Raw genomic sequence first — 56416 nt, 5'->3', positions numbered from 1 at the left:
ATCGTCGAGGCGGTAGGAGAGCGTGATCAGTTCCTCGCGCACCGCCGCCGGATCGAGATCCGAGATCCGCTCTTCAAAACCGTCCCAACGGTTTTCGAGCCTGCGCATGCTTTCCTCGCGCGCGAGTTCGTTTACGAGGGAGCGCAGCTCATCGAGTTCGCGGTGCAGTTCGCCGCCCTGATGGCCTGCGCGCGCGGCTTCCAATGCTTCAAGCTGACCGGCCAGATGCGCAAGGTCGTTGCGGATTTCGCCCGGCATGGCCGCCGATCCGGTCATGGTTTTGATTTCGTCGACATCGCGCCGCATATCGTCGCGCATCGCGGCAAGCGCTTCGGCAATATCGCGCATGGCGTTGCTGGTTTCGGGCGAGGCCGCCTTGGCTGCCCTGCGCGCGCGGCTGGTGCTGCCGGCCGGAACCGCCTGCTGCGGGACCGCTTCATGGTATGCCGGCTCCCGCTGGGTGAGTTCCCGCTGAGGAAGGGTGTTTTGCGGAGGCCGGCGCAGTTGCTCGGCCATTTGCTGGTGGATTTCCGCCTCCGGCGCGCGTTGCTGGCCCTGCGGCCGCGCCGGCTGCTGCCGGTTCCGATTGTTGAGCGCATCGATACGCGCTTCCAGATCGGCAATCGACTGGTTCAGGACGTCAACGGAAGAGTTTTGCCGGGAGTTCTGCCAGTTTCTCGGAGGTCTTGAGCTGTTCATCATTTTATCCGTGTCGAATTAAGAACGGTAAGTTCCAACCTCTGGCCGCATGCGGCTTCTCTACCGGGCAATCAGACAGAAAAGCCGATGCGATTGGTAATCCGTCTGTGACGAGGAACTGGTGAATCGGGATTTACCGCCGCTATGCGAACATTCACGAAACGTGGTAAACAACCCGTTAACCTAGGTTACTTTTTGGCAAATTTCTTAACCGGCCGGCAATCGACCGGTTTTCGTCAGTAGCGGCGTCACCGCAGCCAAAACCACTTGCGAAATGCGAAAACATGCCACCAAAGCGCTCAATTTCGCGTGAATCGTAAGGGAAACCGATTGTAAAATTTTGACGTTTACGCAAACGTCAATTAATTGTATAGGACGTCAACCAACCTCCCGACACCTCGGACCAAATAAGAGAGCCCCAATGCCAAGCTATCAGGCCCCGGTCAAAGACACGCTGTTCATCCTCAACGACGTGCTCGGTTACGAGCGATACAACAACCTTCCAGGCTTTTCCGACGCGACGCCCGATGTCGTCGAAGCCATCTTGCAGGAAGGCTCGAAGTTCGCGGAAGAGGTCCTTCTGCCGCTCAACCAGGTCGGCGACCAGGAAGGTTGCGTGCGCCATGACGACGGCACGGTGACGACCCCCAAGGGCTTCAAGGAGGCGTTCGACATCTACCGCGAGGGCGGCTGGATGGGCCTATCAGCCGACCCGGAATATGGCGGCCAGGGACTTCCGCTGGTGCTGCATACCGCCATCGGCGAATATCTTTCGGCGGCCAATATGGCGCTGATGATGTATCCGGGCCTCACCCAGGGAGCGATTGCCGCGATCTCCGAACATGGCAGCGACGAGCAGAAAGCCAAATGGCTGCCGAAGATGATCGAGGGTTCGTGGACCGGCACCATGAACCTGACCGAGCCGCATTGCGGCACCGATCTCGGCCTGCTGCGCACCAAGGCGGTGCCGCAGGGCGACGGCAGCTACAAGATTTCCGGGCAGAAGATCTTCATCTCCGCCGGCGATCACGACATGTCGGACAACATCATTCATCTGGTGCTTGCACGCATCGAGGGCGCGCCCGAAGGCGTCAAGGGCATTTCCCTGTTCATCGTTCCCAAGCTGAGGGTCGATGAGGCCGGCAATGTCACCGACCCGAACGGCGTGTCCTGCGGATCCATCGAGGAAAAGATGGGCATCCACGGCAATGCCACCTGTGTCATGAACTATGACGATGCGACCGGTTACCTCATCGGCGAGGAGAACCGCGGCCTCAACGCGATGTTCGTGATGATGAACGAAGCGCGCCTCGGCGTCGGCCTGCAGGGCCTGTGCCAGTCCGAGATCGCCAGTCAGAATGCCGCCAATTATGCGCGCGAGCGTATCCAGGGCCGGTCGCTGACCGGCGCGAAGGAACCGGAAAAGAAGGCCGATCCCATCATCGTGCATCCGGATGTGCGGCGCACCCTGATGAACAACCGCGCCTTCAACGAGGCGAGCCGCGCCCTCGTCTTGTGGACTGCGCTGCAGGCCGATCTCAAGCACCGATCCGATACGGAAGAAGACCGTCAGGCGGCTGACGACGTGCTTGGCCTGATGACCCCGATCCTCAAGGGCGTGCTGACGGATCGCGGCTTCGACAATGCGGTCGCCGCCCAGCAGATGTTTGGCGGCCACGGCTATATCGAGGAATGGGGCATGAGCCAGTATGTGCGCGATGCCCGTATCGCCATGATCTATGAGGGCGCCAACGGCATCCAGGCACTCGATCTGGTCGGCCGTAAACTGGGCGCCAACAATGGCCGCGCCGTGATGGCTTTCTTCAAGGAAGTCGGCGATTTCTGCGAGGAGAACCGCAGCGACGAGAACATGGCGCCCTTCACCAAGGCGCTGAAGAAGGGGCTCAACGATCTGCAGGGCTCCACCATGTGGTTCATGCAGAACGGCATGTCCAATCCGGACAATGCCGGCGCCGGCTCGACCGACTACATGCATCTGTTCGGCGTGGTTGCCCTTGGCTACATGTGGGCGCAGATGGCCAAGGTCGCGCAGGACAAGCTGGCGAACGGTGCCGGCGATGATGCCGACTACCTGCAGAACAAGCTGACGACCGCGCGTTTCTTCTTCGAGCGGATCATGCCGGAGACGGCCCTGCGCAAGCAGCGCATCGAAGCCGGTTCGGAATCGACGATGGCGCTTGACGCCGCGGCATTTTGAAGCCTGCCGGGCTTGCAGCCCGGCACACCGGCACCACATTTGAATAGACGTGTCCGGCCCGCCCGGACATTCTCGCGGAGGAAAATGCATGCCCACCATGCCTGCCGGGGTTCTCGACGTTCCAAGACCCGAATGGATGAGCGACGATCTGTCGATGCTCCAGGACATGGCCAACCGTTTCATGGAAACGGAGATCGCGCCGCATTACGAGCGCTATGAGAAGGAAGAGATCGTCGAGCGCGAGGCCTGGGAAAAGGCCGGGTCGGCCGGGCTGCTCTGTGCTTCGGTGCCGGAAGAATATGGCGGTTCGGGCGGCAGCTACGCGCATGAGGCAATCATCACCGAGGCGATCGGCCATGCCGGCGTCGACGGTTTCGGCATCGCGCTGCACAACGCCATCGTCGTTCCCTACATCCTGCATCACGGATCGGAGGAACAGAAACGGCGCTGGCTTCCAAGGCTCGCCACCGGCGAACTCATCGGCGCCATCGCCATGACGGAACCGGGCGCCGGTTCCGACCTCCAGGGCGTCAAGACGACGGCCCGCAAGGACGGCAATCATTACCTCGTCAACGGCTCCAAGACGTTCATCACCAACGGTCAGAACGCCAATCTGATCATCGTCGTGACCAAGACCGATCCGACGGCCGGCGCCAAGGGCACGTCCCTGATGATTGTCGAGACCGACGAGGTCGAAGGTTTCGAACGCGGCCGCAATCTCGACAAGGTGGGCCTGAAGGCCAACGACACATCGGAGCTGTTCTTCAACGATGTGCGCATCCCGACGGCGAACCTGCTCGGACCGGAAGAGGGACAGGGCTTCATCCAGCTGATGACCGAATTGCCGCAGGAACGCCTGCTGATTGCCAACCAGGCGATCTCGATGATCGAACGGGCGCTGGCAATGACCATCGACTATGTGCGCGAGCGCAAGGCCTTCGGCAAAGCGGTCATCGAATTCCAGAACACCCAGTTCAAGCTGGCCGAACTGAAATCGGAAGCCACCATGGCGCGCGTCTTCGTCAATCACTGTGTCGAACAGCACCTGAAGGGCGAACTGACGCCGGCGACCGCCTCGATGGCGAAATACATGCTCACCGATCTGCAGTGCAAGCTGGTGGACGAATGCCTGCAACTGCATGGCGGCTATGGCTACATGAATGAATACCCGATCGCACGCATGTTCCGCGATGCGCGCGTGCAGCGCATTTACGGCGGAACGAACGAAATCATGAAACTGTTAATCGCACGGAGCCTTTGAGGAGAATTGAACAATGGCTGATGCCTTTATTTACGATCATGTGCGCACCCCGCGCGGGCGCGGCAAGAAGGACGGTAGCCTGCATGAGGTGCCTTCCGTGCGACTTGGCGCGAAAGTGCTGGAGGCCGTGCGCGACCGCAACGAACTCGACACTTCGCAACTGGACGACGTTGTGTTCGGCTGTGTCGATCCGGTCATGGAAGCCGGCGGCGACATCGCCCGCGCCTCGATCTTCGAGGCCGGCTACGCGACCGAAGCGCCCGGCATGCAGATCAACCGTTTCTGTGCTTCCGGCCTCGATGCCGTGAATATGGGCGCGGCCAAGATCGGCCAGGGCGCCGACGACATCGTGATCACCGGCGGCGTCGAATCCATGTCGCGCGTCGGCATCGGCATGTCCGGCGGCGCGTGGTTCATGGACCCGTCCGTCAACCTTCCGGCCTATTTCATGCCGCAGGGCGTCTCCGCCGACCTGATCGCCACGAAATACGGTTTCTCGCGCGACGAGGTCGACGCCTATTCGGTGGAAAGCCAGAAACGCGCCGCCCATGCCTGGGAAAAAGGCTATTTCAAGAACTCGGTCATTCCCGTCAAGGACCAGAACGGCCTGACCATCCTCGACCATGACGAGCACATGCGCCCCGGCACCGACATGCAGAGCCTGGCGTCGCTCAACGCCTCTTTCGAGATCATGGGCGAAATGGGCGGTTTCGACGCTGTCGCGGTACAGGCGCATCCGGATGTCGAGATGGTCAAGCATGTCCACCACGCCGGCAACTCGTCCGGCATTGTCGACGGCGCCGCGGCCATCCTGATGGGTTCCGAAGAAGGCGGCCGGAAGATGGGCCTGAAGCCGCGCGCGAAAATCCGGGCGTTCTCCAATATCGGCTCCGACCCGGCGCTGATGCTGACCGGTCCGGTGGATGTGACGCGCAAGCTGCTCGACCGCGCCGGCATGACACGCGACGATATCGATCTCTTCGAACTGAACGAGGCCTTTGCCTCCGTCGTCCTGCGCTACATGCAGGCGCTCGAAATTCCGCACGACAAGATCAACGTCAATGGCGGCGCCATCGCCATGGGCCATCCGCTGGGCGCGACCGGCGCGATGATCCTCGGCACGGTGCTCGACGAACTCGAACGGCGCGACCTCAACACGGCGCTCGTCACATTGTGCATCGGCGCCGGCATGGGCACGGCGACCATCATCGAGCGCGTTTGAAGACAGGGACTGACCAGATGAGCTACAAGAACTTCACGATCGAAACCGACTCGGACGGCATCGCCCTCATCACGTGGGACATGGCCGACAAGACCATGAACGTCTTCACCCTGGAGGTGCTGGACGAACTCGACGCCATCGTCGATCAGGTCACCAATGACGAGGCCGTCAAGGGCGCCGTCATCACCTCGGGCAAATCGACCTTCTCCGGCGGCGCGGACCTGACCATGATGAACTCGGTGTTCGAGCGCATCCAGGAAGAACGCGCCAAGGATCCGAGCGGCGTCTCAAAGGCGCTGTTTGACCAGGTCGGCCGCATGACGGGCCTGTTCCGCAAGCTGGAGACCTGCGGCAAGCCGTGGGTCTCGGCTATCAACGGCGTGTGCATGGGCGGTGCGTTCGAAATGTCGCTGGCCTGCCACGGACGCGTCGCCGCCGACGGCAAGGACGTCAAGATGGCGCTGCCGGAAGTCAAGGTCGGCATCTTCCCCGGTGCCGGCGGCACCCAGCGCGTTCCGCGCCTGACCAACCAGCAGGACGCGCTGATGATGATGACGACAGGTCAGAACCTGTCGCCGAAAAAGGCCAAGTCGCTGGGTCTGATCCACGAGATCGCCGAGCCGGACAAGCTGATCGAGACGGCCAAGCAGATGATCCGCGACGGGCTGAAGCCGGTTCAGCCCTGGGACGAGAAGGGCTTCAAACTGCCGGGCGGCGCCATCTGGAGCCCGCAGGGCGCACAGTTGTGGCCGGCTGTTTCGGCCAATCTGCGCAAGCAGTCCTATGCCAATTACCCGGCGGCGATCGCCATTATCAAATGCGTCTATGAGGGCCTGCAGGTGCCGTTCGACACCGGCCTTCGCATCGAGCAGCGCTACTTCACCGAAATCCTGCAAACGCCGGAAGCCTATGCCATGGTGCGCTCGCTGTTCGTCTCGCTGCAGGAGCTCAACAAGGGCGCGCGCCGCCCGGCCGGCATTGAAAAGACCAAGTTCTCCAAGATCGGCGTTGTCGGCGCCGGCTTCATGGGTGCGGGCATTGCCTTTGTGACCGCCAAGGCGGGCATTCCGGTCGTGCTGATCGACCGCGACCAGAACGCGGCCGACAAGGGCAAGGCTCACTCGCAGGACCTCGTTGCCGCCGCGGTCAAGAAGCGCCGGATGAGCGAGGAAGACGGCGAAGCGTTGCTGTCGCTGATCACGCCGACCACCGACTATGCCGCGCTCGACGGCGCCGACCTCGTGATCGAGGCAGTGTTCGAGGACCGGGGCATCAAGAAGACGGTGACCGAAGCAGCCGAAGCGGTGCTTGCGCCGGGGTCCGTGTTCGCCTCCAACACCTCGACCCTGCCGATCACCGGCCTTGCAGAGAATTCGCGGCGGCCGGACGATTTCGTCGGCATCCACTTTTTCTCGCCGGTCGACAAGATGATGCTGGTCGAGATCATTCTCGGCGAAAAAACCGGTGACAAGGCGCTTGCCGTGGCGCTGGATTACGTCCAGGCGATCAAGAAAACGCCGATCGTGGTCAACGATACGCGCGGCTTCTACGTCAATCGCTGCGTGATGCGCTACATGACCGAGGCCTACAGCATGCTGATCGAGGGCATTCCGCCGGCGATGATCGAGAACATCGCCAAGATGACGGGCATGCCGGTCGGACCGCTGGCGCTCAATGACGAAGTGGCGATCGACCTGTCGCAGAAGGTCAACCGCGCGACGATCGCCGATCTCGGCGAAGGCGCGGTCGATCCGCGCCACGTCGAGCTCATCGACACGATGGTCGACACGCATGGACGGCTCGGCCGCAAGAACGGCAAGGGCTTCTACGACTATCCGGCAAAACCGGCCAAGAAGCATCTCTGGCCCGAGCTGAAGGACCTTTACCCGCAGCAGGACCCGGACGATGTCAGCGTCGACGAGGTCAAGCGGCGCTTCCTGGCAACCATCGCGCTGGAAGCGGCGCGGACCATGGAAGAGGGTATCGTCACCGATCCGCGCGAGGCCGATATCGGCTCGATCCTCGGCTTCGGTTTCGCGCCCTATACCGGCGGGGCGCTGTCCTATATTGACGGGCTCGGCGTCAAGGCATTCGTCGACATGTGCGACGATCTCGCATCCCGGCACGGCGAACATTTCAAGCCGACACCGCTCTTGAAGGAGATGGCGGCGAATGGCGAGACCTTCTACGCGCGGTTCGGCGCGGGCGCGGGGATCGGCCAGGCGGCCTAGCTGCCCCGGCGACAAGCATCAAAGCGGGCTCCAAGGCCCGCTTTTTTTTGAGAAGATTCCCACTGCCGCCTTGCCGGAGACCGCCCGCGTGCTACTTCGGAGGCAAAGGGCGGGATCCGACGTATAATCCGGGGAGCAAGCATGGCTGTCATCGACTATTATTTCTACGGCGCTTCGCCTTTCACCTATCTCGGCCATGAAGCGCTCGGCGAGGCGGCACGACGGCAAGGCGCGCAGATCGCCTACAAGCCCGTCAACCTCTTCGCATTGTGGGAAGTATCGGGCGCCGTGCCGCCGGCAAAGCGCCCGCCGGTGCGCCAGCGCTACCGCCTCATAGAGATACAGCGGGTCGCCGACTATCGCGGCTTGCCGGTCAATACGAAACCGAAATTCTGGCCGGTCGACACGACACTCGCCGATCAGGCCGTCATCGCCCTGACGGAAGCCGGCAAGGATCCGTTCGATTATATGCGCAAGGTTCTTGCCGGCGTCTGGGCAGAGGATCGCGACCTTGCCGACCGGGGCGTCATTGCCGGCATCCTGACCGATTGCGGCTTTGACGCCGAGGCCATACTGGAGCGCGCGCAATCGGACGATATCGCCGCTATCTGGGCACGCAATTCCGAGGAAGCGGTCGCCGCCGATGCGGTGGGCGTGCCGGCCTATGTGCTCAATGGCGAGGTGTTCTGGGGCCAGGACCGCATCGAACTGCTGGAACATGCGTTGCAAACCGGGCGCGCGCCGTACACACCGTAGAGCAGGTCCGGCTTCAAATTAGCCTCAGCCTGGTCTAGAAATGGTTGAATCCGTTCGACTTGTTCGGTCAGTTCAACCGGGACCAGACGATGTTGTCGCACAAGCAGATATGGTCGGCCATCGACACGCTTGCGGAGCATAACGGTCTATCCGTTTCGGCGCTGGCGCGCCGCGCCGGGCTCGATCCGACGGCATTCAACCGCTCGAAACGGCTGGCGGCCGATGGCCGGCAGCGCTGGCCGTCGACCGAATCCGTCTCGCGCATCCTCGAAGCGACCGGCTGCTCGCTGACCGAATTCGCCGGCCTCGCAAACGGTTCAGGCTCAGAAGCCGGGACAGCATCTTCAGCCGTGCCGCTGCTCGGTTCGGCCCAGGCCGGCGCCGGCGGCTATTTCGACGATGGCGGCTTTCCGACCGGCCATGGCTGGGATGTCGTGGAGCTTCCCGCAGCCACCGCGCGCCATGCCTATGCGCTGAAGATCCAGGGCGAATCCATGCTGCCGCTCTACCGCGACGGCGACACGCTGATCGTCGACCCCGAGGCGACGGTGCGCACCGGCGACCGCGTGGTCGTCAGGACGCGGGACGGCGAGATCATGGCCAAGATGTTGCGCAAATACGCGCCGGATCGTGTCGAACTCGCATCGCTCAACCCGGAGCACGCCGACAGGAGCTTCGGCATGGGCGAGATCGACTGGATCGCCCGAATCGTATGGGCCAGCCAGTAATGTTGCGGCCGGGGCCAGGACGCTTTCTGAGGCCCGTGGCCATCCTGGCCATTGTTCTTGCCGTCGGCTTCGCGCTCTATCTGCTGGCGCCCGATCCCTCCGGAAATTCCCGGGGCGACGCGGCCGGACCCGTCTGGTCCGATGAGAGCCCAAACGAAATCGCCGGCGCTGCGGACGGGGCGGCGCCCCGCGCCATCGCACCGGAGCAATTCGCCACGCCGTTTGCGCAAAATGCCGTACAACTGGAGCGCATTGCGCCGCGGGCTCCGCTAACGCCGACGGTCGAACGGGCAACCGGTCCGCGCCCGACCCTGCTGCACAAGCCGTTGGTGATCGCCGCCGGCGAGATCGTCTTTCCGGAGGGCGGGCTGCGCCTCAAGGGGATTGTTGTGACCGACCCCGACGATACCTGCACGGACCAGGAAGGCCGGCTGTGGCCGTGCGGCATCATCGCACGGACCGCATTTCGCAATTTCGTCGGCGGGCGTTCGCTGTCCTGCAACCTGCCGGAGGAGCGCTGGCGCGAAATCATCGTCGTCACCTGCCTCGTCGGCAAGCAGGACCCGGCAGCCTGGCTGGCAAGCCGCGGCTGGGCGCGCGCATTCGTTGGCAGCAGATATGCCGATCTGGGCGCGACCGCGCAAAAGGAAGCCAGGGGCATTTTCGGCAGCGACCCGCGCGGCGCGTCATCGGTTCCCGACAGCGGGCAGTCGGTGTCCTCCGACAGCGTCAGCCCGCTGCAAGATCCCCTGCCAGTGCCTTTGCGATAAGCGCGCGGGTCTCGCCAATGCCGTAGAGCGCGACGAAGGATCCGAAACGCGGCCCGCGCTCCTGCCCCAGAAGCACCTGGTAAAGCATCTGGAAGAAGGCGATCGAGACGCCCGGACCGCCATCCGGGCTCTTCTTGTTCGGATCCTGGTAGCGCTCGATGGCGCGCGCGACATCCAGCACCGCATCCTGGATGACCGCGCCGTCGGCATCATCGGGCAACTCCGCCAGCTTGCTGTCGAGCGCCGTCAGCGCCTGCCGCTCGACATCGTCGGCAGGCCTGAACACCTTGGTCGGCTTGACGAAATCGTTGAAGTAACGGATCGCGTAGCCGACCAGCTCATCGAGCTTCGGATGGGTCTGTGCCGTCACGCCCGGCGCATAGCGCGAGATGAACCCCCACAGAACGTCGCTGTTCTCGGCGTTCGAGGCGCTGACGAGATTGAGCAGCATCGCGAAGGGCACCGGATTGTCGAGCGCCGGCGGATCGCCGTCATGCAGGTGCCAGACGGGATTGCCGAGCCGGTTTTTCCAGTCCTGCCGCGGATAAGCGCCGAGAAACGAGAAATACTCGTCGACCGCCTTCGGGATGACGTCGAAATAGAGCTTCTTGGCTGTCTTCGGCTTCTGGAACATGTAGAGCGCCAGGCTCTCCTCGGATGCATAGGTCAGCCACTCGTCGATCGTCAGGCCGTTGCCCTTGGACTTGGAGATTTTCTGACCGTTCTCATCGAGGAAGAGTTCGTAGTTGAAGCCTTCCGGCGCCGGCTTTCCGAGCGCCCGGCAGATCTTAGACGACAGGGTCACGCTGTCGATCAGGTCCTTGCCGGCCATTTCATAGTCGACGCCGAGCGCGTACCAGCGCAGCGCCCAGTCGGCCTTCCACTGGCACTTGACCCGGCCGCCGGTGACAGGGGTCTCGATTTCTTCGCCGGTTTCCGGATCGACATAGGTGACCGTGCCGGCCTCGACATTGCGGCCGGTCATCGGCACTTGCAGGACCTTGCCGGTGCGCTGGCACACGGGCAGGAAGGGCGAATAGGTGGCGCGGCGTTCCTCGCCAAGCGTCGGCAGGATGATATCCATGACCTTGTCGTAGACGTCCAGCATGCGGCGCAGCGCCGCGTCGAAGCGGCCGCTCTGGTAATATTCCGTCGAGGACGCGAATTCGTATTCGAAGCCGAACCGATCGAGGAAGGCCCGCAGGCGTGCATTGTTGGCGGCGCCGAAGGACGGGTACTCGCTGGAAAACGGGTCCGGCACGCTGGTCAGCGGCATGCCGATATAGTTCTGCAGCATCTCCTGGTTCGGAAGGTTGGTCGGCACCTTGCGGAAGCCGTCCATGTCGTCCGAAAAACACAGGATCTTCGTTTTCACGGTGTCGCGGGTCAGCACGCGGAATGCATGGCGCACCATGGACGTGCGGGCAACCTCGCCGAAAGTGCCGATATGAGGCAGCCCGGACGGCCCGTAACCGGTCTCGAAGAGCACCGTCTCGGGATAACCGCTCTTTTCGTAGCGCTTGACGATCTTGCGCGCCTCCTCGAACGGCCAGGCCTTTGCCTCGGCCGCTGCCGCAATCATATCCTCATCGAGACTGATCTGGGTCTGGCGGTGCGTGTTCATCGTCTTTCTTTCAGGATTCCTGCGAATTCATGGTATTACGGCAGCCAATCTGGAAGGCGTGGGTCGTCCTTGAATCCCGTCGCCCATGCTGCAGCGCAGCGGAACCTATGCCGAGCGCCCCTTCGCGTCAATGACGGGCCGGCGCGCTTTTTGACGTTGCGGAGCGAAATGCGGCAGATTTTGCTTCAAAATGACCGATTCACAGCTTATGAAGCAACTTGCGCAGCGCTATGCCGCTCCATAGTTTAGGCCCAGCCAGATCCGTTGGGCGAAGATCAAGAAGGACCTTGCATGACATCCCCGATCACCATTCAGGACGCGCTCATCTATGTCATGGTCACCATGTCGGCGGTCGACCGGACCATGACCGATGCGGAGCTCGCGCAAATCGGCAATATCACGCGCACCCTGCCCATATTCCAGGATTTCGACGAGGATCGGCTGGTCCGGGTTTCCAAGGATTGCGGCGCGATCCTGAGCGAGCAGGACGGGCTCGACACGGTGCTTCTCATCATCCATGACGCCCTGCCCCACAATCTTTACGACACGGCCTATGCGCTAGCGGTCGAGGTTGCGGCGGCCGATCTGCATGTCGAACAGGAGGAACTGCGGCTCTTGCAGATCCTGCGCGACCGGCTCAGCCTCGACAAGCTGACCTGCGCGGCCATCGAGCGCGGCGCCATGGCCCGCTACCGCACCCACTGAGCGCCGGGACAGCGCTGGCATGACCGGTTTGTTTTCGATCACCCGGCGCTAGATTCCAGAGATGGACCAGGAAATCCAGATGCAACTGTTCGGGCTCTCCGAGCCGACGGTGCGGCTGATCGCATTCGCCGCCATCTTCCTTTCAATGGCGGCCTTCGAGCTTTTCAGCCCGCGGCTTGAACGCGACGAGCTGATGGGCGCGGTCAAGGCAAAGCGCTGGTTCACCAACCTGTCGATCCTGGTGATTTCATCGCTGGCGCTCCGGGTCGTCTTTCCGCTTGCGGCCGTCGGTACCGCGTTGTGGGCGCAGGAGAACGGCTACGGCCTCTTCGCGCTTCTGGGAACGCCGGCCTGGATCGCCGGCATCATCGCCTTCGTGATCCTCGATTTCGCCGTGTGGCTGGAGCATGTGGCGAGCCACAAATTCCACATATTGTGGCGCATTCACCGCATGCATCACTGCGATCCCGGCTTCGACGTGACGACGGCGCTGCGTTTCCATCCGCTGGAAATCCTGATCTCCATGGTGTGGAAGGCGCTGATCATCCTTGCGCTCGGTCCGCCGGCCATCGCCGTTCTGGTCTTCGAGATCGTTCTCAACGGCACGGCGATGTTCAACCATTCCAACGTCAAGCTGCCGCTGCCGGTCGACCGGCTGGTGCGCCTTGTGCTGGTCACGCCCGACATGCACCGCGTCCACCATTCGAGCGACCGCCGCGAGACGGACACCAATTACGGCTTCAATTTCCCCTTCTGGGACCGGATCTTCAGGACCTATTGCGCGCAGCCGCGGCTCGGTCACCGGGACATGGATATCGGCCTGAAGGATTATCGCGACAACGCGCCAACGAAACTGGGCTGGTCGCTGTTGCTGCCGTTCCGTAAGTAACTTCAGTACAACCCGTTGGGGAAATAGCGCAGGTAAAGCTCGCGCATGCGGCCGTCCTTGCTGATCGCGTGGATGGCGTGGTCGAAGGCGTCCGCCAGGTCCTGGCTGTCGCGGCGCACGGCGATCGCCAGACCTTCACCGAGGAAAGACGGGCCGAAATAGGGCCCGTCGAAATAGGAACAGCATTCATTGGCCGAATTGCTGACCAGCCAGAAGGACAGTTGCACGCCGTCACCGAAAACCGCGTCGATATCGCCGGTCTTCAGGCTGTCGAACATCCATTCGTCACGCTCAAAGGTGACCGGCTGTATGTTCGGGAAATAGGCGCGCAGCATGGCCGCATGGGCGGACCCGGCCATCACGCCGACACGGCGGCCCGCCAGCGCCGTCGCATCCTCGCCATCGATCTCGACCCGGTCGGCACGCACGAAACGGGCGGGGAATTTCAGGAACGGCCGCGTGAAGAGATAATCGTCGCGGCTCAAAACATTGATCGCGACCCCGGCGATGAGCGCGTCGCCCTGCCCGCCGGCGATCGCCGTCGACAATTCGCTCCAGGGCAACACCTGGATCTGGCACTTGTCGGCAATTTTCAGCTCATCGCAGATTTCCCGCGCCAGATCGACGTGAAAGCCGGAAACGTGCTCCTGCTGGTCGATGAAGTTGAAGGGCGGAAAGTCATGGGTGGTCAGGAAGCGGATGCGGTTGCGCGCCGAAAGATCCGGCACCTCGACACGCTCGCGCGGGTCCCAGTAGTTCGGGTAGTCGGCATTTCCCGTTTCGCCCGGCTGCTGCGCGGCGGCCGGCGCAGACGTTTGAGAACTTGCTGCGAACGCCCATATCGCGGCAAGTAGCAAAACAACTGGCCTAACAAAGGCAACCAGATTCTTCTTAGGCAAAAGGAATTTGAGGTTAGAGAGCATGTTTCAGATTAAATCAGAGTACTTTGATCAGGCTCCTTAATCTGAATCAATCCATTTATGAGCCATGTGTCTGGCCAACGAGAGTGAGTACCCATGGCAAACATCAGTCCTTTTTGCGGCAAATTTCTTCCAAACTGTTGTTGCATTTTACTTAGAGCCTTAGCTTCGCCGTATGTCCTTGACCAGTTAAAAAAGGTCGCTTCTGTTTCCCAATCTTGACACGTGCCTTCTCTCTCTCCGTCATCTGTTATGTATCGATACACAAACTCATATGGACATGCTCGAGATGGGACTGCCGGTTTGGGTACAAAGAAATCTGATTGAGCATGAAAAGCGTCTATTCGCTTCTGTTGCTCTGCGAGTTTGTCGTTGGATTTTTTGTTTATGTTAAAAGCTTTGATTTCGGGTTTGAGGAGAGCCAAACTCCGTCCCTCCTCGCGCTCTTTGTCAAGACTAGTGACTATCTTTTGCGCCAAGAAGCTTTCTTTTTCTCTATCTGGAAGGCGGCCAACAATCTCCAAGGTTTGGCTGTCGACATGTCGGCTTTCGATTCTGTCATCAGTAGTTGGCGTACGCCAGTTGAACTTGATGCGATCCCATCGCTTAAATTTCTTGCCGTCATCAAGGACCCTGAATGATACCGGATATAAACGTAGCCAGTTTCCGTAGAGGTCAATGCCCGCACAACAAACTGTCTCCCCGTGACTCTTTCCGATCACGGGTGCGGCCTTTATCAGGACTATAGCCTCTGTTTGATTTGACTTAGTTTGCAAATGCTCCTGCAAGTCCGGGCTGAACACCAATATGTCGGATCAATAAGCTGGTTCTTTCCAGTAATTCACTTGCAACTATAGAGCGATGACAGTTCGAATGGCAACGTTCAAAACACAATAGACAAGCACCGCCATTTTTAACTAAAGGTATCGCTTCTTCAATGGCAGCCTGCGCTGCGGGTGATCTCATGTGCTGGCTGAATATCTTTCTGAACGTTGCGAAATCTCCAGCCCTCGCAGCATCACGACCTGGCTTTGGGTCTCCCAGATCTTTGAAGTGTGTGTATTGAATATCAGCAGCTTCAAGCGCGCCCTTCAGGGCCCTTTTTGAAAAACCCTTTTTTCGGGAAAGCGGTAGTTCCCTTACGTCAATTAGGATTTTCACATCCGATCGCTTCAGCGTTGCAACAAAATCTGCAATGTTTGAACCCTCGTAACCGATAGTCAATAACTCGCCCATCCTGCACTCCAACGCAATTTTAAGAAGATTCCCAACGTCACATAGGCCGGGGATACAAATCAGTACCCGCATAATATTGCGCGAGGCTTAATCAGGTGGAGCGGGTAGCGGGAATCGAACCCGCGCGTCAAGCTTGGGAAGCTTGCAGGCTACCATTACATCATACCCGCCGACATCCAGACGTATCCGGATAAACGCGCATGAACACAATGAAGCCAGCGTAAATTGTGTCAAGGGCAACTTGACTCCGCCCAGCCCCGTTGCCATGTGCTGGGGGACTTCAACCTATCCCGGCAGGTCCATGTCCGCGCTCAAAAACCTGATCGAAAGCCGTCGCTTCGAGTGGTTCATCACCGCCATCATCATCGTCAACGCGATCACGCTCGGGCTTGAAACGGTTCCGGCCGCGATGAATGTGGCCGGCGGGTTCCTGCTGACGCTCGACCGGGTGATCCTCGGCATATTCGTCGTCGAACTCGTCGCCAAACTGGCGGTTTACCGGCTGTCCTTTCACAAGGACCCGTGGCGGATTTTCGATTTCATCATTGTCGGCATCGCGCTGCTGCCGACGACGGGAAGCCTTTCGGTGCTGCGGGCGCTGCGTATCCTGCGTGTCCTGCGGCTGGTCTCGATGGTGCCGTCTCTGCGCCGGGTCGTCGGCGGGCTGATCGCCGCCCTGCCCGGCATGGGCTCCATCGTGCTGCTTCTCGGCCTCGTCTTCTACGTTTTCTCGGTGATGGCGACCAAGCTTTACGGCGCGACTTTTCCGGAATGGTTCGGCTCGATCCCGGCATCGGCCTATTCGCTGTTCCAGATCATGACGCTGGAAAGCTGGTCGATGGGCATCGTGCGGCCGGTGATGGCCGCCTATCCGATGGCCTGGGCCTTCTTCGTGCCGTTCATCATCGCCACCTCCTTCACCGTGCTGAACCTTTTCATCGGCATCATCGTTTCGGCGATGCAGGCCGAGCACGAAGAGGCGGCGATGGCCGACCGCGAAGCGCTGCACAGCGATCAGGAAATGATCCTCAAGGAATTGCGCGCATTGCGGGTGGAAATTGCCGAGCTGAAGGCGGACAAGACCGGGTGATCACGCCTTGAAGTGTTTGGACAGCTTCAGGCCCTGCGCCTGGTAGTTTGAGCCGAGATCGGCGCCGTAGAGCGCCTTGGGGCGCTCCAGCATATGCTCGTAGACCAGCCGGCCGACGATCTGGCCGTGTTCGAGGATGAACGGCACCTCGTGGCTGCGCACTTCAAGCACCGCGCGGCTGCCGGAGCCACCGGCCGCCGTGTGGCCGAAGCCCGGATCGAAGAAGCCGGCATAATGGACCCGGAACTCGCCGACCAGCGGGTCGAACGGCGTCATCTCGGCGGCGTAGAGCGGCGGCACATGCACCGCCTCGCGCGACACGAGAATGTAGAATTCATCCGGATCTAGGATGATATAGCCGTTGCCGCGCGTATAGATCGGCTCCCAGAAATCGAGAACGTCATGCGCCGCCTTGCGGTCGACATCGATCACCGAGGTGTGGTGCTTACCGCGATAGCCGGCAAGGCCGTCCGGGCCACTTTCCAGATCGACCGACAGCGCGATGCCGCCGCCGGAAATGTTGGGCGTGTCGGAGGCGACCAGCACCTCGCTGTCATGCAGCAGCGCCAGTTCCGCCTCGTCGAGACCGGCGCTGCCCTTGCGGAAGCGGATCTGCGACAGGCGCGAGCCGGCCCGCACGACGATGGGAAAGGTCCGCGGGCTGACCTCGAGGAACAGCGGGCCAGTGTAACCTGCCGGGATCTTGTCGAATTCCTGGGTGTTGTCGGCCATGACGCGGGTGAAGATGTCGAGCCGGCCGGTCGAACTCTTCGGATTGGCCGAGGCGCTGATATCGGCCGGCAGATCGAGGCTTTCCTGCAGCGGAACGATATAGACGCAGCCCGTCTCCAGCACCGCGCCGGAGGTCAGGTCGATCTCGTGCAGCTTCAGCCGCTCGAGTTTTTCGGCGACCCGGTGGCCTGGACCCGGCAGGAAACTGGCCCGCACGCGATAGGCCGTCCGACCGAGGCGAAGATCGAGGCTCGCCGGCTGGATCTGGTCGTCATCCAGCGCATGCGGCGCTGTCAGGCGGCCGGCCTCGAACAGCCCCGCAATGTCCCGATCCGCCAATATGCCCGCATTCGCCATGCCGTTCCCCATGCTTTCGCGGTCTATCAAATACAGCGCGCCACGATTGACGCAAGGAAATCGGGGCTGTAAAGAGGCCTTATCCCGTGGTGATTTGGCCGGCCGGCTTGCTGCCACGTTAAACAAGTCGCTAAAAGGTCGGGTGTCCAACCGGCTGGCGATTTTCGCGGGCCGGTTTTTTGTTGGGTGAAGACATGAGTGACAAGATTTCGAACGGAACGTTGAACGCGGCCAATTGGCGGCCGGCAACGCAGATGGTCCATGGCGGCACCAGCCGCTCGCAATTCGGCGAGACCTCGGAAGCGATGTTCCTGACCCAGGGCTTCGTCTATGACAGCGCGCAAGCCGCCGAAGCCCGCTTCAAGGGCGAGGATGAAGGCTTCATCTATTCGCGCTACGCCAATCCCACCGTCGACATGTTCGAAAAACGCATGTGCGCCCTTGAAGGCGCCGAGGATGCGCGCGCCACCGCATCCGGCATGGCCGCCGTATCAGCGGCGCTCTTGTGCCAGCTCAATGCCGGGGACCATGTGGTTTCGGCGCGGGCGCTGTTCGGCTCCTGCCGCTGGGTGGTCGAGACGCTGATGCCGAAATACGGCATCGAGACCACGCTGATCGACGGAACGGACCTGGAGAACTGGCAGCGCGCCGTAAAGCCGAATACCAAGGTCTTTTTCCTGGAAAGCCCGACCAATCCGACGCTCGAAGTAATCGACATTGCGGGCGTTGCGAAAATCGCCGATGCCATCGGCGCCAGGGTGGTTGTCGACAATGTGTTCGCCACGCCGCTTTATCAGAAGCCGCTCGATCTCGGCGCGCATATCGTCGTCTATTCGGCAACCAAGCACATTGACGGCCAGGGCCGGTGCCTCGGCGGCATCGTGCTGTCGTCGAAGGACTGGATCGACGAGCACCTGCATGACTATTTCCGCCATACGGGCCCTTCGTTGTCGCCGTTCAATGCCTGGACGCTGCTGAAGGGGCTCGAAACGCTGCCGCTAAGGGTGCAGCAGCAGACGCAAAGCGCCAGAAAGATCGCCGACCATCTTGCGTCGCTGAATGCGATCAATCGGGTGATCTATCCCGGTCGGCCCGACCACCCGCAGGCGGATCTGGTGCAAAAGCAGATGTCCGGCGGCTCGACCCTCGTCGCCTTCGAGATCGCGGGCGGAAAGGAAGCAGCGTTCGCCTTCGAGAACGCACTTGAGATCATCCGCATCTCGAACAATCTGGGCGACGCCAAGAGCCTGATCACCCATCCGGCGACGACGACTCACAAGAACCTTGCCGAAGAGGCCCGCACAGAACTCGGCATTACCGATGCGACGGTGCGGCTTTCCGTCGGACTTGAAGACGCGCAGGATCTGATCGACGATATCGACCGGGCGCTCGGCGCGGTTTAGAGCGGAACTTTCAAGATCAGCGCTGGCCGAACATGCGGCCGGCGATGACGATGCGCGACAATGCCGTGTACAGGCAGATCGCCGCATAGATGTAGGCAAGCCACACGAAGCTTTGCGGAAAGATGCAGAAAATGGCGAAGACGGCGATGGTTTCCGTCGCCTCGGCAAGCCCGGTGGTGAAATAGAGCGACTTCTCGCCGCGAACCGTGCTGTGCATGTCGTAGCGTTCCGCCATGATGGCATAGGCGAGGAAGGTGGAGCCGTTGACGTAGAACGAGAAGATAAGCACTGCGCCGGCAACGGCGTTGACCGCCGGATCGGCCAGTACGAAGCCGAGCGGAATGGCGCCGTAGAAGACGAAATCGAGCACGATATCCAGATAGCCGCCGAAATCGGTCGACTGGGTCGCCTTGGCGATGGCACCGTCCAGACCGTCGCACAGCCGACTGATCAGAAGCAGCACGAGGCCGGCCCAATAGGCCTGCTGCCAGATGGCAAAGGCCGCTACCAGACCGATAAGACAGCCGACTATGGTGACCGTATTTGCGGTAATACCCAGAGACGCCAATTGGCGACCAGCCGCATCCAGCGGCGGGTTGATCATCTTTCTGACGGCGCCATCGAGCATCGATTATCCTTTCGCGCAAGCGCGAACATGCATACAGCTTTCGCTGGCATTCGAAAGCCATGTTTTGTCACAATCGCGTCAGCTTTATTTGACAATAGCCCGGTTTACCAGCGTTTACCCTGAACGTTACACGGGCTGAAAGCGAATTCACCTTTGGTCCCCGATGATATATAGACGGCAGGTGGATATTGCGGGAATCAATGGGAAGCGCGAAGCAGCATGTACCGTGCGCTGACACATGATATCGAGATCACGGTCGAGCCGTTTTATCTTGAGGAGCAGTCCGAGCCGGACGAAAACAGGTTCGTGTGGGGCTACCGTATCGTTATCGTGAATCATTCGGACGACACCGTGCAGTTGCGCGACCGGTACTGGCGCATCACCGACGCGGTCGGCCAGGTCGATGAAATCAGCGGGGAAGGCGTTGTCGGCGAACAGCCGATCCTGGCGCCCGGCGACCAGTTCGAATACTCCTCCGGCTGTCCGCTCGACACCTCCTCCGGCATGATGGTCGGCCAGTACCGCATGGAGCGCCAGGACGGCGAGAGCTTCATGGTCGATATCCCCGCCTTCTCCCTCGATGTGCCGGGAATGGCGAGAACGCTCAATTGAACGGAGCCCTCGATTTCCGTCCCGTCATGCTCGTCACGGGCATTTTGATCGCGACGCTGGGCGTCGCGATGCTGCTGCCGGCCATTGTCGATCTGGCGGCGAACAATGACGACTGGATCGTCTTTTTCGCATCGTCCATGCTGACGACGCTGATCGGCCTTTCCCTGTTCGCCGCGACGCGCGGATCACCGCGCGGTCTTTCAACCCGGCAGGCGCTGCTGATGACGGTCGTCTCCTGGCTGGCGCTGGTCGCCTTCGGGGCGCTGCCCTTCATGTGGTCGGGCGTGGTGCCGTCCTACACGGACGCGTTTTTCGAATCCATGTCCGGGCTGACCACCACCGGCGCGACGGTCATACAGGGCCTCGACCACGCACCGCCGGGCATCCTTTTCTGGCGCGGGTTGCTGCAGTGGCTGGGCGGCCTCGGCATCATCGTCATGGCGATCGCGGTGCTGCCGATGCTGCAGATCGGCGGCATGCAGCTCTTCAAGGCCGAGGCTTTCGACACGGCGGAAAAGATCCTGCCTCGGGCAACGCAGATCTCGAGTTCGATCACGCTCGTCTTCATCGGTTTCACGGTCGCCTGCTGCATCCTTTTCATGTCGGCGGGCATGCCGTTCGACGATGCCGTCATCCACTCGATGACGACCGTGGCCACCGGCGGGTTTTCGACCAAGGACCTTTCAATCGGCTTCTACAACAGCGCGGCGATCGACTGGATCACCATCGTCTTCATGATCCTCGGCTCGATCCCCTTCATCCTTTATGTGCAAATGCTGCAGGGCCGGGTGCGTCCGATCTTCTTCGATTCGCAGGTGCGGGTCTTCCTCGGGCTACTGGCGATTGCCACGCTGATCGCCTGGCTGATGGCCCACTACGGGGAACACCATGTGGGTCTCGACGGGCTGCGCTTTGCCGCCTTTAACGTCGTGTCGATCACCACCGGCACCGGCTATGCCACGACCGACTACGGCATCTGGGGACCGCACGCGATCTCGTTCTTCTTCGTGATCATGTTCATCGGCGGCTGCGCCGGCTCGACCTCGTGCGGCATCAAGATCTTCCGCTTCATGGTGCTGTTCGAGGCAATCCGCCAGCACATCAATCAGGTGATGTATCCGCACGGTATCTTCCGGCCGCAATTCAACGGCCGTCCGATCGATCCGCGCGTCATCGCCTCGGTCATGAGCTTCATGTTTCTTTACGTGGTCAGTTTCGGCGCCATTTCGATCATCCTGATCACGACCGGCCTCGACACGACGACGGCGCTTTCAGGCGCCGGCTCGGCAATCTCCAATGTCGGGCCGGGGCTCGGCACCATTATCGGCCCGGCCGGCAACTACGCGCCGCTCAACGACACCGCCAAATGGACACTCGCGGCGGGCATGCTGCTGGGACGGCTGGAGCTGTTCACGATCATGGTGCTGTTCCTGCCGCGCTTCTGGCGGACCTGAACCCCGGCTGGCGATCAACTGCTTCAGAAAAGATCGGCGATGCTGTCGCCGGCCCGCGGCTTCAAGGTCAGGATCCGGCTACCCGGCTCCATTGAACCGCCCTGCACCACCTCGGCATAAATGCCCATGTCCAGATGGCCATAGTGCTTGCGCAGAAGGAACGGTACGCGCAGGTCTCGCTCGGCCGATTGCGGATTGACTTCCGTCGCCGCGCAGCGCTGGGTGCGTTTCAAAACCCTTAAAATTGAAGATCCGATCTGGATGTCGCGGCCGACAAGGTCCAGTTCGGAAAATGCCGGCCAGCCGCGAAAATAGATGTTGGCTCGAAAGCGCAGCGGATCGACCGGGGTTTCAACACGGTCCGCGAATTCCTCGACCGAATCGAGATTGATCAGCGAAACGGCGTTCATCAGGGTTTCCGAGACCACGGACACATCCGTGAAGCGGTGCGGCGAGCCTTCAACGAATTGCGGCCGTTCATCCCCGGGAAGATCGAGCTCTTGTGACAGCAGGTCGGCCGCATCTTTCCGGCCCGCCTCCGATCCGAGATCGTAGCGCATCGTTCGTCCGTCCATTTCCACCGTCAAAATGCGGGTCGTCTCGTCAAATCCGGTCGCCAGGCCCGCAAGCCGTGCGTGCTGCATCAGGACCACAAAACTGGTCTTCGGCAGCGGTTTGGGATCATTCTGGTCAAATCCGCCATTTGCTTTGGCAAAGCCGAAAAGCCGGTCGCCCGGAAAGCCCTGGCCGGCGGCCAGGTCCGCGCCTTCGAGCGACTGCGGGCTGAGCCCCTTTATCGGATAGGTGAAAAGCTTCTCGATTCGACCTTGCATCGATCGTTCCTCTGCGCGCTGACGGACAATCACCGATGCCAAGAAACGCGATTCGTTACAAGCGCCCTTCGAACTGCAGATGCGAAAGCCCGTTCAGGCGGAATCGGTGCGCGGCTGGTGACCGAATATGGCGACGAATGCACTGCGAATGTCGCTGCCGATGCCCATCAGCGCCGGCACAAGGAACAGCACCAGCAGCGTCGCCATGGCAAGGCCGAAGACGATGGTGATGGCCATCGGCATCAGGAACTGCGCCTGCAGGCTGGTCTCGAACAGCAGCGGCAGAAGCCCGCCGATCGTGGTCAGCGACGTCAGAAGAACGGCGCGCAGCCGGTCACGGCTCGCGCCGGTCGCGGCCGACACCAAATCCTCGCCCTGGCGCAGGCGCTCTTCGAGGCGGGTTACCAGGATGATCGAATCATTGACGAGAATGCCCGACAGGCCAAGCAGGCCGATCCAGGACAGGATGGTGAGCTGGAAACCCATGACCCAGTGGCCGAACACGGCACCGACCACGCCGAACGGGATGATCAGCATCACGGCGAGCGGGCGCGCGTAGCTCGCAAAGACCCAGGCAAGGATGATGTAGATCACCGAAAGGGCGACGATCATTCCAAGGCGCAGATCGGCAAAGGCGTTTTTCTGCTCCTCGGAGCGGCCGCCATAGCGGTAGTCGATACCGTAACGCGCGGCGATCTGGGCGATGACACCGGAGGCTTCCAGCTCCTCTATGACACCGTCGGTCGTATTGACCTCATTGTCGATATCGCCGGTCACCGAGATCTTGGTCTTGCCGTCCTTGCGCGAGATATAGGCAAAGCCCTGACGCTCGGTCAGGCGAGCGACCTCCGTCAGCGGCACGAAATCGCCGGTCGGGCTGCGCAGTTCGAAATTGCGCAGCGCCGCGGTTCCGCCGACGCGCATGATCTGGGAGACCCGCACCGTTACCTCGTCGTCGCCGCGGGCAAATCGGAACGGGATCTGGCCGTCGAATGCATTGCGGAGCTGCCGGCCGATATCGTCCGCCGTGAAGCCGAGGGCCGCGCCGCGCGGCAGCATTTCGACCACCAGTTCCGGCTTGCCGTAAGGCAGGTTGTCATCGGCGCCCGAAACGCCCGATATCGAACCAAGGATCGGGATCATTTCTGTGGCGGCGGCTTTCAAATCTGCAATCCGGTCGCCGCGCAACTCGATATCGATATCGCGTCCCGGCGGTCCGCCGCGCGACTGGAAGATCGAAAACCGCGACACGCCCGCGACATCGGGGACGGCCTGCCGCCAGGCCCGTACGATGTCCGGTGTACGCACGGTCCGTGTCTCCGAGGAGGTGAGTTGCACCTTGATGGTGGCGCTGGTTCCGCCGAAACGGCTCGCCTTGGAGAACATCACGAAGATGGATTCTGCAAGCGCCTCCTCACCGCCGGTCAGTTCCTGCTCGGCCTTGCGGAATGCTTCCTCGACCTTCTCGATCGCCTTGATCGCGTCTTCCTCCGGCAAACCGGCAATGAAACTGATATTGCCGCGAATGTTTTCGGCCTCCGGCGACGGGAAGAAGACGAACTCGACCCGCTTGCCCTGCATCAGGCCTATGGCAAGAACCAGGGCCAGCCCGATGGCGATCGACACGGTCACGTAGCGCCAACGGAAGGAGAGCGTTACCAGCGCGTTGAAGGGCCCATCCCGGAACCGACTGAAATTGCGGTCGAACCAGCCCCTGAATCCGCGCTGATGAAGAGACACATCCGACGACTGCGCTGCGGATCTGGACGCGAAGGTCCGGCGCAGGCCGAGGATCAGATATTCGATCACCATCGCGACAACCAGCGCGCAGCCGGCAACCAGTATGAGGCGAAGGGGCAATGGAAGATCCCGGAAGCCCGTCAACCAGTTGCCGATGGCGGAGCCGTCGGACGCCCGGTCCATGAGCGGAGAATAGGGTGCGGTCGCGACCGTCATCACGAAAACCGCGACGAAGGCGAAGAAGAACTGGCGCCAATAGGACCAGCGCGGACCGCGCTGCCGTTCAAGCGCATGGGCCAGATGGCCCGGCAGCACGTAGAAACACTCAAGCAGGCTGGCAACGATGACCGCCATGGCGACGAGCGGCAGAACGCCCATAATCTGGCCGATCGTGTCGCTGATCAGCAGCATCGGCGCAAAGGCCGCGATCGTCGTGGTCATCGCGGCGAGGACCGGCTTGATCATCATCGCGACGCCGTTTTCGGCCGCCGTCATCGGATCGTCGCCCATCTGCAGGCGCGTATAGGTGTGTTCTCCGACGACGATGGCATCATCGACGATGATGCCGAGCATCATGATCAGCCCGAAGAGCGAGATCATGTTTATCGTCTGGCCTGATATGAACATGAAGCCGACCGTGGCGAGCAATGCCACCGGAATGCCGGCGGCAACCCAGAAGGCGATGCGCGCATCAAGGAAAAGAAACAGAATAACGACAACGAGCACCAGCCCGCCCAGGCCATTCTTGACAAGCAGCATGATGCGCTCAAGCAACCTGTCGGACGAGACCTCATAGGTCTTGATCTCGATATTGTGCGGCAGTTGCGGCCGCAACTCCTCCAGATACTCATTCAATATGCGCGCCGTGCGAAGCGTGTCCGCCGTCGCGGCGCGGCGCACGTCGATCTCGATCGCCACATTGCCGCCCGTGAAACCACGCGTTTCCGACGTGTCGAAACCGTTCGACACGTCCGCAATGTCCTTGATGCGGACCTTCTCGCCGGACGCGAAGGAAACGACCTCTATGTTTCCGAGTGTCTGCGGGCTTTCGGCATCGGCAAGGGATCGAAGTTGCCGCTCCACAGCACCTTCGAGCGTGCCGGATGGAAGGTCGCTGCTGTTGTCGGCGACCGACCGCGACACATCATTGATCGTCAGGCCGAGGCGCCGCAGCTCGCGTTCGGGAATATCGATACGGATTTCCCGGTCGCGCAAGGCCGTAAAGTCGATCTTGTCGATGCCGCGCGCGATCAGTTCGTCGCGAATGTGCTTGGCCCATTCGCGCTTGATGGCCTCGGGCGCCGATCCGCCGACGGATAGGCTGGCGATACGGTCGAAGAAACTGGCTTTCGAAACGGAGGGCGTATCCGCATCATCCGGGAGGGTGGAAACGCCCGTTACCGCGGCTTCCACGTCTGACAGGGCCTTTTGCATGTCCGAGCCGTCCTCGAACTCCAGGCGGATCGAGCCCGAGCCCTCGCGCGCGGTCGATGTCATGACATCGACCCCTTCCACAAAGCGCACTTCCGGCTCGATGACGGCGAGAAGGTTGGCCTCGATGTCCTCGGCGCTCGCGCCGGACCAGCTCAAGGATATGTCGATGCGGGGCCGGTCGACAGAAGGAAAAAACTGCGTGTTGATCTGCAGGATACTGAAGACGCCGAGCAGGATCATCAGCATCATCAGCAGATTGGCCGCATTCGGATGGCGAATGAAGGTGCGCACCAAGCCGCCGGAACCGCGCAGATCCTCCGCCGCGTTCTCGATTGCCTGGCGTACACCGCGCTCGGCCATGCTCAGCTTCCCTGGGTGCGTTGGCCGGCCACGCCGCCGCTCGGGCGCGCCGGACGCACGCCGGGCTCCCTGACCTGGACGCCGTCATCGGCCTGCGTCAGATGGGTCGTCATGACGACGTCGCCAGACTGCAATCCGCCCTTGATAATGACATCCTCGCCATCGAAGGCCGCGACCTCGACAATCCTGCGGGCGAGTTTCCCCTCTTCGACGACAAAGACCTCATTGCCGTTGAACAGTGCCGTCTCCGGCAGGCGGAACGAATTGGCGTAGGTGCGGTCAGGCACGTCGATTTCGACAAAGGCGCCTGGCCGCAACTGCACGGCAGAACCGTTCGGATCAAGACGCGCCACGACCTCGACGCCGCCGCGCTGCGAGGCGATCTCGGCGGCGATGCGGTCAATCCTGCCCGAATATTCGTAGCTGCTCAGCCCGACGACCCAGACAACCCTGATCTCGCGACCGATCAGGGGATCGGTGTCGGTCGAAATGCGTCCGTATTGGGCGTCGGTCAGCGTAAAGCGTGCCTCGAGCGCCTCGTCATCATAGAGCGAGGCGACGACATCGCTGCTGCTCACATAGCGGCCCGGCTCCGCATTCTCGGCGTTGACGACCCCGGTGAAGGGTGCGCGCAGCGTCGTGTATTCCAGATTGCGTTCGGCCTGCTGGACCTTCCAGGTCAGGCTCTCGATACTGGCGATCTGCTGCTCGCGCTTGGCGTCCTCGATGATCTGGTTGTTGCGCCGCTGGCTGACCGCCTGCTCGCGCTGGGAAACGATCAGCCGCCGGTCCTCGACCTGCTTTTCGGTCACCGCGCCGCTCTCAACCAGCTGCTCGGCGCGCCTGAGATCGCTTTCCGCCAGCGTGAGCTGCATTTCGGCGGCTTGAAGCTGATCCCGTTCCGCCGTCATGCGCGCTTCGATTTCGGCGAGGGTGGCGCGTGCCTGGGCGAGATTGGCGCGCGCCTCGGAAAGCGCACCCTTGTAGTGGAATGAATCGATCTCCAGCAGGACATCTCCGTCGGAGACGTGCGCACCGGCCTTGAGTTCAGGGTTGACGGCAATGATCTCGCCATTCACCAGCGGCCGCAGTTCCACCGAACGTGCCGCCTGCACTTCACCGTAAACGAGCAATTGCGGGCGATTTGATACCGCCTCGACCGCAACCGTCTCCACCGGATAAACGGTCGGGCGGAAGGGCCGCGCGCCGCGTTCCGGCTGGGTTTCGATGATCCAGTTCATCAGCCAGTAGGAGCCGCCTAGCACAACGAGCATCAGGGCAATCTGAAGCAAGACGCGTCCGCCGCTCAGAAGCGGTGAGCGTTTTTCGGGAGGGCGATCGGGCGTATCCCCGACCGCGGGCGTTTGTGCCGCCCCTTCCTCGTCTAACGATTTCAGCATGCAGGATGCTCCGGCTCGACCCACGCAGTCTACTAATCTAGCGGCCCAATGCAGAAATTAAAGATTCGTAAGATTTACTGCATTTTGCGGCTTTTTCAGCCAAATGCCAGATATCGAGCGCGTATTTTACATTACTTTACATGCCGCTGCGGCGTTCGGAGGATATTTCCTTCGCCCTGATCGGTGCAGGCCGGCCGGCGTTATTCCAGGAACTCGGAGGGATCGAATGTGTAATTTGCCGAGCAGAACTCGCATTTCACCGAGATTTTGCCGTCTTCGACGCTCTCCGCGATTTCTTCCTTTTCCAGGCCGTCAAGCACAGCCTTGATCTTGTCGCGCGAGCAGGAACAACTGTCGCGAACCGCCACCGGTTCGAAAACACGCACGCCGCGCTCGTGGAACAGCCTGTACAACAGCCGCTCGGAGCCGACCTGCGGATCGGCCAGTTCATCGTCGGCGATCGTCTCCATCAGGGCCTTTGCCTCGAGCCATTCCTCATCTTCCTCGAAATCGATCTCCTCGACATCCTCGGGAAGATCGCCGCCCGGAAGATCTGCCTGGCGCATGCGCTCCGGCGATTCCGGCAGGAACTGCAGGACGACACCGCCGGCGCGCCACTGGTGCTCGCGCTCGCCGCCTTCGCCTGCCCCGTAGAGCTGGGCGGCCGCGAGGCGGACCTCCGTCGGTATCTGTTCGGACTGGCGGAAATAGGCGCGCGCGATTTCCTCGAGCGTCGAGCCATTGAGCTCGACGATGCCCTGGTAGCGCTGCATATGGGCGCCCTGGTCGATGGTGAACGCAAGGATGCCGGAGCCAAGCAGATCCTGAGGCTCGAGCAGGTCCTGCGCCACAGCCTCCGCAAGTGCGCGCTCGTCATAGCGGGCATAGGCGCGCAGGCTGTCCGGCGTGGTGAAGTCTGCGACCAGCATGTCGACCGGGCCGTCGCCCTGCGTCTGGACAATGAACTTGCCGGTGAATTTGAGTGACGTGCCCAGAAGGACCGTCAGGGTCACGGCCTCGGCCAGCAGCCTTGCGACCGGCTCGGGATAATCGTGGCGCGCCAGGATCGCATCGAGCATCGGCCCGAGCTGCACGGCACGGCCGCGCGCGTCCAGGCCCTCGACCTGAAACGGCACAACCTGATCATCGCCGGCAAAGCCGATCTCTCCAAGAGTCATTTCGTCAGTCATTATGTATCAATCTACTGGAACACCGGGCGCTGTGGAGGTTCCGTCGGAAAGCCCGATGCACATAGTTAGAGCCGGTCGAAGCACCAGGCAAGGATGGCCTTTTGCGCGTGCATCCGGTTCTCTGCCTCGTCGAAAACCACCGATTGCGGCCCGTCGATCACCTCGTCGGTCACCTCCTCGCCGCGATGGGCGGGCAGACAGTGCATGAACAGCGCATCGGGATCGGCCTTGGCCATCAGCCTCGCATCGACCTGGTAGGGCCTGAAGACATTGTGGCCGCGCGCGCGCTGCTCCTGTCCCATGGAAACCCATGTGTCGGTAATCACGCAGTCCGTGCCGGCAACGGCTTTCTCCGGGTCCGTGGTTATCGAGACGGAGCCGCCATTGTCGCGCGCCCAGTCCGCGAAGCGGCCTTCGGGTTCGGAGCCCTCGGGCACGCCGATATTCATGGCATAGCCGAACCGCGCCGATCCCTCGATCAGCGAATGGAGCACATTGTTGCCGTCTCCGACCCAGGAAAACGTCTTGCCGGCGACCGGGCCGCGGTGCTGCTCGAAGGTCATGACATCGGCCATGATCTGGCAGGGATGGGTATCGTCGGTCAGGCCGTTGATCACCGGGACGGTGGCATGCTCGGCAAGCTCGATCAGCCGACCGTGGTCGGTGGTGCGGATCATGACGGCGTCGACATAGCGCGACAGCACGCGCGCCGTATCGGCGATCGATTCCGCACGGCCGAGCTGCATGTCGTTGCCGGACAGGAGAATGGTCTCGCCGCCGAGCTGGCGCATGCCGACATCAAAGGACACGCGGGTCCTGGTCGACGGTTTCTCGAATATCATCGCCAGCACCTTGCCGGCCAGCGGCTTGTCGGCCGTACCGTCGCGGGTTGCCGCCTTGCGCTCATGCGCATGGTCGAGGATGTCGCGCAGCTCGCTGCCGGCAACGGCGGAAAGGTCAAGGAAATGACGGGGACCGTCATGTGTCGTCATTGCAGTTTTCCTTGTACGGGCGGGTGCCTGGCCGCTTCGATCCGATGGCCCTTCAGGACGTGCCGCTGGACAGGGCCGCGGCGGCGGCATCAAGGCGCGAAAGCCCGTCACGGGCTTCCTCCGCCGTTGTCGTCAACGGCGGCAGGAGGCGTACCACATTGTCGCCGGCCGGCGCGCCGAGCAGGTTCTGATCGCGCATGGCGACGAGGAATTCCGAATTGGGCACCTTGCACTTGACGCCCAGCATCAGGCCGGTGCCGCGAATTTCCTCCACCACATCCGGATACTTGTCGGCAATCGCGGCCAGGCCTTGTTTGAAAACCAGGCTGACGTCGCGGACATGTTCGAGGAAGCCGTCTTCCAGAAGCACGTCAAGCACGGCATTGCCGACCGCCATGGCCAACGGATTACCGCCATAGGTGGTTCCGTGGGTGCCCGGGTTCATGCCGCTCGCCGCTTCCTCCGTCGCCAGGCACACGCCAAAGGGAAAGCCCCCGCCAATGCCCTTGGCAACGGCCATGATATCGGGCGTGATGCCGGCCCATTCATGGGCAAACAGCCTGCCGGTACGGCCGACGCCGCACTGCACCTCGTCAAGAGCAAGCAGAACGCCGTTTTCGTCGCAAAGCGCCCGCAGATCGCGAAGGTACTGCGCGGGCAGCTCGCGGATGCCGCCCTCGCCCTGCACCGGCTCGACAAGCACGGCCGCCGTCGTTTCACCAACGGCGTTGCGCATCGCATCCATATCGCCGAACGGCACCTGGATGAAACCCGACGCCTTGGGGCCGAAGCCTTCGAGATACTTAGCCTGACCGCCAGCGGCGATGGTGGCCAGCGTGCGGCCATGGAAGGCGCCCTCAATGGTGATGATGTCGATGCGCTCTTCATGTCCATTGACGTAGTGAAAACGCCGCGCCGTCTTTATGGCGCACTCGAGCGCCTCGGCGCCGGAATTGGTAAAGAATGCGCGATCGGCAAAGGTCGCGCGGGTCAGCCTGTCGGCCAGCCGGGTCTGGTCCGGAATCTCGTACAGGTTCGACAGATGCCACAGACGTTCGGCCTGCTGCTTCAGAGCCTCGACCAGATGCGGATGCGCATGCCCCATGGACGTGACGGCAATGCCGCCGGCGAAGTCCAGATAACGCGATCCATCCTCGGTAACCAGCCAGACGCCCTCGCCGCGTTCGAAACGAAGCGGAATGCGATTATACGTGCTGTAAAGCGACGCATTTTCCGACATGACCCATAACTCCCAAAAGCCGCAGCTCCTGCTGCGCGGCCGGACGAATTTTCGGAACAATCCGGCCGGTTCATCCGGCCAAAAACAAATAGCTGCCCGGTGAAAGGCAGCTGTCGCGTTATCTTTATACTGTGTGCGATCGGCAATCAACCATCGCGAATCGCGGAAGGCTGCCGCTTCTTTGCGGTCGAATTTGGCCGGCGCCGGCGGAAAACCACGTCAAGTTGGGGAAAACGCAAAAAAAGGAATCGTCTTGATTCCCCGGACTCTTGTCACCGAGTCCTGCTGTCACTAGGTTAGAGAGGAAGATTACGGACTGCATGCGGCGGACCTAGTGACCTTTGACAAATAGAACGTTTCGGCTCCGAAATGATTTCGGAACGCGTTGAAGGATTCGGTCGCCCCCGGATGCGGTGAAAGGGGTACATGACCATGAGCTGGACTGATGAACGCGTCGATAGGCTGAAGAAGCTCTGGGCCGACGGGTTGAGCGCAAGCCAGATCGCGGCCGAGCTTGGCGGCGTCAGCCGAAATGCCGTCATCGGCAAGGTTCACCGCCTCAACCTGCCGGGCCGCGCAAAATCCGGCGGATCGTCCGCATCACGCGCGAAACGGGTTTCCACGGCATCGAGAAGCAGCTACGCCGCGCGCGGCGGCGCCACGCGTTCGATTCCGCGTACCCGCGGCGCAACCGCGCTCAAGCAGGAGGTGATTGCCGATGCCGTCGCCGAGATCGACACACGGCCTGTCGAAGACGTTGTGGTGCCGATTTTCCGCAAGCTGCCACTGACGGAACTCACCGAGAAGACCTGCAAATGGCCGGTCGGCGATCCGCTGCAGGACGATTTCTACTTTTGTGGAGCCGATTGCGACGAAGGCTCTCCCTATTGCACATACCACTCGAAACTGGCCTTTCAGCCGACGGCGGACCGCAAGAGAGTGCGCTAAAGCGCTTCAGACCTGATTGAAGGCAGCTGGCGGGCGACCGCGAGACGCCAGTTGCGAAGCGGCCCTCAGGGGCCGCTTTTTTTGGTTCGTCCGAGCACCAGTGGCGCCAGGAATGTGAGGATGACCAGCCGCCAGACGTGATGCGCGGCGACAAAGGACGGGTCCGCCCCGAGGATAACCGCCATGGCCGCCATGGATTCAACGCCACCCGGCGCAAAGGCAATCAGCACCTGCGGCAAGGGCAGGTCGACGACCTGAATGAGCAGAACCGCGAAGATGATCGTCACCAGGAAGGCGATGAGTGTTATCGCGAAGCCGGCTCCGAAAGCCCGAACCAGGGTTTTGAAGGCGACACCGGAAAAGCGGCTGCCGATCATGGTTCCCATGATGGCAAATGCCGGTATTGCCGCCCACAGCGGAACATGTCCCACGACAAGACCGCTCAAATGGGTGACCGTTGAGAAGATCATGCCGCCAAGAAGCAGCGCTGCCGGAATGCGCAGGCGATGCAGGATGAGACCGATGCACATCGCCAAAAGCAGACTGACGGCCAGCGGGATCAGCGCCATCTTGGCGCCCGGCAATCCCATCTGCGTCGTGTCGTATCCCATCATGCTGACGGCAAACGGGACAATCAGCGTCAATGCCAGGACACGGGTGCTCTGGATGACGCTGATCGAGGCGATGTCGCCGCGCGTGTCGGTGGAGAGGCCGAGAATATAGCTCAGGTGCCCCGGCACCGAAGACAGAAGCGCGGTCTGCCGGTCCTGCCGCCAGAGCCGTCGGAGGGTCACGGTGCCGGCGGCGAATATGACGCAAACGCTGAGAGCAAGGAAAAGAAAACTCAGGGGCCACTGGCGGGCCGTTTCGTAGACTTCCGGCGTGACGCCCGTTCCCATGGACATCCCGATGACGACGAAGCAAACATTGCGCAGGATGTGCGGCACATGGAGCGGCACGCCGGCGACGCACAATATGGTGCAGGCCAATGCGGGTCCGGTCAGGGCGGGAGCGGGAAAGCCGAGCAGGAAGGCAAGAACCGCGCCGGCGGCGCCAGTGGTCAGCGTCAGAAGCGCCGTCAGCGGTTCATTGCCCGGTGTCGCCATGCGAAATAAGCTAACCTCCTTCGCCTGCCCGGTCGGCGCCCTTTCTCATCCGCTGGAAGTTCGCCCACAGCATCGGCGCGAACAGGCAGAACGCGGCGATGATCAAAATGGTCAGCGTCATCGGCCGCTGCCACAGGAACGACCAGCTGTCATTGTTGATCAGCAGCGCGCGCCGCAGGTTCTCTTCCATCATGCCGCCCAGAATAAAGCCAAGGATCATCGGCGCCATCGGAAAATCGAGGAACCGGAGGACCACGGCGATCAGCCCGAACAGCACCATAAGCTGAATGTCGAAGGTGTTGAAGCTGACGAAATAGACACCGATCAGCGAGAAGAACAGGATCAGCGGAAGCAGGAAACGGGACGGGATCGCCAGTATCCTTGCGATATAGGGAATGAGCGGCAGGTTGAGGACCAGAAGCACGATATTGCCGATCCACATGGACACGATGACCGACCAGAATACGGCCGGCTGGTCGATGTAGAGACGCGGCCCCGGCTGGATGCCGTAACCGATGAGCGCGCCGAGCATGATCGCCGTTGTTCCGGATCCGGGAATTCCAAGCGTCAGCAGTGGCACGAACGAGCCCGTCGCGGCGGCGTTGTTCGCCGTTTCGGGCGCGGACAGGCCGCGAATGGAACCCTTGCCGAACTGTTTGCCCTTTTCGGGGCCGGCCAGGCGCTGCTCGGTGCCGTAAGCAAGGAAACTGGCAATCGTCGCGCCGGCACCGGGCAGAACGCCGATGATGAAACCGAGGATGGACGAGCGTCCGATCACCGGCGCCATCTCGCGCGCCTCGGCGCCGGTCACCTTCATGGAGCCGAGATTGGTCGATGCCTCCATCTCCTCCTGGCGCTTGTCGTCACCGGAGGGCTTCAGGATTGCAATCAGCGCCTCGGAAAGCGCGAAGGTCGCCATGACCAGCAGCAGGAACGAAATGCCGTCGGTCAGGTCGATGAGCCCGAGCGTAAAGCGCGGCACGCCTTGCGTCTGGTCGGTTCCGACGGTCGAAAGCATCAGGCCGATCACGGTCATCAACAGGGCCTTGAGCACGTCGCCCTTGCCTGCAAAGGCGGCAACCGCCGTCAGGCCCAGCACCATCAGCGCGAAATAGTCGGCCGAATGGAACGACAGCGACACCGCTGCCAGGAAGGGTGCTGCGACGAGCAGGAAGATCGCGGCGATGACGCCGCCCGAGAAAGATGAGTAGGCGGCGATCGCCAGCGCCTTGCCGGCCTTGCCCTGCTTTGCCAGCGGATAGCCGTCGAACGACGTCGCCACCGTGCTGGCGACGCCCGGCGCATTGATGAGGATCGACGACGTCGAGCCGCCGAATATGGCGCCGTAGTAGACAGCGGCCATGAGGATGATTCCGGTGGCCGGTTCGAGGCTGGCCGCGACCGGGATCATCAGGGCAATGGCCGACATCGGGCCGAGGCCCGGCAGCATGCCGATGAAGGTGCCGATCAGGCAGCCGGCAAAGACGAACAGGATATTGGTGGGTGTCAGGGCGGTTCCAAGACCGATCAGAATGCCTTCAATCATCGTATCAGCCTTTCAGGAACCAGGGCAGCGGCTCGATGAAGACATCGAGACCTTGCGTCATCAAAAGCCAGAAGCATACGACCAAGGGCACCGAAACAAGCAGCAGCTTCACGGGCGAGCGCTCGCCGAGGAGCGCAAAGCCGGCAATCAGGAAAAGCGATGTGGAAATGAGGAAGCCCAGGGGGCGGATCGTCAGCCCGTAGGCGGACATCAGGGCCAGGAACAGCGCCGCCTTGCCCCAGTTGAAGCCGGCAAGCTGCGGACGTTCGTTCGAGCCGGGGAAAATCAGCACCAGGACGGAAAGGCCGATTCCGAGAACCATAAGCACTTCGGGCATGGTCCGGGCCGTGAAGGCGGCCTTGGCCTGAATGGGCAGCAGCGTGATGTTCTGGCTTAAAATGCCATAGGTTATGCAGAAGGCCAGCAGCAGAGTGCCGCCGATCCTGTCCTTGGAAAACAGCATGGAATCCTCCCCCGTGACGGCTCCTCACCGTCTTCGAACTCGGCGGGGCAACACAAGGCGCCCCGCCGCAATTTGTCTGAAATCCGACGAAACGGTTCTCAGAGGAACCCGAGTTCCTTCATGAGTCCGCCGACTTCCTCTTCCTGCTGCTCCAGGAAGGTCGTGAAGTCGTCGCCCGGATTGAAGATCTCGACCCAGCCGTTGCGGTCGCGCACGGCCACCCATTCGGGCGTGGCGTACATGGCCTCGAGCGCGGCTATGTATTGGGCTTTCTTGTCGTCGGACAGGCCCGGGGCGGCAAAGAAACCGCGCCAGTTGACGAAGTTGGTGCCGGTCGAGCCGGATTCGTCGCAGGTCGGCGTGTCCGGGGCGGCATCGAGCCGCTTCAGCGACGTCACGCACAGAATCCGGACCTCGCCCTGACGGGCAAGCTCAAGCGCCTCACCGACGCCGGTGGTCAGCGCCGCGATTTCGCCGGAAAGCAGTCCCGCCATGGCTTTGCCGCCGGCGTCATAGGGAATGTACTTCACGTCGGTCGGGCTTTCGCCGGCATTCTTCATGACCAGCGCCGCAACGAGGTGATCCATGCCGCCCGCCACCGAGCCGCCGCCAATGGCGATATTGGCCGGATCGGCCTTGTAGGCCTCGACGAGGCCGCCAAGGTCCTGGAGGTCAGAGTTCTTGCCGACCACCATCGCGCCATAGTCGCCGATAATGCCGGCGATCGGCGTCAGGTCGCGGAAGGATTGCGGGAACACCTTTTGCAGGGACCGGATAACGATGGGTGTCGAGTTCACCATCAGCGTATCCTGGTCCTTGGTCTCGATGATATGGGCGATGGCCTTGCCGCCGCCGCCGCCCGACATGTTCTCATAGGACGCCGATCCGACGATGCCGGACTTGGTCAATGCCTCACCGGTGCCGCGGGCCGTGCCGTCCCAGCCGCCGCCGGCGCCGCCGGGGATCAGGAACTTGATCTCGTCGACGGTCTGCGCCTGGCCGAGGCCGGCCGATGCGCCGAGCGCGAATACGGATACAGCGAGCGCCGCTGTCAGTTTCTTAAGCATGGAATCCTCCCAGAAATGCTCTTCCCACGCCCGAAGGCGGGCGTATGCCAAGCAAAACAGCAAAAGCTGTCATGAAGCTGACATCGCCCTAATGCCCTATTTGGTGCGCAACGCCTCGTTCCAGCGGGCGATGAAACGGGCGCGCTTGACCTGGTCCAGATAGACGACGAGGCCGGGGCTGATCGAGATCGGCCGAAGCTGGGCGCCGAAGCGTTGCCGCATGGCCGACGCCGTATTCGGCCCCTTGACGTCCGGGTGAAGGGCCGGCAGGCGCACGTCGCGCGCCATGATCGCCTGGCCCTGGCGGGACATCAGGAACGACAGCATGGCTTCGCCGAGTTCGGGGTGTTCGGCGGCCTGCGGCACCATGGCAATGCGCGACATGATCACCGTGAAGTCTTCCGGAAGGATCATGCCGAGATCGGGCTTGCTGCTCGCCCAGCTCTGCGCATAGGAGCCGAGTATGTTGTAGCCGAGCGCGAAACGGCCGTCGGCGACGCGATCGAGAATGGCCGACGAGTTGGAATAGAGCTTCACGCCGGAAGCGCCGAATGCCGATACAAGCTCCCAGATATCGCGGCTGTGCTCCCGGTCGCGGGCAAGAAACAAGAAACCGAGACCTGCACGCTCGATGTCGTATGTCGCAATGCGACCGTAGAACTCTGATTCGGAGGTTTTCAGAAGTTCGATCAGGTCGGCACGGTTGCGCGGCACATCAATGCCTTCAAAGCTCGGCTTGTGATAAACGATCACCGACGGCTCGAAGGTCAACCCGAATGCGGATCGCCGCCAGGTGGCCCAGTCCGGCCAGCCATCGACATCGACACCCGGGACAGGCAGGGCATAGCCGTCATTGACCAGCTTTACCTGCAGGTCCATGGCGGACGAGATGACGAGGTCGGCGGTCCTGCCATCCTCATCGGTCTCACGGATGATGCGTTCGTATATTTCCAGCGATTGCTGCTCCTCATACACCACCGTCACATCCGGGTTTTCGTTCTGAAAAGCCTCAATCAGCGGGCGTGATACCACCTCGTCCAATGTCGAATAGACCGTCAGGACCCGCTCCGGGTCGTTGGTGCCGTCGACGGGCGCAAAGGTCTCGGCGCGCGCCGCACCGACCGCGGCCAGAAAGCAGAAAACAAGCGTAGCAAGTCGCATGAAGCGACATTGCCCGGCAAATAGGACATTCACAAGAGCCAATTGAATATCTAACCTCTGCCGTGGAGGAACCATGCGTATCCTGATCGTGGAGGACAACCGCAAGCTCGCGGAAGGACTGAGGACGCTGCTGTCCGAGAGCGGCTATGCCGTCGATTGCGTGGCCGACGGCGATTCGGCGTTGTCGGCGGCCAAAGCGCTCGACTACGATCTCGTCGTTCTTGATCTCAGCCTGCCGCATATGGACGGGCTGGACGTGCTGCGTGAATTGCGGTCCGGCAGGATTGCAGTGCCTGTGCTCATCCTGACCGCCCGCGACGGCCTCGAGGATCGTATTCGCGGTCTCGATCTCGGCGCGGATGACTATCTGACCAAGCCCTTTGAATGGGGCGAGTTGGAGGCGCGCGTACGGGCGCTGATCCGCCGCGCCAAGGCGGTGCGTACATCGGTCATCGAAGCCGGATCGATCACCTTCGACCTGAGGAGCGGACAGGTGCTGGCGGGCGACACTGCGCTGGAGATTCCGGCCCGGGAGACCGGTGTGCTGCGGGCGCTGCTCCTGGCCAACGGACGGATATTGAGCAAGGGGCAACTGATCGAATCGCTCAGCAGTTTCGACGAGGACATCAGCGAGAATGCCATCGAGCAATATGTCAGCCGCCTGCGGCGGCGTCTCGCCGAATACGGCATATCGATCAAGGCGGCCCGTGGTCTCGGCTACTATCTGCGCGCGGCGGACGAAAAGTGACAGAGCGCAGCTCCAGGTCCTCCTATTCCATCCGAACGCGCCTGCTTCTGTGGCTGCTTGTGCCGCTGGTGGCCATCGGGCTGCTGGCGCTGCTCGATTCCTACCGGTCGGCACGCGAAACGGCCGACGAGATCGCCGACCGCGTTCTGGCCGGGTCCGCGCTTGCCATCGCCGAGCGGATTTTCGTCAATGACGACGGATTGCTCGAGGTCGATATTCCCTATGTCGCGCTCGAAATGCTGACGTCGTCCGAGGAAGACCGTGTCTTTTACCGGATCGAGGGCGGCGGATCGGAATTCATCACCGGATACAAGCAACTGGCCGTTCCGGACACCATCGACAGGGTTGAGCGCAACCTGCGTTTCGCCGATGGCCGCTTTCGCGGAGCGCCCATCCGCATGGCCGTCCTGAACGATGCGGCCGCCTCCGATACCGTGTCCCTGGCCTATCGGGTCATAATCGCTGAAACGACCAATGCGCGAAACAAGATCGCGCGTGACATCCTGCTGCGCTCGGCGTTGCGCCAGGGTCTTCTCATCATCACCGCCGCACTTGTCGTGTGGTTTGCGGTAACGCGTGCACTGCGACCACTCTACCGCCTGCAGGAGGCGGTCGGACGCCGCAGCCCGGATGATCTCAGGCCTATCGAACATCGTGTGCCAGGCGAAGTGAGCGGGCTGGTCGCGACCATCAACGATCTGGTCAGGCGTTTCGGATCATCGATTTCGGCGCTGCGCAACTTTACCTCGAATGCGAGCCATCAGCTGCGCACGCCGCTTACCGTCATGCGTACGCAACTGGAGCTCGCCAGCAGGGCCAGGACCGACGCCGACCGCGAAGCAGCACTCAAGGAGACCGACAATGCAATCGGCGAGGCCGAGCGGGTGCTGTCGCAATTGCTGCTGCTGGCGCGCATCGATTCAACCGCCGGGGACGATCTTGCCCGGCACAAATGCGACATTGCGGCGATTGCCCGTGAAATCTGCGAGGATCTGATCTCCGGCAACCTGCCTGCCGATATCGATCTGGGTTATGAGGGCCCGGAGCGCCTGGAGATCGCTGGCGACGAGGTGCTGACGCGCGAGATGATACGCAATGTCATAGACAATGCGATCGTGCATGGCGGACGTCCTGTCGAAATCACTGTCCGCGTCCGTCCGGAGGAACGGCGGGCAACGATAGAGGTGGAAGATACCGGCGCCGGCATCGATCCGCAGCAGATGCAAACGCTGCTCAGCCGCTTCCAGCGCGGCTCCGAGGCCTCCGAGGGCAGCGGTCTCGGGCTGGCGATCGCAAAGGAGATCGCCGAATTGTTCGGCGGCACTCTGACGTTGGACACGCCGGCCAATGGCTGTGGTTTGCTTGTGCGCATGCAACTCCGAATGACCTGAATCCTGAATTCTCGACCGGTCCGTTGTATTTAGTTCTATATCGTATTATATAGTACGAAATCGAACTAAAGGAGTGAATCATGTCCATCAGCAGACGAAAGGCCCTCGCGATCGTCGGCGGAGGCACCATTGTCGCAGCCACCGCAGCGTCGGGCCTTTTTGCAGCAACGCGGCGCCCCGAGCGCGCCCTGGCGCCATGGTCCGGCGCGGGCGAACCCATGGAACCGCGCCGCAATGCCCTTTCATACGCCATCCTCGCGCCCAATCCGCACAATCGCCAACCCTGGCTGGTGGAACTTGAAGGTTCGAACACGATTATCCTGCACCGCGACACCGAACGCGACCTTCCCGAAACGGATCCCCATGCGCGGCAACTGACCATCGGCCTCGGCTGTTTTCTCGAACTCATGACCATCGCCGCCGCGCAGACCGGGCACGCGGTCGATCTCGATGTCTTTCCGGATGGAGAAAGCGGTCCTGTAGCAGTTGCCCGGTTCCGGGACGGCGCCAGCCCCGATCCGCTTTTTGCCCATGTCCTGGAGCGCCGTTCCTGCAAGGAGCCCTATAGCGACCGGGCGGTGCCGAATGAGATGATCACGCAACTGGGGCCGCTGGCGGACATACGAACCGACCCGCAGGAGGTCGCTGCAATCCGGGAGCTGACATGGCAGGCCTTCCGCGTGGAGATATTCACACCGCGCACCATGCAGGAGAGCGTCGACCTGATGCGCTTCGGCAAGTCGGAAATCAACGCCAATCCCGATGGAATCGATCTCGGCGGGCCGTTCCTCGAGGCGCTGATGCTGGCGGGCATGCTGAGCCGGGAAGCGCAGAGCGACCCGAATTCCACCGGTTTCAAGGAAGGCGTGCGAATGTATCAGGAGATGCTGCATGCGACGCCGGCCTATGCGGTGCTGACGACGCCCGGCAATGCGCGCTCCGACCAGATTGAGGCCGGACGCCGCTGGCTGCGGCTGAACCTCACGACAACGGCGCTTGGCCTGTCGCTGCATCCGGTCAGCCAGGCCCTGCAGGAGTTCGCCGAAATGAAACCCCATTACGACGAAGCACACAGGCTGCTTGCGGAAGCTGGCCATACGGTGCAGATGCTTGGTAGGCTCGGATTCGGACCGACCGTTCCGCCCTCGCCCCGATGGCCGCTGGAAACCAGGATAATCGATGGATAGCAGGACCCTTTCGCTTTATTTCAGCCTGTTCAATGAAGTGGGCATCATCGCCCAGCTCAGCCGTGCCCTTTTCGAGGCGCGGCTGCCGAAAGGTTTCCTTGTCTCGCATTTTTCCGTCCTCAATCATCTGATCCGGGTCCGGGACGGTCAGACCCCCCTGCAGATTGCCAACGCCTTCCAGGTCCCGAAAACCACCATGACCCACACATTGTCTGTGCTGGAGAAACACGGCCTCATCGAGATGCGCCCCAATCCGCAGGACGGGCGCAGCAAATGTGTCTGGCTGACGCAGGCGGGTCGCACATTCCGTGAGGACGCCATCGCCGGCATGGGACCGGACATGGTCGATCTGGCAACACAGTTTTCGCCGGAATATGTGGGCGAAGTCGTTCCGAAACTCAGCGAGATTCGCAAATTCCTCGACGCACGGCGCGACGATTAGAGCGTGCCTGGCCTAGACTGGAACATTTGATGGCGGAAAATCGGTTCAGTCGGATATCCTCCAGCGCCAGAAGTTCGTTCCAGCGTTCCTTGGAATAGCCTTCAGGAAACTCGGAGGTTTTCGAAAGCTTGGCCTCGGTCTCTTCGAGACTTTTCTGCGGATCCTCGTTTTCCGCTTTCAGCTCGTCTCGCTTGGTGCGGTTGGTCTTGTTGGCTGTGGACAGGCCGCGCACATCAGGGTGCTCTTCGAGGCCTTCGATTTGCAGCAGGAACTTGCCGGACTTTTCGTCCTTCGCATAGTTTTCTTTCATCTCGTCGGACAGATCATCCAACGAATCAAGCATGACTGGGATGGGCATCGCCTCATCACTCCTAGGTTGCCGGCATCGCCGGCGGTTACTGTTTCTGGGTTGCGGGTGGCGCGCACACGCCCCGCCGCTCTGGCGAACGACGGATCACCGGCAGAACCGGTGAATTCTGAAAATCATTGTTGGGTTACAGCAGCCGGGTAACCTTGCCCCGGCTGAGGCAATGGACGCAGTAGAGACCCGGAGTGCTGTCGATCAGTTTGCCGTCGGCAATCATTGGGCTCGCCTGGCCTTCGTATGTCAGTGACGTTGCAACGCCTGTCTCGGCTTCGCAGACCTGACAAGTCAGTTGCTCGACTTCGCCGCGCTTCCTGGCGCGATAGGATTTCGGTTTTCCGTCGCCTTTGACGACGCGGAACCGTTGCAACTCGTTACTCATGCGGCATATAGGTGTGAGGCAGAGGGCTTGACGATGTCCCAATTGGCCGGGATCACCCGAGAGATCATCTGCTCTTGAAACTCGGCCTCGTAGGCCGCAAGCGCCCTCAGTTCACTCCCCAGCTCCTTGCGCAGCGCGGCATAGGCTTCCTTGTTGACCTCGCGCACGGCCTCTAGAAGCTTCTCCAGACGCCGCTGGCTGAAGGTCCTTGATCCCGTGGTCGGGTCGTACTTAAGCAACCTTGCCACGATGTCTTCATCGACTCGTGCGAGGAGATTGATTATCTTGCGAATTACACCGTTCGACAGGCGTTGAATGCCTACTTGATGCCGCACACTGGCGTCCAGTAGGTCCTCATTGGCCGTCATGAACCGCTCCATCGGTGCAAGAAAAGAACCCAATGGGGTTGTAATTGAGTACCCAATGGGTTATATGTGGTCATGCAAACAGTCGCCGATGCGCCCTTGCAAGCAGTCGTTGAAGCACCCTCGTTCCGCAGGACAGCGTCAGCATTCCTCTCGGAGGAGGAAATCCAGGCGGTCCTTCTGGTGTTGGCTGCGAACCCGTTCAAGGGGCGCCTGATCAAGGGTGCAGGCGGTGTTCGAAAAGTCCGTATCCCCGCGAAGGGAAAGGGCAAGAGCGGTGGTGCTCGGGTGGTATACTACTGGTACAGCGACGATGAACCCATCCATGCGTTGCTTGCATACCCGAAGAACCAAAAGACGGATCTGACGCCTGCTGAGGCGAAGATCGTTGCGGAGATTGCCAAGCAGATCGCCGCCGAAGCCAAGAGGAAAAAGCCATGACCAAGTTTGGAGACGACCTTATTCAGGCCATGAGCGAGGCCCTTGCCCATACCCGTGGCGAAGACGTCCCGGGTGCGGTGGTGCACGAAATCGATACCAACAACATCGATCCGCGTGCGATCCGCGACACCCTCGACCTCACACAAGAACAAATGGCGCGTCTGTTCGGTATCAGCTTGTCCGGCTACAAGAAATGGGAGCAGGGTGAGCGCGCTGTTCCTGGCCCAGCGCGTCAATTGATGCGTGTTGTGCAGAAGGAGCCAGAGGCTGCTCTGCGTGCTCTACTGGCCGGCTGACCTGCTGATCAGCAGGCAGTCGATCCCTTCGCCCATCGCTGGAAACTGTCGGAAAACCGGTCCTTGAACCGTTCCCGAGACACGACCGTCACCTTGGTCCCAGATCCCTGTCGCTCGACTTTTGCCGTCGCGTAGAAATCCTTGCCGACATTGTTCAGGTAGAAATCGATCTCGCCATACCCCAGCTCACTGTAGAGCTGTGCGTCGACATCCCAGGACGCCTGACTGGACAGCACGATGCCGCGTGTCAGGCACTGGCTCGCTGTCTTGCTGATGTTCCGGTAGACCTGCTGATAGTTCTGGCTGACTGTAAAGGTCCGCTTGTTGCTCGAACTCTCCACCAGGTCCTGTGAGCTTGAAACGCAACCCGACAGGACCAGAGCACACAGGCCAACAATTGCTGGCACGGACGAAAACACACCGTCTCTCATACGCAATACTCCATAGATTCGCTGAACATACCCCACAGGAGCGTTCTATCATAGCGGGTGCTGTCGGCAATCTCGCGCCGAGGTGGGACTGGCTCCGATCTTCAGGCTCGGAGCTGGCCCAGTGCTATATGGCTCTGTCGGAACCCAACATGTATGGCCTTCACGGTAGGGATTGCCATGAATGCATCACAGGCTGGTTCGTTGTGTCTAGTCGAAAGTCCGTTCTTTCTCCATTCGGCGAAGCGTCTGGATCGGCTTTTCGCCCGGCGGATGGTGAGGGCCGGGGCCAAGTGCGGCGGAGCCCCGGCCTCGCAACGATCGACAGCACGAGGAACCATCAATTTCGCTGCTTCTGCCTCATTGCATGAGGCGTGGCTTTCATGATGGGGCTACGGCCGTTACACCTTAACGGCTTGGCCCACCGCCTCTCGCGCGATTGGGCGGGCGATATTCGCCTTCGGAGAGTGCCATCCTCTCGACCAAGCCGATCCATCATGAAACTGGAGCGGACTGAGGGAATCGAACCCATCCTTGGCGGCTTGGAAGGCCGTTAGCTCACCATGAGCAAATCCGCTTTAACTTTTTAGTTGTCTTTCTGGTCTGCTGGTTGCAATTCATCCGCGTGCGAGTCTTAATTGTATTTGCCAAATAATCACAACAGGGGGATGTGTCATGAAACTAGCAATACTGACCTTTGTCTTCGCAGCGCTTTTGCTTCCCGCAAACGCTGGTGCAGAAAAAAAAGAGGGGGTTGTCGCCACGGGATACTGCGACAGCGACAAGTTCAAATTCTACGCTGGTACCGGCGAACCAGACAAAGACTACTTCCTTTACAATGGTGCTGAGCCCAGGACCCTTGTCGTCTGCTCGACCGGCGACTACCCATCTTATTTCGAACTTGGTGCCGGCAACCAAACACGAAGAGTGCCGGTTCACGCCGATCGGTGCATAATCGTGAATACAACCTCGTTGCGCGTGGAGAATGTGAAGGGCAAAGAGGCGGAAGGCTGCTTTCAGATCGTACCGGAGTAGCATCCGACAGAACATTGGGCCCGCTTCATAGCGACGGAGTGATCAATCTCTGTCCCATCCGCGGGCCCTCTCTCAGGGTGTTTCCTGAAAAAGTTGATGATGCAGGCTCAGAACGACCTGCCCGAGCCTGTCTGCGCGCTCGCGATCACCGCGCGCAACGGCAATCGCTCGCTCGAAGCAAGCGTACTCCAATTCCTGCCGAAGGCGGTGCTTGCGGAACCAGCTGCGAATTCTGCCGATCATAAACCTACTCGTCAGTGTTATCGTCGTCATCGGCGGCGGCGCCATTGCCGAGGTCGGCGGCGCCATCATTGGTCGGCGGCGGAATCAACGACGGATCTTCGGCGATACGATCTTCCTCTTCCTCAAAGGTGACATCGTCGCTGATGATCTCGCCGCGCTGCAGATTGTCGAATAGCGTCTGTTTCGAATAGGCGCCGGACTGCCAGCCTTGGACCAGACCGACGATTTCCTGCGGTGATAGAGACCGGTCAATGAAATCCAGGTTCGGAGCGACATTGACGGCTTCCGGATCAGATCCCGCCCAGGTGGCGACGAATTTGAGAACCTGTTCGATCGCGCCGGCCGAGTTGATCGCAACCTGCTTGATCGTCGATGTCTCGCTACCGATAGGCGCGTCGCGCAGCGCGATGTGGGGCATCGGGCAAGCGGCGCAACAACGCCGATGGGCCGATTTTCCCCACCCTGGAAAGGAACAAGTCATTGGAAAGCATCGTTGAACGGGCAGGGCGATTTTGCCCCTCTGGCGTCGTTGGCTTGCACTTGTGGTGGAGTGGCACCACGGCGTGCAACCGTCTAGCCAGAAACCAAAATCGCTACGGTCAAATGCGTCAAACTAACCATAACTCGCTCTAGTTCTCGAGCGAGTAACCGGCGCCCCGCACGGTGCGGATGACATCGCGCATGTTGGAAAGATTGAGCGCCTTTCGAAGCCGCCCGACATGCACGTCGACCGTGCGCTCGTCCACATAGATGTCGTGACCCCAGACACCATCGAGAAGCTGGGAGCGCGAGAATACGCGCGTCGGCGATGTCATGAAGAACTCCAGAAGCCGGAATTCCGTCGGCCCCAGCTTGATCTCGCGGCCGCGCCGGTAGACGCGATGGGTCTCGCGGTCGAGCTCGATATCGCCGCTCTTGAGCACGGTCGAGATCGATTCCGGCTTGACCCGGCGCAGTAGCGCCCGCACGCGCGCCATCAGTTCGGGCGTCGAGAACGGCTTGACGACATAATCGTCGGCACCGGTCGACAGGCCGCGCACCCGCTCGCTCTCTTCGCCGCGCGCGGTCAGAAGAATGATCGGCAGCCTTTCGGTCTCGGGCCGCACCCGCAGGCGCCTGCACAGTTCGATGCCGGACAGGCCGGGCAACATCCAGTCGAGGATCAACAAATCCGGTACGCGCTCCTGAAGCTTGAGTTCAGCCTCGTCGCCGCGCAACACGGTCTCGACATCATATCCCTCGGCCTCGAGGTTGTAACGCAACAGGACGCTGAGCGCCTCTTCGTCTTCAACGACGGTAATATGCGGTGCTATGCCCATAAGAATTCTCCAGCGGCAACCCGTTCGGGCACGACAGCCTAGTCTCCGGCACCGACAGTCGCGGTCTCGTCGTCCTTCGGCCGATCATTGACCAGTTGGTCGCCGGTCGCAATGTAGTAGACCACTTCGGCAATATTGGTGGCGTGGTCGCCGATCCGCTCGATGTTCTTGGCGCAGAAAAGCAGATGCGTACAAGCGGTGATATTGCGCGGATCTTCCATCATGTATGTCAGCAATTCGCGGAACAACGAGGTATAGATCGCATCGATCTCGTCATCGCGCTCGCGAATCGAATTGGCCATTTCGGCGGAGCGCTGCGAGTAGGCGTCGAGCACTTCCTTGAGCTGTGTCAGCGCAAGTTCGGCCAGATGATCGAGACCGCGAACCAGCTTTTTCGGCTGGGCCATGCCCTGAACCGCAAGCACGCGCTTGGCGATGTTCTTGGCCATATCACCGACCCGTTCCAGATCGGCGGCGATGCGGATCGCTCCGATCACGTCGCGCAGGTCCGCGGCCATCGGCTGCCGCTTTGCGATGATCAGAACAGCCTTTTCGCCGATCTGCCGCTCGGCGTCGTCGAGCAGGAGATCGTCAGAAATCACCTTCTGGGACAGAGCCGGGTCGGAATTGACCAGCGAGACGACAGCTTCTTCCAGCATCCGTTCTGCCACGCCGCCCATTTCGGCGATGCGGCGGACCAGATACTGCAGGTCCTCGTCGTAGGACGTGACTATATGCGCTGCAAGCGACGCCTGGTTGGATTCGTCGGTCATGATCGTTCCTGTCTCGACAAGATCAGCCAAATCGGCCGGTTATGTAGTCCTGCGTACGCTGATCGTCCGGATTGGTGAACATTTTGTCGGTATCACCCTCTTCGACGAGGTTGCCGAGGTGGAACATCGCCGTGCGCTGCGAGACACGCGCGGCCTGCTGCATGGAGTGGGTGACAATGACGATGGTGAAATTCTGGCGCAACTCGTCGATCAGTTCCTCCACCTTGGCGGTGGCGATCGGGTCGAGTGCCGAGCACGGCTCGTCCATCAGGATCACTTCCGGGCTGACGGCAATGGCGCGGGCGATGCACAGGCGCTGCTGCTGACCGCCGGAAAGACCGGTTCCGGGCGAGGTGAGACGGTCCTTGACCTCTTCGAACAGGCCGGCCTTGCGCAGGCTCGTTTCGACGATCTCGTCGAATTCGGACTTGGTTCTTGCCAGACCGTGAATGCGCGGGCCGTATGCGATGTTCTCGTAGATCGATTTCGGAAAGGGGTTCGGCTTCTGGAACACCATCCCGACCCGGGCGCGCAGTTCGACCACATCGACGGATGCATCGTAGATGTCGCCGCCATCGAGTGTGATGCTGCCCTTGACCTGGCACGTGTCAATCGTGTCGTTCATGCGGTTGAGGCAGCGCAGGAAGGTGGATTTACCGCAACCGGATGGTCCGATCAGCGCGGTGACCTGGTTCTTCCGAATGTCCAGGTTCACGTCGTAAAGAGCCTGCGAGTCGCCATAATAGACACACACCATGCGGCCTTGCATCTTGACGGGCGGCTGGGAATCAACCTTGGCACCAACCGCTTCTTCAACCGCTGCTTCAGACATCATGTTCATCCTCAAGACCCCATTTATTCGGTTTTTGCACCCAAGAGGGGTACGCGCAACCGCAGCAATACAACATTACCCAACCAACGCTCCGTTACCAACGACGCTCGAACCGGTTCCTCAGGAAGACGGCAAGCCCGTTCATCAGGACAAGAAAGCCGAGCAGCACAAGAATGGCCGCAGATGTGCGCGAGACGAACCCGCGCTCCGGGCTGTCCGCCCAGATATAGATCTGCGTCGGCAGCGCGGTGGACGCCGAGAACACACCCTCGGGCGGGCTTGTAATGAACGCATTCATTCCGATCAGCAGCAGCGGCGCCGTTTCGCCCAGCGCCTGTGCGAGACCAATGATCGTACCGGTCAGGATGGTCGGCATGGACAGCGGCAGCATGTGGTGCAGGATCGCCTCGTGCCGGGACGCCCCGATGCCGAGCGCCGCTTCCCTGATCGACGAGGGAACCGAACGCAGGGCCGCGCGGGTGACGATGATCATCGTCGGCAGCGTCATCAGCGAAAGCACCATGCCGCCGACGAGCGGCGCGGAACGCGGCAGGCCGAACCAACCGAGGAACACCGCAAGTCCAAGCAGGCCGAAAACCACGGACGGCACGGCGGCCAGATTGTTGATGTTGATCTCGATAATATCCGTCAGCCGGTTCTTCGGCGCGAACTCCTCAAGATAGATCGCTGCCGCTACACCCACCGGGAAACTGATCAGGAAACAGACCAGCAGCGCCCAGAAGGACCCCGAAATGGCGCCGGCAAGACCCGCGAGTTCGGGGAAGCGCGAATCCGGGTTGAGGATCAGGCCCCAGTTGAAGGGCTTGGACACGACGCCGGATGCCTGGAGCTTGTCAAACCAGCCGATCTGCTGGTTGCTGACGCGGCGGCGGTCCTCGGGCGTGTCACGCGAGATCTGCCCCTTGGCGAACTGGTCCAGCGGATCGGAGAACGGAATTTTGAACTCGAAAGACTTGCCGATCAGATCCGGGTTGGCGATCACGTGGTCGCGCACCAGGAACGGAGCCGACGAGGTGAACATCTGGAAATAGGCGCGCCGGTCGGAGCGCGGAATCTCCGTCGGCTCAAGCGCCAGCAGCGAACTGCGCACTATGTTGCGCCAAGGCGCTCCCATCAGATCGTCGGCCGAAACTTCCGCGGACGACAGGTCAATCGTGACGCGCGCCTTGGTTTGCACGAATGCCGAGGCTCCGGTGTAGAGCAGCGTTGCGACAAGCAGGAAAAGAAACCCGATCGCGAAGGTGATCGCCGCGACGCCGTAGCGCTGGAGACGGCGGTCGGCCGCGTAGCGCTTGCGGCGACGGGCCGCCATTTCGTCGGAATCCCAAACCGGGCGATGGATCGTTTCTTCGGCGCTGGACATTAGTAGCTCTCCCGGTACTTGCGCACGATGCGCAGCGCGATCAGGTTCAGGAACAGGGTGATGATGAACAGCATCAGTCCAAGTGCGAAGGCCGCGAGTGTCTTCGGATTGTCGAACTCGGAGTCGCCGATCAGAAGGGTCACGATCTGCACGGTCACCGTGGTCACGGAATCGAGCGGATTGACCGTCATCTTGGCGATCAGGCCCGCGGCCATCACGACGATCATCGTCTCACCGATGGCGCGGCTCAGCGCAAGAAGCACACCCCCGACAATGCCTGGCAGCGCGGCCGGCAGAAGCACCTTTCGGATGGTCTCGCCCTTGGTTGCGCCGACGGCGAGCGATCCGTCGCGGATCGCCTGCGGCACGGCGGCAAAGGCATCGTCCGACAGCGACGAGATAAACGGTATCAGCATGATGCCCATGACACCGCCGGCCGCGATGGCGCTGTTGGGGGCCACATCGAGGCCGATGCTGATACCCGCCTGACGCAAAGCCGGCGCGACGGTCAGGACCGCGAAGAAACCGTACACCACCGTCGGAATTCCGGCGAGGACTTCCAGCATCGGCTTGACGACGGCGCGGAAGCGCGGCGAGGCATACTCCGTCAGATAAATGGCCGACAGAATGCCGACCGGCACGGCCACCGCCATGGCCAGGAAGGAGATCAGGATGGTGCCGACGAAGACCGGGATCGCACCAAAAGCGCCCTGCCCGGCGATCTGGTCCTCACGCAGGGGAATCTGCGGCTCCCACCGAATACCGAAAAGGAAATCGGTGACCGGGACGCGCTCGAAGAACAGGTAGGCCTCATACAGAAGCGATGCGACAATTCCCAGGGTCGTCAGGATGGCCACCGTCGAGGCGAAGATCATGAAGATCGTCACCGACCGTTCGAAGCTGTGGCGCGCAAGGAACCGCTTGGACACGGAGGTAACAGCCAGACCCGCGCCGGCCAGAGCGATGATGACAACCGCGGCGCCAAGCAGAAGGTTTGCCGTCGCGTTCAGCGAGTGGAACCGCTCGACGGCAGCAGTGATTTCAGGTGTCGGCTCACGGAAGATATTGCCGACGGCCACCTGTCTGATTTCGCTGAGCAGCAGATCGCGCTCCGCACCGGTCATCGCATCGGCGCCGGGATAGGCGCTCATCAACAGCATGTCGATGACCGAACCCTCGAACAGAAGCCAGAGGAGAATAAAGATAAATGCCGGTATGGCTGTATAAACCAGGGCGTTGAGACCGTGATAGATCGGCCGGGAATGGAGACCGCGGGCGTCGTTCCCCGCTATGGCGACGGCGCGGCGCGATGCAATGAAATAGGCTATGGTCGCCGCGATAATCAGAAATAGAAACAGATACGCAATCATTTCGTCCCCTCACCCCAAAAGGAATTGCCCCGGCCGTTTGGCCGGGGCAATCGAAACAAGGCTTACATGGACAGCTTTGAAGCGTTCAGGACGTTGTCCTGGGTCTGCTTGCGAGCCGTGTCATCAAGCGGGGTCAGGCCGCGTTCGGCGAGGTAGCCGTCCGGGCCGAGAGCTTCCTCGGACATGTACTCTACGATGAAGTCCTTCATGCCGGGGATGACTTCGCGGTGTGCGTTCTTGACGTAGAAGAACAGCGGACGCGAAACCGGGTAGGAACCATCGGCGATGGTGGCAAAGTCCGGTGCGACACCGTTGATCTTCACGCCCTTGAGCTTGTCGGCGTTCTCGTAAAGGAACGAGTAACCGAAGATACCGATTGCATTCGGATCGGCTTCAAGACGCTGAACGATCAGGTTGTCGTTCTCACCGGCTTCGATGAAGGGGCCGTCCTGACGCATGCGCGAGCACTTTTCTTCCCACATGCCCTTGTCGGCCTTCTTCAGGTCTTTCATGCCAGGCAGCGCGTTGCAGCCGTCATGCATGGCCAGCTCGACGAAAGCGTCGCGCGTGCCGGAGGTCGGGGGCGGACCGAAAGCAACGATCGCAGCGTCCGGAAGCGAAGCGTCGATGTCAGACCACTTCTGGTTCGGGTTGGCGACGAAGCCGCCATTGCCGTCCGGAAGCTCGGCGGCGAGCGCCCTGAAGATCTGCTCTTCGGTCAGGTCCCAGTCCGTATCGTTGCTGCGCGATACAGCGATGGACAGGCCGTCATAACCGATCAGGGCCTCGGTGATGTCGTCAACGCCATTGTCGGCGCAGAGCTTCTTCTCGGAGTCCTTGATCGCACGCGAAGCGCCGGTGATATCAGCATGATCGGGGCCGATACCGCCACAGAACACTTTGAAACCACCACCGGTTCCGGTCGATTCTACAACCGGAGCAGCACCGCCGGTCTTGTTGGAATATTCTTCCGAAACGGCCTGGGTGTACGGAAAAACAGTCGAAGAGCCGACGATCTTGATCTGGTCGCGGGCCGCGGCAGCGCCAGTGAAGGCGGCCGAAGCCACCAGAGCGGCAGCGGTTATTTTAAGCGTTTTCATAGAATTCTCTCCCGTCAACAGGGTCTGTTTGATGCGCCCACAATGACGCAGCCCGTAGGTCTACTGGCACCCGACTCTTAACAGCCGGCCCAACGCAGTTTTATGACAGTACAATTACAAGTTTGTGACAGGTTAATGCGTTGTTTTCATGTGTTATTTTATTGATACGCCAAATCTGCTCAACGTCCCGAATTGCCGAATTTGACAATGAATTCCGATCCTTCGCCGACGGTTGAATGCACCACCAGCCTGGCGCGGTGGCGGGTGAGGATATGCTTGACGATCGCAAGGCCGAGACCTGTCCCCTTCTTCGACCGGCTTGCCTCGACACTGACCCGGTAAAAACGCTCCGTCAGGCGCGGCACATGCTCACGCGGTATGCCTGGCCCGTAATCCTTGACGCTGACTTCAACGCCTTTTCCCGTGCCATCGGCAGCACTCAACGTAACATCGATCGTTTTACCGCTTCGGCCGTATTTGCAGGCGTTCTCCATCAGATTTTCAAACACCTGGATCAATTCGTCGCGATCGCCGGCGACGATGAGCGGCCCTTCCGGCGCATTGGTCCGGATCGTCACGCCGAGATCAGCGGCCAACGGCCGAAGGGAATCGGAGATATGGTCGATCAGCGGAACCAGGTCGACCTCGTCGGTCGGCACCATGTGGGCCTTCAGTTCGAGACGCGACAGCGACAGCAGGTCGTCGACGAGCCGGGTCATGCGGCCGGCCTGTTCGAACATGATGCCCAGGAACCGTTCGCGCGCCTCCGGATCGTCCTTGGCCGGACCCCGCATGGTTTCAATGAAGCCGGAAAGCGAAGCCAGCGGCGTGCGCAGTTCATGGCTCGCATTGGCGATGAAATCGGAGCGCATGCGGTCCATGCGGCGCGATTCGCTCTGGTCGCGGAAGGTGAGCATGTAAAGCTCGCTGCCGCCCTTCATGTCGGCGATTTCGACCATCGGCGCGATGCGCACGCGGAACCAGCGCTCCGAGGGGACCTTCTCGACATGTTCGATGGAATAGGTGCCGCCGGTGTTCATCGCCTTGCGCACCATGTTCAGTATTGCCGGCGGGCGCAGGAGCGACGACAGATGCGCGCCCTCCTTCATCGCACCGAATTGCTGCACCGCGGCCCGGTTGAGATATTTCAGCGTGCCGCCAGGCGCCAGGATGAGCGCCGGATCGTCGAGCGCCTCACAGGTGGTGAAGACGATCGATTCCAGCGGCGCGCGCGCCTCCTGGCGCAGCAACCGCTCACGCTTGCGCGCCTCGCGCGAGCGCGTCGGCATGCCGGCGGCCAGAAAGACGAGCGTCAGCCCAAGCAGCGCCTGCCAGAGCGCGACCGTCGTGAACATCGAGGCCAGCAGCGCCAGGACGGCAGCGACGACAAGGATGAAGCGGGCATCATAGAGACGCTGTACTATTCTCTGGACGTATTCGTGCATGCGTGCCGACGTGTGTACTCCAATAATCTTCGTCGTGTCCACTTGCGCCACTTTGCCTTCTGTCGCCATTGCGTTGAAATAGAACAATCCGAAAGGTGTGTATCGGCACTACACAAACCGGGTGACAAATGCATGAATCCCGGGGGTGGATAACACGGATTGCACATAGCCGAACCATCACGGTTACGACGAAACGGAAACAAACGGGAAAACACCATGAGCAACAATGCGGGCGAGCGGGCGGTGGATCTTGTCATCGACGGGAAGAAACGGCGGTTCGACATCGACGATCCGGAGCTTCCGGGCTGGGTCAAGAAGAAGGCGCTCGAATCGGAAAACTATCCCTATGACGACAAGCTCGACAAGCGCGATTACGCAGGTCAGCTTGAAGCCCTTCAGATCGAACTGATCAAGGTCCAGTCATGGCTGCGGGATACCGGTGAACGGGTGATCGTGGTCTTCGAAGGCCGCGATGCCGCCGGCAAGGGCGGCTCGATCAACGTCACGCGGGCCTATATGAGCCCGCGCACGGCGCGCATCGTCGCGCTGCCCAAGCCGACGGAGCGCGAGCGCGGCCAGTGGTATTACCAGCGCTATGTCGACCATTTTCCGACCACCGGCGAATTCGTTCTCTTCGACCGCTCCTGGTATAATCGAGCCGGCGTCGAGCCGGTCATGGGTTTCTGCAGCGACATGGAGCACAGACGTTTTTTGGCCGAGACTCCCGATTTCGAGCGCCTGCAGGTGCATGACGGCGTTCATCTGTTCAAGTTCTGGCTGAATATCGGCCGCGAAATGCAGCTCGAGCGGTTTCATGACCGGCGTCACAATCCGCTGAAGGTCTGGAAATTGTCGCCGATGGACATCGCCAGCCTCAACAAATGGGACGACTACACCAAAAAGCGCAACATGATGCTGGAGCACACGCACTCCGATCACGCGCCCTGGACCGTGGTGCGCGCCAACGACAAGCGGCGGGCACGCATCAATCTCCTGCGGCACCTTCTCTTGACGCTTCCCTATAGCGGCCGCGACAAGGGGGCGATCGGCGAGATCGACGAAAAGATCCTCGGCTTCGGACCGGATTTTCTGACAGACTGACCTATTGCGGGCGCATGCGGATGGCGTAGATATCAACCCCGAGCCCTTTGCCGGTGACGTCGCTGTTAAGCGCCAGGAATCCGGACGCGCCGTCCGCCGCCCTGCCGGTCAGGTCGATGCTGAAGACGATATCGCCGGTCTCGTAGTTCACGTCGAAACGGTGGCGGCCGCAGCTGCCGTCTCCGGCCAGTTCGCATTTGACATAGATCTGGGTCGGCTCCTCGGTGCTCGAGCGCAGCGTTATCGCCACCAGCGATTTCTGCCCGGCGAGGTTGCGAAGGACAGCCGGGCTCAGCTCGAACAGAATCTCGCCCGCCACGCCCGGGTCAGCGGAAACCGACTGCAGCGCTTGCGCGCCATTGCTCTCGACCACGACAGCGGTCGCGGCGCCGCGGCCGGATACGCCTGAAATGTTGTCGGGCGTGAAGACCTCGATCCAGTCGCCGGAAAAGGTGCCGTCAGCGGGCGGATTGCCGGCAAAATCGCCGCCCTCGATCTTGGCCGGCGGATTGGGGACGCTGGTATCGCGCTGCTCTTCGCTGAGAAAAATGCCGCTGTAGACAGCCCACAGGATGCCGATGCCGAGAAACGAGATGACCAGCGCGCTGACAAGGATCAGGGAGAAGACCGGACGGCGCCGCTTCTGCCTCTTCTGCTTGCCGGGCCGTTGCGCGGCACCGATGCTTTCACCAAGCAGATCCATGTCCGGCAAGGATGCGTCTGCACGCTTCTTTTTCCGTCGCTTGTTCTTACCGGGCGGCGGCGGATCCACCGGCCCGACGCTTTCGACATCCAGATTACCGCCGATCTCGGGCTCGGGTTCAGACCAGCGGATGCGCTCCTTGGGCGGGCGCTTCTGCGCGGCAGGCTTTGCGGGTGGCCGTTGTGGCTGTTGTCTTGCCGTTGGGCGCGGCGGTGGTGGTGGCGGCGGTTCCGGCAGTGGCGGCGCTTCCGGCTCGATGTCCTGGATTTCCGGCTTCGGCGCGCGCCGCACGGGGCGCGGCTGCGGTTCGGGCTCCAGCGGCGCGATGTATTCCGCTTCGATTTCCGCGATGAGATCCTGCAGGCGGCGGTTTTGCGCGGCCGCGGCGTCGCTTCCCCAAATTCCCTGTTTGGCCTGACTGTTGGTCAAGGCGTCACGGGCCGACTGGTAAACCCGTTCGCGCAGCTTCGCATTGGTGCCGTCAATCTTCTGCAGCGCCTTGCGGATCGCCGTCTCAAATGCCTTCACGCGCAACTCCAGTCAGCCGGCCGCCCCGACGGTCGGCTCGATCGGCATCCGCGGTCGGTCTTCGGCTGTGGTCCTGTCCCCGAATCTCTCATAACAGTTGCGGCCGCAATTAAAAACCCGGACCGCGGCACTGATCCGCAGGCATTCACATCGCAGTCCATAAGCCGGTACGCAGGGCAATGCGCCGGTGACTGAGAATTAGTGCTTTTCACGTCAGGCAAGGTCTGCTACCCCGTGTTTACGTTTCCGTAAACGTCAATTAACAGGACCATCGCTCCATGACGCTACCCGCGATCTTGAAGGACAATCTTCGTCTGCCCGTCATCGGCTCGCCGCTTTTCATCATCTCGCATCCGCCGCTGGTCCTCGAACAGTGCAAGGCCGGCATCGTCGGCTCCTTTCCCGCGCTCAACGCGCGGCCGGAGGCGCAGCTCGACGAGTGGCTGGCGCAGATCACCGAGGAACTGGCCGGCTACGACGCGCAGAACCCGGATCGCCCCGCCGCACCTTTCGCGGTCAACCAGATCGTTCACCGCTCCAATTCGCGGCTCGAGCACGATCTTCAGATGTGCGAGAAATACAAGGTGCCTATCGTCATTTCATCGCTCGGCGCCGTGCCGGAGGTCAATGAGGCGATTCACTCATATGGCGGCATCGTGCTGCACGACATCATCAACAACCGGCACGCAAAATCGGCCATCAAGAAGGGCGCGGACGGGCTCATCGCGGTGGCGGCGGGTGCCGGCGGCCATGCCGGGCCGCTTTCGCCCTTTGCCCTGGTGCAGGAGATCCGCGAGTGGTTCGACGGGCCGATCGCGCTTTCGGGGGCGATTGCCAATGGCCGGTCGGTGCTTGCCGCGCAGGCGATGGGCGCCGATCTTGCCTATATCGGCACGCCCTTCATTGCCACCGAAGAGGCCCGCGCCGTCGACGACTACAAACGGATGATCGTCGAGAGCGCGGCCGCCGACATCGTCTATTCGAATTTCTTTACCGGCATCCACGGAAACTATCTGAAGCCGTCCATCGCCAAGGCCGGAATGGATCCCGACAACCTTCCCGAAGCCGACCCGTCGAAAATGAATTTCGACGAAAAGCAGACAGGTGCAAAGGCCTGGAAAGACATCTGGGGTTCCGGCCAGGGCATCGGCGCGGTCAAGGAAGTCCGGCCAGCGGCCGAATTCATCGCCCAGATCGACCGGGAATACCGCAAGGCCCTCGAGGACCTGATGGCGGTCACGGCCGTCTCCGGCCATACCGGCAGTTTTCCCGCCGCCGGCCAATTTGGCTGAATTTGCATCTTGAAATGTCGGGCGATAGCAGGTAATCGCCCTGCATCCTTTTCTGCCGCCTCGGCAGCGGGCCGCTGTAGCTCAGTTGGTAGAGCACGTCATTCGTAATGATGGGGTCGGAGGTTCGAGTCCTCTCAGCGGCACCAGTCAGCCATTTGTCCGACCCGGAGACATAGGTAACGGTTTGTACCGGAGACATGGGTTACAACCTCGTGCCGAACGGGTTGTCGAT

General features: G+C 61.1%; 54 protein-coding genes, 2 tRNA genes and 1 riboswitch (1 of these 57 cut by a window edge). Of the genes, 24 read left to right on the top strand and 32 right to left on the bottom strand.

What is annotated here, in order from left to right; all coding sequences use genetic code 11:
* A protein-coding gene (locus tag OOZ53_RS22055) for a peptidoglycan-binding protein (protein WP_271091906.1) crosses the window boundary here: on the bottom strand, positions 1 to 699 show its 5' end (the start). It extends 3093 nt beyond the left edge of the window; only the first 699 of its 3792 coding nucleotides appear in the window; its start codon is at positions 697 to 699; its stop codon lies off the left edge, out of view.
* A gap of 421 nt (positions 700 to 1120) precedes the next feature.
* Between OOZ53_RS22055 and OOZ53_RS22050 the strand changes: the two genes are divergently transcribed.
* From OOZ53_RS22050 to OOZ53_RS22020, 7 genes are all read left to right on the top strand, one after another.
* Entirely contained in the window at positions 1121 to 2917 is a 1797-nt protein-coding gene (locus tag OOZ53_RS22050; RefSeq protein WP_271091905.1) for an acyl-CoA dehydrogenase C-terminal domain-containing protein, read from the top strand.
* Positions 2918 to 3005: 88 nt separating this feature from the next.
* Positions 3006 to 4178, top strand: a complete 1173-nt coding sequence (locus OOZ53_RS22045; RefSeq protein WP_271091904.1) for an acyl-CoA dehydrogenase family protein — start codon at positions 3006 to 3008, stop codon at positions 4176 to 4178.
* 13 nt (positions 4179 to 4191) lie between these two features.
* Positions 4192 to 5400, top strand: coding sequence for an acetyl-CoA C-acetyltransferase (locus OOZ53_RS22040; RefSeq protein WP_271091903.1), 1209 nt, complete (start codon positions 4192 to 4194; stop codon positions 5398 to 5400).
* A 17-nt stretch (positions 5401 to 5417) separates the two neighbouring features.
* Entirely contained in the window at positions 5418 to 7631 is a 2214-nt protein-coding gene (locus tag OOZ53_RS22035; RefSeq protein WP_271091902.1) for a 3-hydroxyacyl-CoA dehydrogenase NAD-binding domain-containing protein, read from the top strand.
* Positions 7632 to 7772: 141 nt separating this feature from the next.
* Positions 7773 to 8387 carry a 2-hydroxychromene-2-carboxylate isomerase gene (locus tag OOZ53_RS22030; protein ID WP_271091901.1) on the top strand — a complete coding sequence of 205 codons (615 nt, stop codon included), beginning with the start codon at positions 7773 to 7775 and terminating at the stop codon, positions 8385 to 8387.
* 89 nt (positions 8388 to 8476) lie between these two features.
* Positions 8477 to 9115 (top strand): S24 family peptidase, encoded by a 639-nt coding sequence (locus OOZ53_RS22025; RefSeq protein WP_271091899.1) that lies wholly within the window; start codon positions 8477 to 8479, stop codon positions 9113 to 9115.
* The gene (locus OOZ53_RS22020; RefSeq protein WP_271091898.1) at positions 9100 to 9885 is read left to right on the top strand and encodes a thermonuclease family protein; all 786 of its coding nucleotides are present in this window, start codon (positions 9100 to 9102) and stop codon (positions 9883 to 9885) included. The genes OOZ53_RS22025 and OOZ53_RS22020 overlap by 16 nt, the downstream gene beginning before the upstream one ends.
* Here the strand turns inward: OOZ53_RS22020 and OOZ53_RS22015 are convergent.
* Positions 9845 to 11509, bottom strand: a complete 1665-nt coding sequence (locus OOZ53_RS22015) for a lysine--tRNA ligase (protein ID WP_271091897.1) — start codon at positions 11507 to 11509, stop codon at positions 9845 to 9847. The two genes, OOZ53_RS22020 and OOZ53_RS22015, sit on opposite strands and share 41 nt — an antisense overlap.
* 291 nt (positions 11510 to 11800) lie before the next feature.
* Here OOZ53_RS22015 and OOZ53_RS22010 point away from each other — a divergent pair, with 291 nt between their 5' ends.
* Together OOZ53_RS22010 and OOZ53_RS22005 are read left to right on the top strand one after the other, a co-directional pair.
* Complete coding sequence (locus OOZ53_RS22010) at positions 11801 to 12214, top strand: tellurite resistance TerB family protein (protein ID WP_271091896.1); 414 nt, start codon at positions 11801 to 11803, stop codon at positions 12212 to 12214.
* Positions 12215 to 12293: 79 nt separating this feature from the next.
* Positions 12294 to 13103: a sterol desaturase family protein gene (locus tag OOZ53_RS22005; protein ID WP_271091951.1), complete on the top strand. Its 810-nt coding sequence runs from the start codon at positions 12294 to 12296 to the stop codon at positions 13101 to 13103.
* Positions 13104 to 13105: 2 nt separating this feature from the next.
* Here the strand turns inward: OOZ53_RS22005 and OOZ53_RS22000 are convergent, their stop codons facing one another.
* From OOZ53_RS22000 to OOZ53_RS21985, 4 genes are all read right to left on the bottom strand, one after another.
* Positions 13106 to 13960 carry a transporter substrate-binding domain-containing protein gene (locus tag OOZ53_RS22000; RefSeq protein WP_271091895.1) on the bottom strand — a complete coding sequence of 285 codons (855 nt, stop codon included), beginning with the start codon at positions 13958 to 13960 and terminating at the stop codon, positions 13106 to 13108.
* 74 nt (positions 13961 to 14034) lie between these two features.
* Positions 14035 to 14745 carry a hypothetical protein gene (locus OOZ53_RS21995; RefSeq protein ID WP_271091894.1) on the bottom strand — a complete coding sequence of 237 codons (711 nt, stop codon included), beginning with the start codon at positions 14743 to 14745 and terminating at the stop codon, positions 14035 to 14037.
* A gap of 43 nt (positions 14746 to 14788) precedes the next feature.
* The gene (locus OOZ53_RS21990; RefSeq protein WP_271091893.1) at positions 14789 to 15259 is read right to left on the bottom strand and encodes a DUF488 domain-containing protein; all 471 of its coding nucleotides are present in this window, start codon (positions 15257 to 15259) and stop codon (positions 14789 to 14791) included.
* A 96-nt stretch (positions 15260 to 15355) separates the two neighbouring features.
* Positions 15356 to 15429, bottom strand: a tRNA-Gly gene (locus OOZ53_RS21985).
* Positions 15430 to 15560: 131 nt separating this feature from the next.
* On the opposite strand from OOZ53_RS21985, the gene OOZ53_RS21980 reads away from it, so the two are divergent.
* Entirely contained in the window at positions 15561 to 16349 is a 789-nt protein-coding gene (locus OOZ53_RS21980; RefSeq protein WP_271091892.1) for an ion transporter, read from the top strand.
* Here the strand turns inward: OOZ53_RS21980 and OOZ53_RS21975 are convergent, their stop codons facing one another.
* A complete protein-coding gene (locus tag OOZ53_RS21975) occupies positions 16350 to 17438 on the bottom strand; it encodes a 2'-deoxycytidine 5'-triphosphate deaminase (protein WP_271091891.1) in 1089 nt (362 codons plus the stop codon).
* Between the two features lie 76 nt (positions 17439 to 17514).
* Positions 17515 to 17592: riboswitch (SAM riboswitch) on the top strand.
* 40 nt (positions 17593 to 17632) lie between these two features.
* Here OOZ53_RS21975 and OOZ53_RS21970 point away from each other — a divergent pair.
* The gene (locus OOZ53_RS21970) at positions 17633 to 18841 is read left to right on the top strand and encodes an O-succinylhomoserine sulfhydrylase (protein ID WP_271091890.1); all 1209 of its coding nucleotides are present in this window, start codon (positions 17633 to 17635) and stop codon (positions 18839 to 18841) included.
* A gap of 16 nt (positions 18842 to 18857) precedes the next feature.
* Here the strand turns inward: OOZ53_RS21970 and OOZ53_RS21965 are convergent, their stop codons facing one another.
* Positions 18858 to 19469 carry a CDP-alcohol phosphatidyltransferase family protein gene (locus OOZ53_RS21965; RefSeq protein ID WP_271091889.1) on the bottom strand — a complete coding sequence of 204 codons (612 nt, stop codon included), beginning with the start codon at positions 19467 to 19469 and terminating at the stop codon, positions 18858 to 18860.
* Between the two features lie 219 nt (positions 19470 to 19688).
* Between OOZ53_RS21965 and apaG the strand changes: the two genes are divergently transcribed.
* Positions 19689 to 20081: a Co2+/Mg2+ efflux protein ApaG gene (gene apaG, locus OOZ53_RS21960; RefSeq protein WP_271091888.1), complete on the top strand. Its 393-nt coding sequence runs from the start codon at positions 19689 to 19691 to the stop codon at positions 20079 to 20081.
* Entirely contained in the window at positions 20078 to 21535 is a 1458-nt protein-coding gene (locus tag OOZ53_RS21955) for a TrkH family potassium uptake protein (RefSeq protein ID WP_271091887.1), read from the top strand. Before apaG ends, OOZ53_RS21955 begins: the two co-directional genes overlap by 4 nt.
* A 23-nt stretch (positions 21536 to 21558) precedes the next feature.
* On the opposite strand, the gene OOZ53_RS21950 is transcribed toward OOZ53_RS21955, so the two are convergent.
* The 6 genes from OOZ53_RS21950 to OOZ53_RS21925 form a co-directional block, all read right to left on the bottom strand.
* A complete protein-coding gene (locus tag OOZ53_RS21950) occupies positions 21559 to 22368 on the bottom strand; it encodes an MOSC domain-containing protein (protein ID WP_271091886.1) in 810 nt (269 codons plus the stop codon).
* A 93-nt stretch (positions 22369 to 22461) separates the two neighbouring features.
* Entirely contained in the window at positions 22462 to 25902 is a 3441-nt protein-coding gene (locus OOZ53_RS21945) for an efflux RND transporter permease subunit (RefSeq protein WP_271091885.1), read from the bottom strand.
* A 2-nt stretch (positions 25903 to 25904) separates the two neighbouring features.
* Positions 25905 to 27302, bottom strand: coding sequence for an efflux RND transporter periplasmic adaptor subunit (locus tag OOZ53_RS21940; RefSeq protein ID WP_271091884.1), 1398 nt, complete (start codon positions 27300 to 27302; stop codon positions 25905 to 25907).
* 200 nt (positions 27303 to 27502) lie between these two features.
* Positions 27503 to 28492 carry an Hsp33 family molecular chaperone gene (locus OOZ53_RS21935; RefSeq protein WP_271091883.1) on the bottom strand — a complete coding sequence of 330 codons (990 nt, stop codon included), beginning with the start codon at positions 28490 to 28492 and terminating at the stop codon, positions 27503 to 27505.
* A 65-nt stretch (positions 28493 to 28557) separates the two neighbouring features.
* Complete coding sequence (gene argF, locus OOZ53_RS21930; RefSeq protein ID WP_271091882.1) at positions 28558 to 29484, bottom strand: ornithine carbamoyltransferase; 927 nt, start codon at positions 29482 to 29484, stop codon at positions 28558 to 28560.
* Between the two features lie 52 nt (positions 29485 to 29536).
* Positions 29537 to 30724 carry an aspartate aminotransferase family protein gene (locus tag OOZ53_RS21925; protein WP_271091881.1) on the bottom strand — a complete coding sequence of 396 codons (1188 nt, stop codon included), beginning with the start codon at positions 30722 to 30724 and terminating at the stop codon, positions 29537 to 29539.
* Positions 30725 to 31156: 432 nt separating this feature from the next.
* Here OOZ53_RS21925 and OOZ53_RS21920 point away from each other — a divergent pair, with 432 nt between their 5' ends.
* The gene (locus OOZ53_RS21920; RefSeq protein WP_271091880.1) at positions 31157 to 31672 is read left to right on the top strand and encodes a GcrA family cell cycle regulator; all 516 of its coding nucleotides are present in this window, start codon (positions 31157 to 31159) and stop codon (positions 31670 to 31672) included.
* Between the two features lie 65 nt (positions 31673 to 31737).
* On the opposite strand, the gene OOZ53_RS21915 is transcribed toward OOZ53_RS21920, so the two are convergent.
* From OOZ53_RS21915 to OOZ53_RS21895, 5 genes are all read right to left on the bottom strand, one after another.
* Positions 31738 to 32778, bottom strand: a complete 1041-nt coding sequence (locus OOZ53_RS21915; RefSeq protein WP_271091879.1) for an AbrB family transcriptional regulator — start codon at positions 32776 to 32778, stop codon at positions 31738 to 31740.
* A 10-nt stretch (positions 32779 to 32788) separates the two neighbouring features.
* Entirely contained in the window at positions 32789 to 34324 is a 1536-nt protein-coding gene (locus tag OOZ53_RS21910; RefSeq protein ID WP_271091878.1) for a tripartite tricarboxylate transporter permease, read from the bottom strand.
* Between the two features lie 4 nt (positions 34325 to 34328).
* Positions 34329 to 34787 carry a tripartite tricarboxylate transporter TctB family protein gene (locus OOZ53_RS21905; RefSeq protein ID WP_271091877.1) on the bottom strand — a complete coding sequence of 153 codons (459 nt, stop codon included), beginning with the start codon at positions 34785 to 34787 and terminating at the stop codon, positions 34329 to 34331.
* A gap of 98 nt (positions 34788 to 34885) precedes the next feature.
* Positions 34886 to 35854: a tripartite tricarboxylate transporter substrate binding protein gene (locus OOZ53_RS21900; RefSeq protein WP_271091876.1), complete on the bottom strand. Its 969-nt coding sequence runs from the start codon at positions 35852 to 35854 to the stop codon at positions 34886 to 34888.
* 96 nt (positions 35855 to 35950) lie between these two features.
* The gene (locus OOZ53_RS21895) at positions 35951 to 37015 is read right to left on the bottom strand and encodes an ABC transporter substrate-binding protein (protein WP_271091875.1); all 1065 of its coding nucleotides are present in this window, start codon (positions 37013 to 37015) and stop codon (positions 35951 to 35953) included.
* A 73-nt stretch (positions 37016 to 37088) separates the two neighbouring features.
* Between OOZ53_RS21895 and OOZ53_RS21890 the strand changes: the two genes are divergently transcribed.
* The 4 genes from OOZ53_RS21890 (at position 37089) to OOZ53_RS21875 (ending at position 40783) form a co-directional block, all read left to right on the top strand.
* The gene (locus OOZ53_RS21890; protein WP_271091874.1) at positions 37089 to 37763 is read left to right on the top strand and encodes a response regulator transcription factor; all 675 of its coding nucleotides are present in this window, start codon (positions 37089 to 37091) and stop codon (positions 37761 to 37763) included.
* Positions 37760 to 39154: a sensor histidine kinase gene (locus OOZ53_RS21885; protein WP_271091873.1), complete on the top strand. Its 1395-nt coding sequence runs from the start codon at positions 37760 to 37762 to the stop codon at positions 39152 to 39154. Before OOZ53_RS21890 ends, OOZ53_RS21885 begins: the two co-directional genes overlap by 4 nt.
* Before the next feature lie 80 nt (positions 39155 to 39234).
* Positions 39235 to 40341, top strand: coding sequence for an Acg family FMN-binding oxidoreductase (locus OOZ53_RS21880; RefSeq protein ID WP_271091872.1), 1107 nt, complete (start codon positions 39235 to 39237; stop codon positions 40339 to 40341).
* Positions 40334 to 40783 carry a MarR family winged helix-turn-helix transcriptional regulator gene (locus OOZ53_RS21875; RefSeq protein ID WP_271091871.1) on the top strand — a complete coding sequence of 150 codons (450 nt, stop codon included), beginning with the start codon at positions 40334 to 40336 and terminating at the stop codon, positions 40781 to 40783. Before OOZ53_RS21880 ends, OOZ53_RS21875 begins: the two co-directional genes overlap by 8 nt.
* Here OOZ53_RS21875 and OOZ53_RS21870 read toward each other — a convergent pair.
* The 3 genes from OOZ53_RS21870 to OOZ53_RS21860 form a co-directional block, all read right to left on the bottom strand.
* Positions 40740 to 41141, bottom strand: coding sequence for a hypothetical protein (locus tag OOZ53_RS21870; protein WP_271091870.1), 402 nt, complete (start codon positions 41139 to 41141; stop codon positions 40740 to 40742). The two genes, OOZ53_RS21875 and OOZ53_RS21870, sit on opposite strands and share 44 nt — an antisense overlap.
* Positions 41142 to 41277: 136 nt before the next feature.
* Positions 41278 to 41529 (bottom strand): hypothetical protein, encoded by a 252-nt coding sequence (locus OOZ53_RS21865; RefSeq protein ID WP_271091869.1) that lies wholly within the window; start codon positions 41527 to 41529, stop codon positions 41278 to 41280.
* A complete protein-coding gene (locus tag OOZ53_RS21860) occupies positions 41526 to 41897 on the bottom strand; it encodes a hypothetical protein (protein ID WP_271091868.1) in 372 nt (123 codons plus the stop codon). Before OOZ53_RS21860 ends, OOZ53_RS21865 begins: the two co-directional genes overlap by 4 nt.
* Before the next feature lie 72 nt (positions 41898 to 41969).
* On the opposite strand from OOZ53_RS21860, the gene OOZ53_RS21855 reads away from it, so the two are divergent.
* Positions 41970 to 42335: a type II toxin-antitoxin system RelE/ParE family toxin gene (locus OOZ53_RS21855; protein ID WP_271091867.1), complete on the top strand. Its 366-nt coding sequence runs from the start codon at positions 41970 to 41972 to the stop codon at positions 42333 to 42335.
* Positions 42332 to 42631, top strand: coding sequence for a helix-turn-helix domain-containing protein (locus OOZ53_RS21850; RefSeq protein WP_271091866.1), 300 nt, complete (start codon positions 42332 to 42334; stop codon positions 42629 to 42631). The genes OOZ53_RS21855 and OOZ53_RS21850 overlap by 4 nt, the downstream gene beginning before the upstream one ends.
* An 8-nt stretch (positions 42632 to 42639) precedes the next feature.
* On the opposite strand, the gene OOZ53_RS21845 is transcribed toward OOZ53_RS21850, so the two are convergent.
* Positions 42640 to 43062 carry a hypothetical protein gene (locus OOZ53_RS21845; RefSeq protein ID WP_271091865.1) on the bottom strand — a complete coding sequence of 141 codons (423 nt, stop codon included), beginning with the start codon at positions 43060 to 43062 and terminating at the stop codon, positions 42640 to 42642.
* A 672-nt stretch (positions 43063 to 43734) separates the two neighbouring features.
* Between OOZ53_RS21845 and OOZ53_RS21840 the strand changes: the two genes are divergently transcribed.
* A complete protein-coding gene (locus tag OOZ53_RS21840) occupies positions 43735 to 44094 on the top strand; it encodes a hypothetical protein (RefSeq protein ID WP_271091864.1) in 360 nt (119 codons plus the stop codon).
* A 247-nt stretch (positions 44095 to 44341) separates the two neighbouring features.
* Here OOZ53_RS21840 and OOZ53_RS21835 read toward each other — a convergent pair whose 3' ends face one another.
* The 8 genes from OOZ53_RS21835 to phoR all read right to left on the bottom strand — a co-directional run bounded on the left by OOZ53_RS21835 (position 44342) and on the right by phoR (position 52560).
* Positions 44342 to 44755: a hypothetical protein gene (locus tag OOZ53_RS21835; protein WP_271091863.1), complete on the bottom strand. Its 414-nt coding sequence runs from the start codon at positions 44753 to 44755 to the stop codon at positions 44342 to 44344.
* Between the two features lie 211 nt (positions 44756 to 44966).
* Entirely contained in the window at positions 44967 to 45650 is a 684-nt protein-coding gene (gene phoB, locus OOZ53_RS21830; RefSeq protein ID WP_271091950.1) for a phosphate regulon transcriptional regulator PhoB, read from the bottom strand.
* A 44-nt stretch (positions 45651 to 45694) separates the two neighbouring features.
* Positions 45695 to 46429 carry a phosphate signaling complex protein PhoU gene (gene phoU / locus OOZ53_RS21825; protein ID WP_271091862.1) on the bottom strand — a complete coding sequence of 245 codons (735 nt, stop codon included), beginning with the start codon at positions 46427 to 46429 and terminating at the stop codon, positions 45695 to 45697.
* A gap of 22 nt (positions 46430 to 46451) precedes the next feature.
* Positions 46452 to 47270 (bottom strand): phosphate ABC transporter ATP-binding protein PstB, encoded by an 819-nt coding sequence (pstB, locus tag OOZ53_RS21820; RefSeq protein ID WP_271091861.1) that lies wholly within the window; start codon positions 47268 to 47270, stop codon positions 46452 to 46454.
* An 85-nt stretch (positions 47271 to 47355) separates the two neighbouring features.
* A complete protein-coding gene (pstA, locus tag OOZ53_RS21815) occupies positions 47356 to 48645 on the bottom strand; it encodes a phosphate ABC transporter permease PstA (protein ID WP_271091860.1) in 1290 nt (429 codons plus the stop codon).
* Complete coding sequence (gene pstC, locus OOZ53_RS21810; RefSeq protein WP_271091859.1) at positions 48645 to 50015, bottom strand: phosphate ABC transporter permease subunit PstC; 1371 nt, start codon at positions 50013 to 50015, stop codon at positions 48645 to 48647. Before pstC ends, pstA begins: the two co-directional genes overlap by 1 nt.
* A 62-nt stretch (positions 50016 to 50077) precedes the next feature.
* On the bottom strand, positions 50078 to 51115 hold the full coding sequence (locus OOZ53_RS21805) for a PstS family phosphate ABC transporter substrate-binding protein (RefSeq protein WP_271091858.1): 1038 nt from the start codon (positions 51113 to 51115) through the stop codon (positions 50078 to 50080).
* Between the two features lie 179 nt (positions 51116 to 51294).
* A complete protein-coding gene (gene phoR, locus OOZ53_RS21800) occupies positions 51295 to 52560 on the bottom strand; it encodes a phosphate regulon sensor histidine kinase PhoR (protein ID WP_271091949.1) in 1266 nt (421 codons plus the stop codon).
* A 216-nt stretch (positions 52561 to 52776) separates the two neighbouring features.
* On the opposite strand from phoR, the gene ppk2 reads away from it, so the two are divergent.
* Positions 52777 to 53661 (top strand): polyphosphate kinase 2, encoded by an 885-nt coding sequence (gene ppk2 / locus OOZ53_RS21795; RefSeq protein ID WP_271091857.1) that lies wholly within the window; start codon positions 52777 to 52779, stop codon positions 53659 to 53661.
* Between the two features lies 1 nt (position 53662).
* Here the strand turns inward: ppk2 and OOZ53_RS21790 are convergent, their stop codons facing one another.
* Entirely contained in the window at positions 53663 to 54892 is a 1230-nt protein-coding gene (locus tag OOZ53_RS21790; protein WP_271091856.1) for a hypothetical protein, read from the bottom strand.
* A 278-nt stretch (positions 54893 to 55170) separates the two neighbouring features.
* Between OOZ53_RS21790 and OOZ53_RS21785 the strand changes: the two genes are divergently transcribed.
* Both OOZ53_RS21785 and OOZ53_RS21780 read left to right on the top strand, forming a co-directional pair.
* On the top strand, positions 55171 to 56184 hold the full coding sequence (locus tag OOZ53_RS21785; RefSeq protein ID WP_271091855.1) for an NAD(P)H-dependent flavin oxidoreductase: 1014 nt from the start codon (positions 55171 to 55173) through the stop codon (positions 56182 to 56184).
* A gap of 70 nt (positions 56185 to 56254) precedes the next feature.
* Positions 56255 to 56330: transfer RNA gene (locus OOZ53_RS21780), tRNA-Thr, on the top strand.
* Positions 56331 to 56416 lie beyond the last annotated feature (86 nt).

The sequence above is a fragment of the Allohoeflea poritis genome (genome assembly GCF_027889715.1).
Taxonomy (GTDB): Bacteria; Pseudomonadota; Alphaproteobacteria; order Rhizobiales; family Rhizobiaceae; genus Hoeflea_A; species Hoeflea_A poritis.
Note: the sequence above shows the minus strand (reverse complement) of the source record. Positions and strands in the feature narration are given on the sequence as shown.

Bases quoted from the DNA above. Each gene is read 5' to 3' on its own strand.
- OOZ53_RS21970 (WP_271091890.1), top strand. From the start codon at position 17,633: ATGAGTGACAAGATTTCGAACGGAACGTTGAACGCGGCCAATTGGCGG.
- ppk2 (WP_271091857.1), top strand. From the start codon at position 52,777: ATGAGCAACAATGCGGGCGAGCGGGCGGTGGATCTTGTCATCGACGGG.
- pstC (WP_271091859.1), bottom strand. From the start codon at position 50,015: ATGATTGCGTATCTGTTTCTATTTCTGATTATCGCGGCGACCATAGCC.
- OOZ53_RS21840 (WP_271091864.1), top strand. From the start codon at position 43,735: ATGAAACTAGCAATACTGACCTTTGTCTTCGCAGCGCTTTTGCTTCCC.
- OOZ53_RS21940 (WP_271091884.1), bottom strand. From the start codon at position 27,302: ATGCTGAAATCGTTAGACGAGGAAGGGGCGGCACAAACGCCCGCGGTC.
- OOZ53_RS21910 (WP_271091878.1), bottom strand. From the start codon at position 34,324: ATGATTGAAGGCATTCTGATCGGTCTTGGAACCGCCCTGACACCCACC.
- OOZ53_RS22005 (WP_271091951.1), top strand. From the start codon at position 12,294: ATGCAACTGTTCGGGCTCTCCGAGCCGACGGTGCGGCTGATCGCATTC.
- argF (WP_271091882.1), bottom strand. From the start codon at position 29,484: ATGACGACACATGACGGTCCCCGTCATTTCCTTGACCTTTCCGCCGTT.
- OOZ53_RS21980 (WP_271091892.1), top strand. From the start codon at position 15,561: ATGTCCGCGCTCAAAAACCTGATCGAAAGCCGTCGCTTCGAGTGGTTC.
- OOZ53_RS21870 (WP_271091870.1), bottom strand. From the start codon at position 41,141: ATGCCCATCCCAGTCATGCTTGATTCGTTGGATGATCTGTCCGACGAG.
- OOZ53_RS21905 (WP_271091877.1), bottom strand. From the start codon at position 34,787: ATGCTGTTTTCCAAGGACAGGATCGGCGGCACTCTGCTGCTGGCCTTC.
- OOZ53_RS22040 (WP_271091903.1), top strand. From the start codon at position 4,192: ATGGCTGATGCCTTTATTTACGATCATGTGCGCACCCCGCGCGGGCGC.
- OOZ53_RS21915 (WP_271091879.1), bottom strand. From the start codon at position 32,778: ATGGCGACACCGGGCAATGAACCGCTGACGGCGCTTCTGACGCTGACC.
- OOZ53_RS22030 (WP_271091901.1), top strand. From the start codon at position 7,773: ATGGCTGTCATCGACTATTATTTCTACGGCGCTTCGCCTTTCACCTAT.
- OOZ53_RS21990 (WP_271091893.1), bottom strand. From the start codon at position 15,259: ATGGGCGAGTTATTGACTATCGGTTACGAGGGTTCAAACATTGCAGAT.
- OOZ53_RS21895 (WP_271091875.1), bottom strand. From the start codon at position 37,015: ATGCGACTTGCTACGCTTGTTTTCTGCTTTCTGGCCGCGGTCGGTGCG.
- OOZ53_RS21855 (WP_271091867.1), top strand. From the start codon at position 41,970: ATGCAAACAGTCGCCGATGCGCCCTTGCAAGCAGTCGTTGAAGCACCC.
- OOZ53_RS21850 (WP_271091866.1), top strand. From the start codon at position 42,332: ATGACCAAGTTTGGAGACGACCTTATTCAGGCCATGAGCGAGGCCCTT.
- OOZ53_RS21860 (WP_271091868.1), bottom strand. From the start codon at position 41,897: ATGACGGCCAATGAGGACCTACTGGACGCCAGTGTGCGGCATCAAGTA.
- OOZ53_RS22015 (WP_271091897.1), bottom strand. From the start codon at position 11,509: ATGAACACGCACCGCCAGACCCAGATCAGTCTCGATGAGGATATGATT.
- OOZ53_RS22045 (WP_271091904.1), top strand. From the start codon at position 3,006: ATGCCCACCATGCCTGCCGGGGTTCTCGACGTTCCAAGACCCGAATGG.
- OOZ53_RS22010 (WP_271091896.1), top strand. From the start codon at position 11,801: ATGACATCCCCGATCACCATTCAGGACGCGCTCATCTATGTCATGGTC.
- apaG (WP_271091888.1), top strand. From the start codon at position 19,689: ATGTACCGTGCGCTGACACATGATATCGAGATCACGGTCGAGCCGTTT.
- phoR (WP_271091949.1), bottom strand. From the start codon at position 52,560: ATGCACGAATACGTCCAGAGAATAGTACAGCGTCTCTATGATGCCCGC.
- OOZ53_RS21920 (WP_271091880.1), top strand. From the start codon at position 31,157: ATGAGCTGGACTGATGAACGCGTCGATAGGCTGAAGAAGCTCTGGGCC.
- OOZ53_RS21835 (WP_271091863.1), bottom strand. From the start codon at position 44,755: ATGCCCCACATCGCGCTGCGCGACGCGCCTATCGGTAGCGAGACATCG.
- OOZ53_RS21880 (WP_271091872.1), top strand. From the start codon at position 39,235: ATGTCCATCAGCAGACGAAAGGCCCTCGCGATCGTCGGCGGAGGCACC.
- OOZ53_RS21845 (WP_271091865.1), bottom strand. From the start codon at position 43,062: ATGAGAGACGGTGTGTTTTCGTCCGTGCCAGCAATTGTTGGCCTGTGT.
- OOZ53_RS21925 (WP_271091881.1), bottom strand. From the start codon at position 30,724: ATGTCGGAAAATGCGTCGCTTTACAGCACGTATAATCGCATTCCGCTT.
- OOZ53_RS21805 (WP_271091858.1), bottom strand. From the start codon at position 51,115: ATGAAAACGCTTAAAATAACCGCTGCCGCTCTGGTGGCTTCGGCCGCC.
- OOZ53_RS21785 (WP_271091855.1), top strand. From the start codon at position 55,171: ATGACGCTACCCGCGATCTTGAAGGACAATCTTCGTCTGCCCGTCATC.
- OOZ53_RS21975 (WP_271091891.1), bottom strand. From the start codon at position 17,438: ATGGCGAATGCGGGCATATTGGCGGATCGGGACATTGCGGGGCTGTTC.
- phoU (WP_271091862.1), bottom strand. From the start codon at position 46,429: ATGACCGACGAATCCAACCAGGCGTCGCTTGCAGCGCATATAGTCACG.
- OOZ53_RS21890 (WP_271091874.1), top strand. From the start codon at position 37,089: ATGCGTATCCTGATCGTGGAGGACAACCGCAAGCTCGCGGAAGGACTG.
- OOZ53_RS22020 (WP_271091898.1), top strand. From the start codon at position 9,100: ATGGGCCAGCCAGTAATGTTGCGGCCGGGGCCAGGACGCTTTCTGAGG.
- OOZ53_RS21950 (WP_271091886.1), bottom strand. From the start codon at position 22,368: ATGCAAGGTCGAATCGAGAAGCTTTTCACCTATCCGATAAAGGGGCTC.
- OOZ53_RS22025 (WP_271091899.1), top strand. From the start codon at position 8,477: ATGTTGTCGCACAAGCAGATATGGTCGGCCATCGACACGCTTGCGGAG.
- OOZ53_RS21945 (WP_271091885.1), bottom strand. From the start codon at position 25,902: ATGGCCGAGCGCGGTGTACGCCAGGCAATCGAGAACGCGGCGGAGGAT.
- pstB (WP_271091861.1), bottom strand. From the start codon at position 47,270: ATGAACATGATGTCTGAAGCAGCGGTTGAAGAAGCGGTTGGTGCCAAG.
- OOZ53_RS21935 (WP_271091883.1), bottom strand. From the start codon at position 28,492: ATGACTGACGAAATGACTCTTGGAGAGATCGGCTTTGCCGGCGATGAT.
- OOZ53_RS22050 (WP_271091905.1), top strand. From the start codon at position 1,121: ATGCCAAGCTATCAGGCCCCGGTCAAAGACACGCTGTTCATCCTCAAC.
- pstA (WP_271091860.1), bottom strand. From the start codon at position 48,645: ATGTCCAGCGCCGAAGAAACGATCCATCGCCCGGTTTGGGATTCCGAC.
- OOZ53_RS21900 (WP_271091876.1), bottom strand. From the start codon at position 35,854: ATGCTTAAGAAACTGACAGCGGCGCTCGCTGTATCCGTATTCGCGCTC.
- OOZ53_RS22035 (WP_271091902.1), top strand. From the start codon at position 5,418: ATGAGCTACAAGAACTTCACGATCGAAACCGACTCGGACGGCATCGCC.
- OOZ53_RS21875 (WP_271091871.1), top strand. From the start codon at position 40,334: ATGGATAGCAGGACCCTTTCGCTTTATTTCAGCCTGTTCAATGAAGTG.
- OOZ53_RS21965 (WP_271091889.1), bottom strand. From the start codon at position 19,469: ATGCTCGATGGCGCCGTCAGAAAGATGATCAACCCGCCGCTGGATGCG.
- OOZ53_RS21865 (WP_271091869.1), bottom strand. From the start codon at position 41,529: ATGAGTAACGAGTTGCAACGGTTCCGCGTCGTCAAAGGCGACGGAAAA.